The following is a 57,671-nucleotide window of genomic DNA, read 5'->3' as shown; positions in this document are numbered from 1 at the left end:
TTCAGGAGGAGGGTGGAACCAGCAAGGCTATTGCTCGCGGCATTAAACTGGCCCAAGAGCTGTATAGCGGTATAAGAGATATTCAGAGACGAGAATGTCCCCTTCATATGCTGACGGTAGGTATTGAGTGCGGAGGATCTGATTATACCTCGGGGATAGTCTCTAACCCGGCTGCAGGACTTTGTGCTGATAGCCTGGTCCGACAAGGGGCCAGGGTGGTGTTTTCCGAGACCACTGAAATAGTTGGTGCGGAACACCTGCTGATGTCCAGAATCGCATCCGAAACCAAACGAGCGTTGTTGCAACAGATGGTAAACCGGGTAGAAGAAGATGCCCGGCGTATGAATTGTGATATTCGTGGGGCGCAGCCCACCCCGGGCAATATCGCCGGTGGGTTGTCCACTATTGAGGAAAAATCGCTGGGAGCTATCTGCAAGTCTGGAAGCTCGCCCATTGTTGATGTTTTGGAGTACGCCGAACCATGCACTCTTCCCGGTGTTTCATTTATGGACACCCCCGGACATGATGTAACTTCTATGGTCGGGATGGTAGCCGGTGGAGCGCAGTTGCTTTTGTTTACTACGGGCCGGGGCACACCCACCGGTAACGCTTTAGCTCCGGTTATAAAACTTTGTGCCAACCCCGAGACGGTAAAAAAAATGGCTGAGAACATTGATATTGACCTGTCTCAGGTTGTTTACGGAAACTCAACTCTTGATTTTGCGGCCAATGAGATTTATGATTACCTCTTGAAAGTTGCTGCAGGGGAAAAAACCAGGGCCGAAATGCTTGGACACTGTGAGTTTGGTATTCACCGGGTGGGTCCCACACTGTAATTATAGAAGTAAAAAATATAGAGGTAAAAAATGAGTAATTTACTAATATTAGATAAAATAGATGTAAGCAAAGAAGAAGTATTTAGGTCATTAGGTACTAAAATCAACAGCAGGGCCAGACTGGAAGTTGATAACGCAATCGAGCGGCAGTCCAAAAAAGCCAGCGAACTTATATCGCCTAGGGCTTTATTCAAAACGGTGCGGGTGGCGGCCGGCACTGACGGGTTGATCACCCTTTCCGACACATTACGCATTCCTTTTATTGAATACTTTACAGGGGCTTCTGGTTGTATTTTGGTTGTAGGGACTGTGGGAGAAGAGCTGGAACATGAAACCTCCAGGCTCTTCAACCACAGCCAGCACATTGACGCTCTGGTATTGAACGAAATCGGCATTATTATGCTGGATAAGCTGATGGAATCGGCCAAGGAACATACCAAAGGGTTAGTGGGGGGGGAAGGAATGAGATATGGCTTTGCCTTGAGTCCTGGTTGTCACAACATTCCGCTTGACGTACAAAGTGATATCCTAGCCATGGTTGAAGCCGATCGCATCGGCATAACAGTCACCCATTCCAACTTAATGATCCCCCTGAAGTCTTATTCATTATTGATCCCGTTCGGGAAAAACTTGAAAATTTCAGGCCATAACCGATCGGATTGCGAAATCTGTAGCGCAGTAGATACTTGCCCTTATAGAAAACTTTCAAAAGCTTCGCAAAGGCTTCTTTCAAAGTAGATGCTTACTATAATAAGGCTTGACACTCCCCACGGCTAGCGGGGGCTTTATGGTGCGTTTTGGTAAAGTATATTTAGTAAATTGTTATGGGTGAGGGATAGGTATATGAAACAGTATTCAGTACTGTTTTTGCCGGACAATAAGGAAGTTAAAGCTTTTGAGGGGATTACCATAATGGAGGCTGCCGGCCTGGCCGGGGTAAAACTGGAAAACTCCTGTGGCGGTAAAGGTAGATGCGGAAAGTGCATGGTCCGTATACGGGATAGGGGTAAGAATAATGAACAGACCGTCGATTATAAAAAAGTGCTGGCTTGCCGGACCAAAATAAAATCGGATATGGACATTGAGGTTCCCCAAGTTGCCGTTTCAGTGCATCGCAAGAACCAAATTAACCTTTTTGATCTTGGTTTGACTATGGAAGTAAATCCAGGAATAAAAAAAGCCTGTGTTCAAATAAGCAAGCCTTCCCTTGACTACCAGGTTTCAGATCGAGAGCGTCTTTTAGAACAACTAAATGACACCAAGGATAATGTAAATGAAGTTTGTTTGGAAGCGTTAAGAATGCTTCCGGATGCATTGCGAAAAAAGGAACACCTGGTAACGAAAGTGCTTTGCGGGGACAAAATAATTGCCGTTGAGGCGGGCGACACGACAAATACGCTGTGCGGTGTAGCAGTTGACTTGGGCACTACTTCCATAGTCGCATCATTGCTGGACTTAAATACAGGCAAGCAGTTAAGTACGGCTTCAGCTACCAATAGGCAAAATATTTACGGGGCCGATGTTATTTCACGTATTACCTACTGTATGGAAAATAAAGGCGGATTGGAAAAACTGCATGCCATGGTAGTGGAAGTTATTAATGGATTAATTGATGAATTATGTAACATAAACGGTATCACATCTACTGACATATACCAGGTGACGGTGGTAGGCAATACTACCATGACGCACCTTTTTACGAAACTGGATCCCTCCAACCTGGCGCTGTCACCATTTATACCTGTGACCACCCGGCGCATGGTATTGGAAGCGCGCGATCTGGGTCTTCACGCGGCGCCGCATGCGCAGGTGCACGTATTGCCAAATATAGCAGGGTTCTTGGGTTCTGATACCGTAAGTGTTGTTTTGGCTACCGGGATTCACCGTGATGGCGGTACTAAGTTGGTCATTGATATCGGTACCAACGGTGAAATTGTTCTTGCCGGGCGCGGGGAGATCGTGGCTTGTTCTACTGCTGCCGGTCCGGCTTTTGAAGGGGCACAAATTGAGTACGGCATGCGTGCGGCGGAAGGAGCTATTGAAGAAGTTATTATCGGCGAGGATGTTGAAATAAAGACCATTGGTGGTTATGCTGCCAGGGGAATTTGCGGATCGGGCTTGCTTGATGCTGTGGCCGGAATGATTGCGGCAGGAATAATAGACGCTTCAGGTAAAATTATTGCACCTGAAGAAGCCTCGCATTTACCGCCGCAACTTCAAAAGCGGTTGGGAAAGGGAGACGGGGGTAAATATTTTGTACTGGCCACCGAGGAGGAAACAACCATCAAAGGCCCGGTGCTGATAACCCAAAAGGACATACGAGAGCTGCAACTGGCCAAGGGAGCCATTAAGGCCGGGATTCAAATTTTGCTGGCGGATCAGGAAATTGAGCCCGGTGAATTGGATAAAATTTTACTAGCTGGTACTTTCGGTAACTATATTAAAAAAGAAAGTGTTATTACCATCGGTCTTTTGCCGTCGATTGCTCCGGAAAAGATTGAATTTGTAGGTAATGCCGCCGGGATGGGGGCGCAGATGGCGCTGATATCCGAAAACCTTAGGATGGAGGCCGACCGTATAGCAGAGAGAATTAGGCATGTGGAATTAGCTTCGCATAAAGATTTTCATAATCAATTTATTGAAGCGTTATATTTTTAAAAGGTTATCAACTCAACTTTCGCACCTGTAAGAAAGCTTCGAAAGCTTGAAAATACTGGGAACTAAATGGCTGGATATTTTGCAGATGATATCCGTGATCTTGGTTTGCGGGGGCACTCTATGGTCGCCGAAAATACCAAGATATACTATAAACCATCACATTTATTGCTAGTCAAACCGAGTTCTTAGTTAAATTGGAGCGTATTTCATGTAAAAACCTGTCCAGGTCTCCAAGGTTGTTCTTCAGGATATTGTAAAGTTGTTCTGTATCAATGTCCCAGTAACGATGGACCAACCTGTTTCTAAATCTGGCCATATTCGCTAAATCATAAATGAAATCCTTGTCTATCAAGCCGTTTTCGCCCATTACCCTAAAGGTATCGGCATAATCTTCCGGAACACGTAAATTATTTTTGGCTATTAGATGGTTGCATAGGTCAATGGCAGCCTCAATGGCAATGATAAAGTGATATTTGCTGCTGGCAATTTTGTGTGGGTCTGCTGCCAGCGCTGAAAATGATAACTGCGCCAGTTCCTTTAGTCTCCGGCATGCTTCCAGGTATTCCGCCAGTATTTTTTGCACAGCATCAGGATTAAATTTCAAGGCCTAACACTTCCCTTAAGTAACGTTTTCGGTATGGAAGGAAATCTATATAGTCGTCAATGGTTCTGGTTACAAATTGTATTCTCAATTCCTCATCATTTGAATACAATAGCCGGCCATTTTTCAATACGTTATAACAAAAGGATAAGGGGGCGTTGTTAATAATTCGCACATCAAAAAGGTAATTGAACTTCTCTTGTAATATCATTTCCAGGGAAAGTTCATGCTGTATAATTTGCTCTTTTGGCGGAAGGTTGTTTTCAGCATAGTAGATGGCAATGTCCACGTCGCCAAAAGCTTGATCATCTAAAAATGAACCATGAATATAAGCAAAGGCGGCATTGGTCTGTTTATTTAAGGTATGTGTTAACTTCTCAAGTAGAGAAGTTTTTTCAGTTAAGCCTATAGAGAATTTTTTTTGTTTTTTGCCAAATGAAGTTCTGGCCATATTTTTCACTCCACTTATGGTAGTCGATTGGACCTTATGCCCTGACTTTAAACATTATACCATTTTATGACGGTGCCAGGCACTCCATAGTTTCGGTTTTTTGAGGAAAGTCCTTTTGGGCATCCCGTTTTCGGAAATAACGTATCAGGCAGCGTCTTTTTCCCGTACCCGGCAGGACCATCGCCTCTCATGTCGAAATAAAAAACATAAAGTGAAAAAATTTGCCAAGGGAGTGTGAATTTTGCCATGAGGAGGCGGGGCTTACCGAAGATTAGCTTTATAATACCGGTCGTGTTTTTGTCGACGCTGCTGTGGGGGGGCGCGGCATTGGCCGGGTTCAGTGATGTGCCCGAAAGCCACTGGGCGGCCGGTAATATTGAGAAAATGAGCAAGCTGGGGGTGGTGGGCGGTTATACCGACGGTACTTTTCGTCCCGGCACTGTCGTAAAGCAGGTTGAGGCTGTGAGTATGGCCGTGCGGGCCATGGGACTGCAGGCCGCGCCCGGCGCCGATCTGCCCGAAGTGCCCTTTCCCGTGCCCGATTGGGCGCAAGCCGATGCCAAGCTGGCTTTGCAGCAAGGGCTGTTGAAGGAAACCGATCAATTCACGGCTTATGCCGGCGCTTCCCGGGCGTGGGTGGCGCGGCTTTTGGTGCGGATGATCGGCAAGGAGTCCGAGGCCCAGGAGAGGTTGTTACTGCCCAATTTTACGGACGCTTACAAAATTCCCGACTGGGCGCAGTATTACGTGCGGGTGGCTCAGGATTATGACCTGATCGCGGGTTATGCCGATAGCACTTTCCGCCCGGACAATGAGGTCAGCCGGGCGGAAATGGTGGCCTTTTTAAGCCGTGCCATGGATAAGCTGCCGAACCGGACCGCGGTTCCCGGCAGCGGCAGTCAAACCGGCACGGGCGCATCCGGGCAGACCGGCATTATAATACCCGGCTTCACAGATGCCAGCGGCACCGTGATTAAAGTTTACCCCGAGAGCAACGCTTTTGTTATAGAGGAAACCGGCGGCGGCCTGCGGACCCTGTACCTGCCGGGCGGCGCGGATATTTCGGTGGTGGGTTCCGGCAATCAAGGGCTGAACGCCCTGCAGCCCGGCGACGAGGTGGAGGTTACCCTGAATGCTGCGGGTTACGTTACCGGTATTGTGGTAAATTCCCGGAGCGGCGTTGCGGGTAACGAGGGTGTGGTTTATGACCTGGACCTGGATACCGGCCTGTTGACTCTCCAGTCAGATAACGAGCGTTTGTCGTCCTATCGCCTGGATGATTACGTCCGGGTGGAGGTGGACGGTGTCCGCTTCCCCGGTTTGCAGGATATCCGCCGTGGCGACCGGGTGAAAATAACCGTTGAAGATGGTCTGGTCACCGGCATTGAAGTTCTGGAAATGGCCGCCCGTCTGAATGTCACGGGCGAAGTAATTATTTTGGATACCGACAAGGATATTATCAATCTGGAGGTTGACGGCCGGGTGCGGGCGTACAGCCTGGCGCCGGATGTGCAGGTCACCGTTCCCGGATTGAGCAACGCCTTCCTTTCCGACATAGATGAGGGGGACACAGTTACCGCGGTGATCAAGGAAGGAGTGGTAACCTCCCTGGAAGTAACCGGGCGGGAGGTCACAGATGCCCTGACGGCCACGGTATATGCCGTGGATGCGGACAACCGGGTGCTGACCCTGAAAGACGATAAAGATAAACTGCTGGCCTATGATGTGCTGGAGGAAGCCCGAATTAATATCGACGGCGATGACGATGCCGAATTGACGGACCTCCGGCAGGACATGGAAGTAAAGATTCGCCTGCTGGACGGAGATATAATTTACGTGGAGACCAACGACGCGCTGGACGGTACCATCACCAGCCTGGATGAAGACGGGCTGCTCCTTGTGCTGCAGCGGGACAACGGCGAGCGGAAAACCTATATTTTAGATAAAAATGTGGACGTGGATAGCAAGGATGACCGGGATGAACTGGATGACATCAAGCGGGGCGATTATGCCCGGATAGTTCTGGATAATAACCGGGTAACGGAAATCAAGCTGCGCACTGCAAGCACCTGCCGGGTGGAAAGGGTCCGGGACGTTTATGACCGCCTGGAAGTGGAGGACGAGGATGGTGACAGCGCAAGGCTGTACGTCAGAGGCGACGTGGACTTGATCGTGCCGGGTGTTACTTACCCCGACCTGGACGATGTGCAGGTCGGCGACCTTGTCCGGGCAACCTATATGGGCCGGGATTTGGACACGGTCGAGGTACTCCAGCCCCTGCGTGGGGAAGTAATTTCGCTTAATAATTATCAGAAGAGCGTTACCCTGCGGCTGTTCAGCGGTAAAACCACGTCTGTAGATTTTACCTCCGGCAGCCGGGTGAATATTGACGGCAAAATATACGATTCGTTGAGCAGGTTGGAGACAGGCGATCGGGTCGAGGTGCTGGAAGACCTGGACGGTGGTTTTTCTTTCCTGGTTATGGAAGAGGTGGCCGGGAAACTGGCCGCGGACCTGGACGACGATGACGATGAGGTGTACCTTGAAGACGGGTACAGCTGGGATGACTATAACCTGGACGAGGACTTTTACCTGCACGACGCCAACAGCGTGTTCTCCGGGATCAGCAGCCTGGAAAAAGGCGACCGGGTGCGCCTGTACATGTTGAGGAACATGGTGTACGAAGTGGTTCTGGAATAACCGGTAAATAGGGGCTGGACAAAAGGTCAGGCACCATAAAAAGGGGACTGGCTCCATTTTCGCTCTTTGAAAATGGTGCCTGTCCCCTTTTTATGAGTGGGTTTTCATGACCTTTTTACCGTTTATCGTTGGCAAAATACATTTGTTTGGTGTAAAATATTGTTAATCGGAGGTGATATTTTGGCTGATGCTATAAGGTATTGGGTTGATGAAGCAAGAGAAGATTTGATAACTGCTGAAGCTCTTTTAAAATCGAAACGATATTTAGAATGTGGCTTTTTTTGTCACCTTGCTATAGAAAAAATATTTAAAGCGTTAATACTACACAATACCAAGTCTGTTCCTCCAAAGAGTCACAATCTAATTTTACTTGCTAAAAAGTCGGGGATTCTTGACCGGCTTGATGAATCAATGAAGGATTTGTTGGCTGATCTTCAGCCGTTTAATATTGAAGGGCGTTATCCCGAGGATAGAAGAAAAATACTGGAAAGCACTCCTAAAAGAGTATTTCAAGAAATCCTGATTAAAACACAGGAGGGAGCTAAATGGTTAGAGAAGAATCTGAAATTATAAATGAAATTAAAAAATTAGTACAATCTCTTAAAAAAAATATTAAGCTGGATTCTGTTATCCTTTTTGGTTCTTATGCAAAAGGTACTGCTGTTGAGGAAAGTGACGTTGATATTGCCGTAATCTCTCCTGAGTTTGGACAAAACCCCTTAAAAGATAAGCAATTAATTTACAGAACCATAATTAAGGAGGGTATTGAGCCTTTTTTTGAAATTCATACATTTACACCGGGCGAATTTAAGGCTAGTAATAGTTATTTTATTTCAGAAATTCGTTCAACAGGTAAAATGATTTGGGCGGATTCAGTTTAGATTCCTGAAGCAACTACGGGGACTGTTTCTCTTGTCGGCAACCAATCAGGGCGTGGTTATTAATGGGCGTAATCGGAAGTTTTGCGCGCATAAGTGGCTCAACTGTCATATATTAGACGACTTTTGAGCCTTTTTAATAACCTATCCACAAAGCCGTAATTTTTTTGTTTGCGCCAGAAGAACGAAGTTGCTCTGCTCAAACCTGTGGGTTTCATCTTTATATTTTGCAGGAGATGTTCCCTTGCTGTCGAAATGTTAAGGTTGAATAAGCATGTGCGGGAGGTTGCCTTCATGCAATTTAATAAGCAAAAACTGGTTTGGATTTGCTTGCTGGTGATGGTTGCCGGTATTGTCGGATATGGAGGTCTGGCCGCCGCCGGGGCGGCGGGGGACCCGGGGTCGGCGGGCGATCCGCTGGTTACCAGGAGTTTTGTGGAAAAATACGTGCAGGACTTTATGAGCGAAGTCGGTCCGGCTGGGGGCGGCTCCCTGGAATGGAGCGTGACCAAACTGGCTGAAGGTCAGGAATTCATCGGCAAAGCCGGCACCGAGTTTATCGTGCGCACCGGCAGCGCGGTGGTGGTGGACCCGACCGGCAGCGGTATACCCGATTTAACGGCCGGGAAAAACGTGCTCGCGGGCCAGCCTGCGGCCAACAATCACCTGTTCACCATACCCAGATCGGACGGCCGGGGTATCAGGGCGCAAAAGCAAACCATTATAATGTACCGTGGTTTTTAGCGGTTTTTTGATTGTTAAGGAAAGTATATACGAAAAAGGGGACTGGCTCCTTTTTCGTTTTTTGAAAAAGGTGCCTGTCCCCTTTTTCGCGAAGGTACCAAGGTGCCTGTGCCTGGCCAAGGTGCCTGTCCCCTTTTTCTTATTGTAAAGTTTTAATCGGTTTTAGTGAATAGTTAATTGTGGAATAACCACCGGCCCGGCTCCGGTCTCTTGAGGGTATGGTATGTTTAATGTTTGGAAAGTGCTGGTTAGATTCAACAAGCGAATATTGTTTTTGGCCCTGCTCCTGATTGCTGCGACGTGGCTGATCGTTTACAACCCGTTCAGCCCTTCCGGGGCAGGCGACGTCAAGTTACCCCCACCCGACCGGGTGGGGGAAGTTTATGACTTGGTGGTGGTGGGCGGCGACCCCGAGGGCATAGCCGCCGCGGTATCCGGTGCCCGGAACGGGCTGTCCGTGCTGCTGGTGGATACCCGACCGGTTTTGGGCGGGCTGATGACCCGGGGCTGGCTGAACAGCATCGACATGAATTACGGCCCGGACGGGGATATTTTGAACAAGGGCATCTTCCTGGAGTTTTACCGGCAAGTCAAGGGCGACTCCTTCGACGTAACCAATGCCGTGCGGGTGTTCAACAAGCTGGTTGCCGGGGAGGAGAACCTGACTGTTTTGCTGAATGCCTCCCAAATAACTCCCCTGGTGGAGGATAACGCCGGCGGCCCGGTGGTTCGGGGCGTCCGGCTGGCGGCGGGCGGGGAGGAAAGGCGAATCAAGGCGGCCCGGGTGATCGATGCCACCCAGGACGCGGATTTGGCCGCCCTGGCCGGGGTGCCGTACAGTACCGGCCAGGAGGACATTGGCCGGCAGGCCGGCCGGATGGCCACCACTCTGGTGTTTAAATTAAATCGCGTCGATTTGTTGGACTGGTTGAAAATCCGCTATTATCTGACTTACCGGGACAACAATAAGAGCACCGGCGCCAACCGGCACAGCGCCTGGGGCTTCAGCGAGATAACTTCCAAGTACGTACCCTCCACCGAAAGGCTGCAGCTCCGGGGGCTGAACATGGGCCGGCAAAATGACGGCAGCGTGCTGGTGAACGCCCTGCTGATCTTCGGGGTTGATCCCCTGGACCCGGCTTCGCGAAGAGAGGCCGGGGAAGTGGCCGTGCAGGAATTGCCGCGGGTGGTGGAGTTTTTGAATAAGTACGTTCCCGGCCTGGGTGACGCCCAACCGGCCGGGGTGGCCCCGGAACTGTACGTGCGCGAGTCCCGGCATATTTACGGGGAATACCGGCTTACCATTGATGACGTGCTGGAGAACCGGGATTTCCCGGACCGCGTTGCCTTTGGCTCATACCCCGTGGATATACAGCCGTCCGGCCCCGACATACCGGGGGTGATCATCGGGAGACCCGAGCAGTATGCCATTCCTTTTAGATGCCTGGTGCCGCAAAAAGTGGACGGGCTGCTGGTGGTGGGCCGGGCGGCTGGCTTTGATTCGCTGGCCCACGGCAGCGCCAGGACCATTCCCGTGGGCATGGCCGCGGGGCAGGCCGCGGGCGCGGCGGCGGCGCTGGCCCTGGAGAATGATGTGAGCTTTCGCGAACTTGCCGCCGACGCCGCCTTGGTCAAAGAACTGCAGCGCCGTTTGAACGAACAGGGAATGGAGTTGAAACCCTTCCATATCGAAAATAAGTTGGCCGGTCACCCGGCCTACGCCGGGCTGAAATTCGTGCGCAGCCTGGGGCTGGCCGCCGGCGGGTATAATAACGACTACAAGTTGGACCGGCCCATCGAGGACCGGCGGTTTATCAATGTGCTGGCCCGGGCGGTGCGGCAAAGCGGGGTCCGGGTTGAAGAACATCCCTCCCTGTACCCCGAGGCCAACGCCTTTACCCTGTATGACGCCTGCTATATGCTGGCACGTTACCTGGGCTTGGAGACCGGCAAAAAAGAAGCCTTCGAATACCTAAAGGCCGGGGGACTTTTTGAACGGGACGGTGATTACTGGCAAACTCGCCTGGCCCCGGAAAAACCCCTGACCCACGGGGCGGCGTACATGCTGGTGAAGGATTTTATACAGATGCTACGGGAATAGGGTGCCGGGTGTTGAAATGTTTGCGCATGGAGGTTGAAACTGCTGTGAAAGATAAAAAATGGAAGCTGCTGCTTATCGGTATAATAATCGTTTCCCTGGTTGCCGCCGGCTACGCGGCCTGGCAGCGGTATGTCCTGGAAAGGCAGCACCGCAGTGTGGCGCTGGCCGTGGTGTACGACGAGGTGGCCGCCCTGGCCCGGATGAACGGCCTGACCACCCGGGACGCGCTGGAAAAATATAAAGCCCGCGGCGTCACTGCCGTGTTAATCAAGGAGCCTACCGTGCGGGAGGCGCAGCAAAACGGGGAGTTCACGTTGCGCACCGGCCAGGAACTGCTGGCGCTGGGCGATCCCGATATTATTAAGGCTTTTGGTTCCGCTTACCCGGGCGATATTCAAAACGACCTTTGGTACTTTGTATTTACTGATGAACAAATTTTCGAGCGGGTGAAGGGGCAGTTGTCAGCCAAGATCGCCCCGGCGGCAGGCGATAACGTGAATGATCCCGGCGCGGCCGACCGATCCGGCACCGTTGGCAAAGGGGCCCCGTCCCCCGCGGCTGACGGTATCGGCATTCCCGAAACCGCGGGCCCCGCAGCGCCGGTTTCAACGGCAAGCGATAACGATGGTGATAACGGCGTGCGCGCCTTAAGGGAATGGCGCGGCTCCGGCGTGTATATTCTGGAAACGGCCTACGACTGGGGGCTGTTGGAGCAAATGGGAGTCGGCTTCCCGGCCCGGGCCGTGGAGGATGTACAAGCCGCCGGATTGAAGACTTATGTGCAGCTGCGCACCTGGAACCAGGTCAATTACCAGGGGCTGCATTATGTTTTCGACCAAATCAGCCAAATTCCCAACCTGGCCGGCGTATTGTTCAACGACCCCGTACTGCCGGGCGTGCCTGATTTGATCAGGCCGCTGGCTTATGAAATGCAAAAACTGGATGTGCCGGTGGTACAGATAGAGTTTTCCAACCAGGTCGGGCTGTCCCGGCTGGGCCTGCTGCTGGATAAAAACGTGGTCCGGCTGCACACCCTGACCCCGGCGGAAGATGCCAAAAAGAACTACAGCGTACCCGCTATGGTGGACCGGTTCGCCCTGGCGGCTTCGGAACGCAATATCCGGGTGCTGCTGCTCCATTCATACATGAAAACCAATGTTCCCGATGTGTTGCAAATGAATCTTGACCTGGCGGAAAAGACCCGGGACACCCTGGCTGCCGAGGGCCTGCAAGTGGGGGATGCCGCGGTGCTGCCGCCCCTGGCCGTTTCCCGCTGGCTGTTGTTTGTCATGGGCCTGGGCGTTATCGCCGGGGAAATGCTGCTCACCCATACCATGGGCTGGGGCCGGGCCGCGCCCTACCTGGGCCTGCTGGCACTGCTGCTGTGGGTGGCGCTGCTGGCCGCCGGGCAGGTGAGCCCGGGGCGCAAGCTGATGGCCTTTGCGGCGGTGGTAATATTTCCCACCCTTTCACTGGCGCTGCACGTGAAGCGGGGCGGTTCTTCTCCGGGGAGGGCGGTTGCTCTCCTGTTGCGTACCTCTCTGTACTCGCTGGTGGGGGCCCTGCTTATGGTGGGCCTGCTGGCGGATAAGGGGTTCATGCTCAAGCTGGACCAGTTTGCCGGGGTCAAGCTGGCGCATGTGGTGCCCTTGCTGCTGTTGTCGATAATATTCTTCTTCCGGGGTGACGAAGACGGGGGCGGCTGGCAGCGGCAGCTGAAGCGGTTCCTGGAACAGCCCATCCTGGTTAAATTCGCGGTGGTCGGCGGCATACTGCTGGTGGCGCTGCTGGTATACGTTTCCCGCACGGGCAACGAATCCGCGGCCATATCGCCGCTGGAGCTCAAGTTCCGGGCTTTGCTGGACAACCTGCTGGGGGTGCGCCCCCGCACCAAGGAATTTTTCCTGGGCCACCCGCTGCTGGTGCTGCTCTTTTACCTGGGGTACCGGAACAACAACTACATGCCCCTGCTCCTGCTGGGCGCCATCGGGCAGATTTCCCTGGTCAACACCTACGCCCACATCCACACGCCCCTGGCGATTTCACTAATGCGCAGTTTCAACGGCCTCTGGCTGGGCATCGCCGGCGGCCTGCTGCTGATCGCCCTCTGGCGCATCTTTAAAAAGGGGACAGGCTACTTTTCATGGAAATTATAACCAAATAAAGGGGACAGGCTACTTTTCGTGGAAGTTTATGCCAGATAAAGTAGCCTGTCCCCTTTTTCAGTCTTAAATTTCCAAAAGCAGGTTCGCAAAAACTGTAAAATCCCCCAGATGCTCTTCAATTATTTTTCGTACTATGTCAAGGTTGATGGCCTGGTAATCATGCACTGCGATATTGCGAAATCCTACCATGGCTTTTAACCGGGCAGCCAGGGGCCTGTCCAAGAGGTTATTTTGCTCCAGCAGGTCAAAGGCCTCCCGGCTGCTCTGGGGCAGGCCCAGGTCCTTTTCCGCAACCACGTGCATGGCCAGGTCAATGGCTGCCTCGCAGGCCCGCTGGATATTAAGTATAATGGAATCCTGCTTGGTAAAATCAGTTAAATTTTGCGGGTCGCCCGCGTATACTTCATTCACCCTTTTTATACAGCGGTTTATTACCGCGATTTTGTTCAATATCACATCATTTTGCATGTGCCGTACCTCGCCCTGTTATCTTATCCAGTATGCACCGGCGTTCCTCGTTTAGCCGGGCGTATTTTTTCAAGGTATGCATTTCAAAATACATGCGCCTGGTGTCGTCGCTGCAGTAAATAACCTTTCCGGTGGTCAGCACCCGGGCCTGGAATACGGTTGAGGCTTTCCCCAAATCCACTAAATCCACATCTCTGCCAAGCATATCGGCGAGTTCCTGGCCAACCATGTATATGTCGTAAGCATTGTGCTCCCGGTCCGTCAAAAAAGCTATATCAATGTCACTGTCGGGCAGCATTTTCCCGGTAAGCGCCGACCCGAAAACAATAATCAGGTAAGGCGATATTTTTTTCAGCAGGTAATCTTTTATCAACTCGAGCTGCCCCGGCTTTATTTGCATGGCGCATACACCTTTCTTTCCCGCTTATTATACTAGCAGAAAATGGAACGAGGCAAGGGTTGGTAACAGATAAATACAAATTCCGGCAGGATATTATCCCCCTGTGCCGAACCAAAAAGGGGACAGGCTACTTTACCTGGAGGATGTTGGGAATGCCCAGAATTGCAAGAGGTATGATTGACGGTTTTATCTATCACGTGCTAAATCGTGGCAATGGCAGACAGGTAGTCTTCCACAAGGACCAGGATTATACAGCTTTTATTGGTTTAATGAGGGAGGCCAAAGATAGGCATCCCGTAAAAATTCTGGCGTATTGCTTAATGCCCAATCACTTTCACATGGTTTTGACACCCATTAAAACGGATGAGTTCAGTAAGTGGGTCCAGTGGTTGATGACCAGCCATGTCCGCAGGTATCACCGGCATTACGGAACCAGCGGTCACATATGGCAAGGCAGGTACAAAAGCTTTATCATTCAGGAAGATAATCATTTGTTATCAGTGCTGAGGTATGTCGAAGGTAATCCGGTAAGGGCCGGTCTGGTTGGCTCGGTAAAGGAATGGCCCTGGTCGTCATATCACGAAAGAATAACTGGTCGATCCGATTTACTGGACCCCCCGCCCATTGTGATGCCGGAAAATTGGGGAGATTACGTGGACGAGCCACTGACAGAGCAGGAAAAGGAGAAGCTCCGGAACAGTGTAAACCGGCAATCACCGTACGGATCATCGATGTGGCAGCAAAAAGTGGCAGCAGAGCTTGGTATTGAATCAACCGTCAGGCCGCGGGGCAGACCCAAAAAGCCGGCGTGGCAGGCAGAGAGCTAAGGGTTTGATCTCCCGCGCTGAAGGCCGGGCGAGACCGGGATAGTCCCGGTGCCGCCTGGAGCGGCAGAGAGCTAAGGGCTTGATCTCTCACGCTGCAGGTGCCGGCGGTGCCATTGCCGGCGGCGTGGGGGAAGAGAGTTGAGGGCTTGTTCTTTTGCGGATGCAAGAGACGCGGTCCTTGAAGGCGTGGCGGGTAGCTTCTTCCAAACCAATGGAGTTGCTTACAAATATGCTGTAATTTTCACCAATTACATAAATTGCCACATAAAGTAGCCTGTCCCCTTTTGTTAGCATAAATTGCCATGTAAAGTAGCCTGTCCCCTTTTTTGGAGGCGAATGAACGCGTGTTTACTATGAATGTGTATCCGGGAATGATGACGTTGGACTGCCTGGGGCTGGATTGGGATGTGCAGCCGCATATGGAGCCGTATGCCAAGGAATATATCATACTTTGTGATACGGATGGCAATGCTGTGCGGTGCCGGGTCAATGCCCGGGTTACCATGTTGAAGGGTAAAGGCTTAACTAAATTTTTTGCCCGTTTGGGCACGGGTAAATTTACGGTAACAATGCTGAAGCGCGGTAAGTTTCTGGTCGAGCCCGGGCAAGGTAAAAAAGCGCCGCCTGCTGCCGGGAACAGTAAGCAGCGGGATGGGAAGAAAACCGCAGGTCGCGGCGATGCCGGCGAGCGCGATGCCGAAGCGCGGCGAAACGGTGCCGAAGCACAGTCGAAGGGTGCCGGAGCGCGGCTCAAGACCGGCGTTCCACCGGCTAAAACGGCTGGTCGGGCTAAGGAAAAAATCCGGAAAATTGCGCCCGGTCCGGAAAAGAAGCAACCGGTTGCCACTGAACGGCCGGAGCATTTGCCCCGATCGGCGGCGGGGGGGAAGGTTATCCCTGATCGGGTTGCCGCCGAACAGGCAGGACATTTACCGGGCGTTGTAAAGCCCGGAGGCCAATCCGTCGGCCAATCCCCCGGTGAGGCCGATCAGCAAGCAACGGTCCGTGATACCACAAAAAATAATCTTGTTATCACCTTTTTCCAGGCAGACGATGCAATATTGTTGAAAGCAGCGGAAACCGCCGCCGGGCAGGCTGCATCATTAGCGGACCTGTACCTGCGCCGCCAGGCTTTGGAACTGTCCCTCAGCCCGGATTACGGCACACTGCTGTCCCTATCCGCCGCCCGGGATGTGCAGCCCCTGGAATACCAGCAGCAAACGGTGCGCCACGTGCTGCAAAATTTGCGTGGCCGGGCTTTGCTCTGCGACGAGGTGGGGCTGGGTAAAACCGTGGAAGCCGGTTTGATTATGATGGAATATATACTCCGGGGACTGGTGCGCCGGGTGCTGGTACTCGCGCCGCCGTCCCTGGTGGAACAATGGCGGGAGGAGCTGCAGTCCAAGTTCAACCTGGACTTTGTTGCTTATGACAGTCATGAATTTAAAGCAGAGCCCAACCCCTGGGGCAAATTTCCCCGGATTATAGCTTCGTTGGACACGGCCAAACGGGATAACCACCGCCGCCAGGTCCTGGAAACGGAATATGATATGGTGATAGTGGACGAGGCCCATCACCTGAAGAACAGCCGTACCAAGGCGCATCAACTGGTCAGCCGGTTAAAGAAAAAATACATCTTGCTGCTTACGGCCACGCCGGTGGAAAATGATTTGAGCGAACTTTTCAATCTGATTACATTGCTGCTGCCCGGGCAACTGGAAACGGCTTCGTCCTTTAAACGCAAATACGTGACCCGGGGCAACCCGCTCAAGGTAAAAAATGCTGCCGACCTCAAAAGGCTGGTGCGGGAGGTCATGGTGCGCAACCGGCGCAGTGAAACCGGGGCCATAGCCGGCCGGCGCCGGGCGGAAGTGGTGGAGGTGGCCCTTTCGCCTGCGGAAGAGGCTTTTTACCGGCGCCTGACGACCTTTGTGCGCGGTCATTATACCCCCGGTGCCGAACGACCCACCGGAGGGGTTAACCGTTTCGTCCTGAAAATGCTGCAGCGGGAGGCGGGCAGCAGCCTGGAAGCCCTCATTCCCACCCTGGACAAAATTTCCGCCAACCAGGATCACCCGGTCGCGCTGCGCCGCTTGTGCGGCACACTGGCAGCCCAGGCCCGGAAAATCCCGGATCGCTCCAAGGCGGATGTCCTGGTGCGCATGCTGGACCGGATCAACGAAAGGGTTGTGGTTTTTACCGGGTTCCGGGAGACCCAGCGATTCCTGGCCGGCCTGCTGCGGGAACGGGGACTGGAGGTGGCCGAGTTGCACGGGGGGATGCGCCGGCTGGAAAAAGAGGAGCAGGTGCGGCTTTTTGCTGGCGGCGCCCGGGTACTGGTATCCACGGAAACGGGCAGTGAAGGGCGCAATTTACAATTTTGTCGTAACTTGATCAATTATGACCTGCCCTGGAACCCGATGCGCATTGAACAGCGTATCGGCCGCATTCACCGCCTGGGCCAGAACCGGGATGTATATATCTACAACCTTTCCGCCTCCGGTACAATCGAATCATATATTCTGGAACTGCTGGATGCCAAGATCAATATGTTTCAGCTGGTAGTGGGCGAGCTGGACATGATACTGGGCAACTTGAAAGAGAAAAAGGAATTCGAAGACATTGTAATGGACATCTGGGCCCGCTGTCCGGACGAAACGGAACTGAAGCGGGAGATGGACCAATTCGGCGAACAGCTGGCGCAGGCCCGGGAGCATTACCGGGCGGTGAAGGAACTGGACGACCGGCTTTTGGGGGAGTTGTTGCCTGATGAGCAGTAATAGATTGATACTGCAGGATTTCATGGAAGCCAGTCTTGTGCGGGCCGGGGCGCTGGTGGAACGTCCCGAATACGGGCTTTTGGAGGCTGTTCTGCCCGATGACCTGGCGAAACATTTTATGTCCGACCACCTTGTGCTGGCCTTTGATTATGAGGTGGCCGGGGAACAGCCCGGCAGCACGTTTGTTACTTATGGCAGCAACCTGTTGGACAAAGCAATCGGCCTGGCCCTGAATTACGGCCGTTTTACCGATGTGTATCGAACGGATATAAGTTCAACCCCGCCGGGAAATTTGGAGAAAAAGGTGAGGGAAAGCCTGGAATTTCTGCGCTGCCGCCCGCCCCGGGTTATTCACCGGTGGATGGTGGACCATATTTTCTATGAATTTAATTTTCGCTGCGTATTTCGTTCTTACGAAAGAAGTGAAGCACTGGTAACCGTGGTGGTGGACGGCTATACCGGGCTGTTGCGGCCGGGATTCTCCGGGCTGTGGAAAAACGTGGTGCCCCGCGAGCAGCCGGAACACAGGCTGCCCCGGGCCGATACGCTGCCGTTGCCGGATTTGTACCGGCGGGCCGTTCAGGAGGCCGAATTACAGGTGCGAAAAAAGGCGGAACCCCTGCTCCGGGCGGCGGATCAACTCAAGGAGCGGGAACTGGCCAAGATTAGCCGCTACTATGAACAGACGATCAGGGAAATTCAAGAAAAGATTTTTAATACACGTGACGCCGGCAAAAAGGAAAGATTGCAAAAACAGCTGGCCGCCACTGCGAACGACCGCCGCCGGCGCGAGAATGACGCCGCGGCACGCTATAACGTGGAGGTTGAGGCGCGGCTGGACCACTTGGTGGCCTATCACCTGCCCTGCGTGCATATCAAACTGGAAGTTCAGCACAAAAACATGTTTTATAACCAGATCGTGGTCTACAACCCCTACAGCAATGATGTTGAAAGCCCGGCCTGCCCGGTATGCGGCGGCCCCGCCCGGCGCCTGGTCCCCGGCGATGCCGGCCTGCTTACCTGCGACCGCCACTAAAAAAGGGGACAGGCTACTTTTCTTGGAAATAATTTGAAATTTGTTCAGGTGACATCGGGCCACCCTTAGCACGCCTCTATATGCGCAGTTCTGGGGATATTATGCAATTTTCATTTGGCATCCCGGGGTGAAAGCCGCCGAAAGGTTTCAAAAGTTTCAGTATCTCCTGGCGCAAAAAGGACTCGAATAGTATTATTAAAGTTTTAGCCACATTAATTTAAAAAACCTTATTTTATAATTGGATGTGGGAAGCGTGAGAAAAAAATTGCCCAAATACCTGAAAGCGGATATAGAGCGGGGATTTATTCTGGCTTATTATGAATTGGTTAAAGGTTGTACAGTAAGCCTGGATTTACCTGGTGGAAATATCGTGCCGGTGGTGGCTTTGGCCCACAAGCCCGGCGAATATTACGGGATGGATTTTTCCAGCACCTATCATTTTACCGAGGGGCAAAAACCTCAAACCAGATTGCGCAGGGTAAGGAGAGTAGTGGAAGAAATCCAGCGTTATGCCGAGTTTGCAGAACATATGAGCAGCATTAAATATCGTTATGTATATGAAATATGGTGCTTTATCCCGCCCAATAAATATGTTTCCGATACCGTGGCCGCAGCCGGGAAAGAGGGGCTGCCCGTGGAACTGGTGGGCCTGGAGCAAGTGCATGAAAGAATCAGGCAGGTGGCCGTTTTGCAGCCAATTGATAAGGATACGGTTTACGAGAATGCTTTTCTCTGGGCGGCTCGCTTGTTCCGCCAGGCCGGCGCTTGGAAATAAACGAAATAGGGGACAGGATGTATATTGGGGGAAAATAACAAACAAAGTGCGGTATAAAGCGATAAGAAGCATTCTTATTTTTTTCACCATAAAATGGCAATTAAAGTAGCCTGTCCCCTTTTGCTTGTATAAATTTCCATGTAAAGTAGCCTGTCCCCTTTTTCCCCTTTTTTTAAGGAACAAGTTGCCAATGTTATTCGTCATATATGCAGTTAACTAAAAAAATTATGGGGGTGTTTGCGATTTCCAAGAGGTTTTTAACGCTGCTGTTCGTACTGGTACTGACAATCGCGGCGGCTGGTTTCGCCGAGGCTTCCGTGGCCACCAAACAGGTGAAGGTCAACTACAGTGACATTAAACTGGTTGTGGACGGCAAGGCTGTCAGTATATTGCCGTCCCAGGAACCTTTTATGTTGAACGGCGTTACTTATGTGCCTTTGCGGCTGGCGGGCGAGGCTTTGGATTGTTATGTAAACTGGCAGGGGCAGACCAAAACCGTCAACATCAGCAGTAAATCTTCCGCGCAGGTAATCAGCTTGATGACGCAGGTAAAACAAAAGGACCAGGAAATTACGACTTTAAAAGCGCGGGTTGCCGAACTGGAAAAACAACTTGAGCAGGAAAAGGCCGCCGGGGAGGACTTGGATGACCTGGAGGATGAACTCCTGGACGACTACGACACGCTGGAGGATGTGGAAATAGACGACATTACGCTTGACGGGGACGAAGACGAAGTGGAAGTGGAAATAGAAGTGGACCTCGGCGATTACGACGATGAGTGGAATGACTTGAACGACAACGATATAGAAGACTGGCTCGAGGATCTGGTGGCGGACATCCAGGACGAACTGGATGATGATACCGAGGTAACCGGGGTAATCATTGACACCGACAGCGATGATGTGCTGGTGGATTTCGAAAAAGACGGCGATGATGATCTGGATGTGGATTTTGAGGATGAAGATTACCGCGGCGGTTCGGACATCGAAGATGTTGAGGATTCCCTCGACGGGGACAGGTACTCCGTGGATAACCTGGACTTTGCGGTATCTTATGTTAATTGCGATGAGGAAGATGAAGAGGTTGTTGTTTATTTGGACGCGGAAGACAGTGATGCTTCCAGCCGGTGGTCGGATATAAGCGACAGTGATAAGGAAAACGATGTGGAAGATATTTGCGATGACATTGTCGATATCTTTGATGATGATGCCGGTGTGGACGTGGAAACGGTTAACGTGTATTTCTACGACGAAAATAACCAGTTGCTGGATAATTTTGAGTACGACGTGGACAGCGGGGAATTGAGCTAGCTGCGTGTGTTTAGGGGACAGGTTGTTTTTTGTTTTAGAACACAGCCTGTGCCAAAAGTTGTACGGGAGGTTAAAAGGGTGTCCAGCCCGAAAAGAAAGTTTTTTATAATTGGCTTGGTATTAGCGGCGTTTTGGCTTTGTTTTTTGCCGGCGGGGGCTGCGCGGGCGGGGGGAAGTGCAGAGATGACATTGGATTCTTCCGATTACATGCCCGGAGCGACAGTGACCGTTATTCTGAATGACCCGGACTGCACGGAAAGTATTGTCGTTGTGCAGGCCGGAAGCTTTGTGAGCCTGCCTATTTACGTGAATCTGGAGCAAATTTCTCCCGGTGAATATTGCGGCGTTTTCACGCTGTCCGAACCCGGAGCGGGATCTGACGACGACAGTGATATCCTCGGCGTGGGGAATAATGGTCAAATAACGGTAAAATATGACGCCGACGGCAACGGCCAATATGATGATCTTTCTGCCACGGCTTATGTGGACGGTATTAAGCCCGTACTTTCATTCACTGTGCCCGCCAATGGTGCAAGCGGGGTTTCATTTGATACACAACCACTGATCGAAGTTGCTTTTTCAGAAAAGATTCTCGAGGGAGATCAATTTGACCAAATTACTGTTCGTGACAGCGACAGCAATCAAGTGGTAAGTGGTATCCAAAAGACTATTGATTTTAACAAGCTAATTATTAATCACGGTAATTACCTGGTCTGCGGGACCGAATATACGGTGGAAATCAGCGCCGGCGCGGTTCACGACCGGGCCGGCAACCCCAATAATGCAGTTGTTTTTCACTTTACCACCAGGCCGGCCCGGGAGTTTCATGTTTCAACCGCAGGCAGCGATGCCGCCGGGGACGGGACGGAGTCCAACCCCTATGGAACTGTGGCTGGAGCCATGTCCATGGCCATGCACGGGGACAGCGTAGTTGTCCACGACGGCACTTACACGGAAAATATTACAGTGGATAAGAATGTTATAGTTATTTCTCTGCACGGGCGGGATAAAACGGTAATTCAGCCCGCCGCCGGCAGCGGCTTCAACCTCCGGCCGGCGCCCGGCGTGGATAAAATCCTCCGGATAACGGGATTTACCGTAAGCGGGGCGGTTTACGGAGTGCAGGTGACCGGGATGCAGGGAGGCGCGGTTTATATAGAAAATAATACTGTATCCGGCTGTACTGACGGGATTTTTATAGATGAAATCAACGACGGCGACATTTTTATACAGAAAAACGATTTATCCGGCAACTCTGGTTCCGCTGTAAGGCTGGGGGCCTGCGAGGGCGGGGCCGCGGTAACGGTGCAGTGGAACAACATTGTGTATAACGGGGTTGGCCTGGTTAGCGACGGTACAAACCCGGTAGACGCGAGGTTGAATTATTGGAATAATCCTCATGGCCCCTCTGCAAGTGGTGTTAACTACGGCGATACAGTCGTGGGAAACGTTGACTTTGCGCCCTGGCTGGTGGGGCCGGTTGACGGTACGGAGATTGCCCCGCCGCTTTCGATTGTCGCTCCGGCTCTGCCTGACGGGTATCTTGGCCTGGATTACCTTGCGGAATTGCCGGAGCAGGGCAGCAGCGGTGCCTGCCAGTGGTCCGTTTACAGCGGGGGGCTGCCGGATGGCCTGGAACTGGCCGAGGGCCGGTATGTTCACGGCACACCCGGGGAAATTGGCACATATGCTTTTGCCCTTGAGGCAAATGACGGCACGCAGGCGCTGTATCATGAAGTAAGCCTGACAATTCAACCGGCTCCGGACCTGGAGCCGCCCGGCGTTGTGGAGAAAACTCCGGGCGACGGGGCCGAAGGAGTTTCCCTGAACACCGTTATAACCGTGGAATTTACTGAGCCTGTTTATGCAGACGCTAATTGGGGCGGTATTACTGTTACTGCGGCGGGCGGGGCGGCAGTGCCCTGCAGCGGTATCATTAGCGGCAGCACCCTGAGTATTAATCTCGATGGCCTGAATGAACACATAACATATATTGTGACCGTACCGGCCGGCTCCGTGCGGGACGCGGTGGGCAACGCTACCCGGGCGGATATTGCCTGGAGTTTTACCACCGGCGAGGCGCCAGACACCACACCGCCGGAACCGGTTGTTGCCCAACCTTCGGCCGGCGGCCTGTATAACGGTCCGGTCACTGTGTCCGGCGCGGTCTATGAAAAGCACTTGGCGGCAGTGGAAGTTGCTGTTCGTTCAGTGGCCGAAGATGTTTACTGGGACGATGCCGGGAATGCCTGGACGTCGATAGAAACCTGGAACAACGCCCAAATTACCGGGCAGGCGCCGAACTTTGCATTTGCGTACCAGGTTCCGGCCGGCCTGGACGGTGATTATATGGCTTTTATCCGGGCGGTGGACGGCTCCGGCAATTTGTCGCCGGGTATTCAGGTTGAGTATACCCTTGATTTTACTGCCCCGGGCATTATGCATACCAACCCGGGGGACGGGGCGCGGGATGTGGCGCCGGGCGCGCCTTTCAGCGTTGTTTTTGATGAACCGGTGGCGGCCGCTAACCTGGAGGCGGTCCACCTGGTGGACTGTTCCACGGGTGCCGATGTCAGCGCGGAATATAACCTGCAAGCGGCCCTTGATACAGCGGCCGCGACCCTTGCCGTGACCCATTCGCCCCTGGCGAACGGCGGTGAGTACACCCTGCATATCCCCGCCGGCGTTGTCGTGGACCGGGCGGGAAACGGCAGCGGGGAGGTTGCGGTAACCTTTATTATTGTTGAAGAGATGGTGGAGCAGCCGCAGCAACCGCCCGATAGCGGGAGCGATAATGATAATAATAATGATGAGCAAAATGGAAGCGACCCGGATGATCCGTCGCCGGGTGGAAATGGTGGGACGGACGATGATAATAGTGGAACAAGCTCCGGGCAAGCCCAATATAAACAGGTTCCCCGGCAAGTAATAACTTTTGCTGACATCCAGGGGCACTGGGCCCAAAAAGATATCGAGATGCTGGCCGGCATCGACATTATCAGGGGAGACGCAAACGGCAATTTTGCCCCGGACCGGGCAATTACCCGCGCCGAGTTTACTGCCTTGCTTGTCCGGGCGTTGGGTATTCCGGAAGTGGGCAATAACGGAGGGTGGTTTGGCGACGTCAGGCGCGGGGCTTGGTATTACGGAACTATTGCGGCGGCCGGCCGGGCCGGCCTGGTCAGCGGCTTTGATGACGGCGCCTTTCGACCCGGCGAGCCGATCACCCGCCAGCAGATGGCGGCGCTGGTTGTCAGGGCGCTGCGGGCGGCCGGTCACCGGGTAGCGGTTACGCCGCCGGAACGCGCCGCATTGCTGTCCAGGTTCAACGACCGTGCTGCCATCAGCGCCTGGGCTGTGGACGAAGTTGCGGTGGCGGTCAAGGCGGATATTGTCAGGGGCGTTGCCGAAAACATTTTGGCGCCCGGCGCAACAGCTACCCGCGCCCAGGCCGTCGTTGCGGTTAAACGTTTGATGAAACTGGCAGGGCTGCTATAGGCGGGCTTTTTGTGGGGACACCGGCGAAGAGTGATAATAAATTTAGGGAACAATTTACCCCGGCATTTCGTCATTATTATAAAAAATGTTTCTTCTATGATTTGCGGGTTCTTGTATAAATTTACTAAAGGTGTGGTTAACAGCGGTGTAGAAAAATATATACCAGGTGATTGTAAGTGAAAGTAACGCTTTTGAAAGCCCCGGTGGACCGCCTGACCATGGCGCAGGCCGAGGAGCGGGTAGCTGAACTGGTCCGTGGCGGGGGGGCGCGCCGCATCATTACACTGAACCCGGAATATCTGTACCGGGCCGTGCTGGGGGAACCTGACCTGCTGGAACTGGTGCATAAGGCCGACCTGGTGACCGCCGACGGTGAGGGCATCGTCTGGGCCGGGCGGGTGGCCGGCACGCCGTTTCCGGAAAGGGTGACCGGCATCGACCTGATGCTGCGCCTGGTGCGGCGGGCGGCCGCCGAGGGGTGGAAAGTGTACCTGCTGGGGGCCGCCCCGGGGGTGGCCGAAGAAGCGGCGGAAAATTTACGCCGCCGCCACCCGGGACTGCAGGTGGCGGGCACTCACCACGGGTATTTCAAACCGGACGAGGAACAGCGTATTGTCGAGGACATAAAAAAGACCGCCCCGCAGCTGCTGTTTGTGGCCCTGGGGGCGCCCGCCCAGGAGAAGTGGATCGACCGCAACATCGAACGTATCGGCAATGTGACGGCCATGGGCGTGGGCGGCAGCTTTGACGTGATCGCCGGTCGGGTAACCCGGGCGCCCCGCTGGATGCAGCGCTTGAAAATCGAATGGCTGGGGCGGCTCATCCGCGAGCCCTCCCGCTGGCGGCGTATGCTGGTATTGCCCAAATTCGCCTGGTTGGTACTTAAGACCTACCGTGGTGCCGGGTGTTGAAAGTTGTAATTGTTGAAAGTCGCATTTTAGGTGAGTTGTTGCAAAACCGGATTGCCCAAATATGATATAAAGCGGTTGAATGAACTAATCAAAAGATGTATTATGTTCCTTGAGATTGTCTCATCTCGTTTGACAGCGCGGACATTATGCAAGTACTGCCCTTGACGGTAGAAGGGAGGTCTGTAGCAATTATGACCGGAAGAAGAAAAAGAAGACTGAAAAGAAAAATGCGTTTTGTTGTCTTCCTGCTGGTGTTGGTGGGGTTATTTGCCGGCGGCTTTGCGGCGGCCAACAACCTGCTGTGGCCCTTGTTTACCGATACCGGTAACAATACGGCAAAGGCGCGGGGCCGGGAATCGGAACAAGATTTAACCAAACTGCCCGGCGTAAACGTGCTGATGATGGGTGTGGATGAGCGTGAGAGCGACCGGAGCCAGCGCACCGACACCATGATTTTAGCCAACATCAACAATGAGGATAACCGGATTTCACTCCTTTCCATCCCGCGGGATACCAAGGTCAACCTGCCCGGTCACGGGGTGAACAAGATCAATGCCGCTAATTTATACGGTGGACCAGAAATGGCCATGGATGTGGTGTCGAAGCTGACCGGCGTGCCGGTGGATTACTATATTATCACCAATTTCAACGGCTTCAAGGGTATCGTGGACGCCCTGGGGGGCGTGACTTTGGAAGTGGAAAAACCTATGTATTACCATGAAGATGCCTATGGCGGTGCTTACGACATTAACTTGCAAAAAGGCGTGCAAAGGCTGGATGGCACGAAAGCTCTGATGTACGCTCGCTACCGCCACGACGCTTTGGGGGATATTACCCGCACCCAGCGGCAGCTCAAGCTGCTGACGGCCATCGGGGAAGAAGTGATGAAGCCCTCGGTGGTTACCAAGCTGCCCAAACTCATCCCGGAGATTTATAAAAACGTAGATACCAACATGGGCCTGAAGCAAATGATAGCATTTGCCCTGGCGGGCAGCAACCTGGATAGCGTGCAACTGGTGTCACAGACCATGCCGGGCTGGTTCCTGGATGAAAACGGGGTCAGCTACTGGTATGTAGACCCGCAGGACGCTCGGCAGGTGGCCACGGCCCTTTTTGAAGAGGGCAAAGTAGTGGACGTGGTACATGGGGCCATAAACAGGAACACTGAAAAGCAGGTGGCCATGGAGCAACCCAAGAAAACTTCCCAGCCCGAGGTTGATAACGGGGCCGCTGGGACCACCCCCGCCGCCGAAAACCGGCAGCTCGCCGGCAAGTCAACAAAGGCTGAAAGCCAACCCGCTGTAGATAAACCCGCCGGTGGCGAGGAATCGACGCCGGTGGACAATGCAACCGGCGATCAAGCGCCGGCGGTGGAGCTTAACAATAACGGGCATAGCACCCAAGACCAGGAACCCGTATCCCGGAGCAAGGCACAGTCCGGCATCAACACGGCGGTGCAAATAGAAGAAACCTTGCCCGTGGACAGCAATCACGTTCAGATCATCATCAATCCATAGCTTTGGTGCCGGGTGTTGAAAATGTTGCGATTTGCAGCGTACCCGGCGTAAAATTTCCTAAAGCTTGCATGGCAGCATCCTGAAATACCGCTTTCCCCCGGCCGCCCGGTCGGGGGTTGTTTCTATTTTAACAAATTTTTGATATATTATCCTTATGAACGATATTTCCGCAACCAGCGTTGCACATAAAAAAATAGTCATTTCCGGCTACTACGGTTTCAATAACCTGGGGGACGAGGCCGTGCTCTACAGCATGCTGCGCACCCTGCGCCGCGTCATGCCGGACCTGGCGGTCACCGTGCTTTCCAATGACCCGCCCGTAACCGCGCGGGATTACGGTGTGCGGGCGGTGGATCGCTGGGACGTGCGGGAAGTGGCTCGGGCCCTCCGGGACGCCGACCTCTTGGTCAGCGGCGGGGGGAGCCTGCTGCAGGACGTCACCGGCCCGAAAAGCTTGCTTTATTACCTGGGCGTGATCTGGCTGGCCCGCCTGCTGCGCCGGCCCGTGGTATACTACGCCCAGGGGATCGGCCCGGTGAACAGCGGCGCCGGGCGGCGGCTGGTGGGGCTGACCACCCGCGGGGTGCGGGCCGTTACCGTCCGGGATGAAGAATCCCTGCGCGACCTGCGCGCCATGGGGGTGCGGCAGCCCGTCGAGGTCACCGCCGACCCGGTGCTGGGACTGCAGCCCGGAGATGTCGACCTGACCGTGGGAGCAAAGATTCTAAGCTGCTACGGGGTGACTCCGGGTACGGGGGTGGTGGGTGTTTCGGTACGCCCGCTGCCCGGCCCGGCCGCCTGGGAAATGGAGCTGGCCCGGGCCTGCGATCGGCTGGCCCGGGCGGGACGCACCGTAGTATTCGTACCCATGCACAGCCCGGCGGACCTGGTGGTTTCCCGGGAAGTGGCCGCAGCCATGCGCGAGCCGCACGTGATCATCAGTGAGAAATTAAACGTGCCGCAAATGATCTCCCTGGTGGGCAACCTGGACCTGCTGGTGGGCGTGCGCCTGCACGCGTTAATTTTCGCCGCAGTGTGCGGTGTGCCGCCGGTGGGTATTGTCTACGACCCCAAGGTGGAGCGGTTTTTGCGGCGGATCGAACTGCCCCCCGCCGGGCGGCCCGAAGAAATCGAAGGTGACGCCCTGGCCGCCCTGGCCCGGTCTTATCTGGCCAACCGCGGGCAAGTGCAAGCAAAAATGACCCGGCGGGTGGCGGAACTGCGCTGCGCAGCCGAGCGCACGGCGGAAATCGTGCGGGAAATCCTAACTCCCGCTCCCGGTGCCGGGTGTTGAATGTTGCGATTTGTTGAAAGATGATCGAAAAGCATAAGAATGTCAATCATGGTGTTATGTATCAAAGTTAGTTTAATCAAGTTTAAGTCTGACCCCGGAGGTGTTGAGCGTGTCCAATGAACAACTGAATATTAAACAAATCATGGAAATACTGCCCCACCGGTACCCGTTCTTGCTGGTGGATCGCATTGAGGAAGTGGTGCCCGGCGTGCGGGCGGTGGGCATTAAAAATGTTACCGTCAACGAGCCTTTTTTCCAGGGCCATTTCCCCGGCCACCCGGTAATGCCGGGGGTGCTGATTATCGAAGCAATGGCCCAGGTGGGCGCGGTGGCGGTACTGCAAACGCCGGACTTTGCCGGTAAGCTGGCTTTGTTCGCCGGCATCGACAAAGCGCGCTTCCGGCGCCAGGTAGTGCCCGGAGACGTGCTGCGCCTGGAGGCGGAACTCACCCGCATGCGCGGCAACCTGGGCAAGAGCAAGGCCACCGCCCGGGTGGGGGAAGACCTGGTGGCCGAAGCCGAGCTGATGTTTGCAATAGTGGACAGAGAGTAAAAAAGGGGACAGACGCCCATGCCGCCTGCGCGGCACAATCAGGGAATTGAAAATTGTGCGGGGGGGGGTGTTCCCCGCTGCGCTTGCAAATCTCCGCGTCGACGGGACTAAGGTCGCTTCGGGCCGAATTTGGCGGTCCTGCATAATGCGCAGAACGGGTAGTTATACTTGGTAATTTATTAACAGTTGCTTCCTCTATTCCAGCTATGCCAGTGGTTTCTGCGCGATTCGTCCCGCCAATTCGGCAACCTCAGCTTCACCAAGTCCCGTTACCGACGCTCCGATACATCACTTGCGGGGAACAACCCGCCCTGCGTCGGACATGCTTTTTTCAGGGGAGGCACCGATTCACAAAACGAATTGGAGCCAGTCCCCTTTTTACCTCTTCCTACTCCCAAAATGAGGTAAAACAGCGTTTTGTGGGGACGGAGGTACAAGCCTGGCGCAAATAGTAGCTATTTTGTGAAATTGCCCGAATATTGCCGTTATCTGCTCTTTGTGTAACTGCCGCCGCTGGTGATAAAATATCATTGAGTTTGTCTGTAGCCGATTTTACACGGCTGGAGGGGTAAGAGTGGAAAAGTACATAATGGCCCCGGTGCTGGCCATGGTACTGGGGTATGCGATAACTCCGTGGGTGCGGGTCCTGGCGTTCAAAGTGGGCGCCCTGGATAAACCCGACCCGCGCAAGGTGCATAACGGAGTCATGCCGCGCATGGGTGGACTGGCCGTTTACCTGGCCTTTATAGTGGCAGTGCTGTTATTTCGCGATCTGACTCCGCAGGTATGGGGGTTGCTCACCGGCGCCACGGTGATACTGCTGGTGGGGGCGCTGGACGACATACGGGGCCTGTCCCCGCGGGTCAAACTTGCCGGGCAGGTAATTGCTGCGTTGGCGACGATAATACCGTTTGACGTGCAAATTTATTATATAACCAACCCGTTAACGGGCGACATGCTGTTTTTGGGCGCTTTCAGTATCCCGCTGACGGTTTTCTGGATAGTGGCGGTGACCAATGCCGTCAACCTGATCGACGGCTTGGACGGTCTGGCCGGCGGTGTTTCATCCATTGCCGCCCTGACCATGGCCGCGGTGGCCTGGACCCAGTGGCATCTGTACGGCATTCCCGGTATGCTGGAAACAATTATGCTGGCGCTGACTTTGGTGGCCGCGGTGGCCGGTTTCCTGAAGCATAATTTTCACCCGGCCAAAATATTCCTGGGTGACACGGGCTCGCTGTTCCTGGGCTTCACTCTGTCGGTAATGGCTATCATGAGCCTGACCAAAAGCGCCACGGCGGTGTCGGTGATTATCCCCCTGGTCATCCTGGGGGTGCCCCTGCTGGATACCTTTTTCGCGGTGATCCGGCGTTATCACAAACACCGGCCCATTTTTAAGCCCGACCGTGAACACCTGCACCACCAGCTCATGGCCATGGGCCTTAGCCACCGACAGACGGTGCTGGCCATATATGCCCTGAGCGGCTTTCTGGGGCTGAACGCCGTGGTGCTGAACTTGATCAGCAACGATCAAGCCCTGGTGCTGCTTGTGGTGCTGGCGGTGGTGGTAATCTACCTGGCCGACCGGGTGGGCGTACTGGGCCGAACCCGCAAGGCAGGCTACAGCATAACAGACGACTACCAACAACGTTGAGATAAGAAACTCTAAAAAAGGGGACAGGCTGATTTTTTTGATTTTGAGAATCTGCCTGTCCTCTTTTTCCTACCCACCAGGAAAAACACTGCTTCCTACAAAGGAATTTTTAGGTTAAACTCGAATTTAAACGTAAGTAGACCTCCTGAAAAACTCGATTTCTGAGGGGTTTTGTGTTAATTGGAGGGTTGCATATGAGTACGGCAACGGCAATGAACGACTTGTCTATAGGACATCTCTTTGAGTAGCCGTTGCGGTGAAAGTCTTTAATTAGTTCCTGGTCTTTATTACGAGTGAGCCCGAGGATAAGCGCCGGTGCATGTTTGAGCGCCCGCAGGGCGCGAGTTCCCCGGCGCCCGAGGGCGAGCGAGTTCATACAATTATAAGGGCGAGTCGCAACCCAGAAATTAAACGAAACCCTCAATACAGACTTTTCAAGGGGAAATGAATAATTATTGCGAGCAGGGTGGGTGCAATTACGTAGGTTAAAATAAAACCCGGCTCTGGAACCTGGGAGGGAGAGATTTTGCGGATCAAAAAGGCGGTTATACCGGCGGCCGGCCTGGGGGTGCGGTTTTTACCGGCCACCAAGGCATTGCCCAAAGAAATGATTCCCATCGTGGATAAACCCACCATCCAATACATAATCGAAGAAGCGGTAAGTTCAGGCATTGAAGATATACTGATTATCACGGGCCGGGACAAAAAGGCCATCGAAGACCACTTCGACAAATCCACCGGCCTGGAAGATCACCTGCGCAGCAAGGGTAAAGAAGATTTGCTGAAGATCGTGGAAAAAATAGGCAACCTGGCCGAAATCCATTATGTGCGCCAGAAGGAACCAAAGGGGCTGGGCCACGCCGTCTACTGCGCCCGCCGGTTTGTGGGTAACGAGCCCTTTGCCGTGCTGCTGGGCGACGATATCGTCCGCAGCGAAGTGCCCTGTCTCAGGCAGATGATGGAGCTGTACGAGGAAGTGCAAACCTCCGTCATCGGCGTCAAGGAAGTCCCGCCGGCGGACGTAAGCAAGTACGGCATACTGGACGCGGAACAAGTGCGGCAAAACATATACCGGATCCACAACCTGGTGGAAAAACCCACCCCGGAAGCGGCCCCCTCCCGCCTGGCCATCATGGGTCGCTATATAATCGAGCCCGGCGTGTTCGACATCCTGGCGGGCACCAAACCCGGCGCCGGCGGGGAAATCCAGCTCACCGACGCCCTGAAGGAACTGGCGGGGCAAAAAGCCATGTACGGTCTGGTATTCGAGGGTACGCGCTATGACGTGGGCGATAAACTGGGTTATCTCAAGGCTATGGTGGAATACGCCCTCGCCCGCCCCGATCTGGCGGAACAGTTCCGCCTTTACCTGGAGGAAACGGTGGGCAAGAAATAACCGGTCATTTATAACCAGCTAGGATTGGGTATGAGCGAAATATCAGTAAAGTATCAGCCAGTGCCGGTGACACCGGTTGGGCCTGTGAAATAATGGAACGGGAGTAGAATAAGATTAGCGATAGTCAATAAAATAAACTTCAATGAGCTAGATTACGGAGGAAGTTAATGAAAGTACTGGTAACTGGCGGGGCCGGCTTTATCGGCTCCCATATTGTGGACGCGCTGATCGCCCGGGGAGCCCGTACCGGCGTACTGGACAATCTCTCCACCGGGCGTTTTGAAAACATAGACCCCCGGGTCAACTTTTATCATGGTGATCTGCGGGATGAAAAATTTGTCCGGGAAACCTTGCAGGCCGAAAGGCCCGACTACGTCATTCACCAGGCGGCCCAGGTAGACGTGCAGACCAGCATCAACGCCCCGGCGGTCGACGCCGCCGTCAACATCACCGGCTCCATTAATCTGCTGGAAGCCTGTCGGGCCTGTGGCGTCAAAAAAATAGTCTACGCCTCTTCAGCGGCGGTGTACGGCAATCCCCGCTACCTGCCCGTGGACGAGGAACACCCCTTGCAACCCCTTTCGGGCTACGGCGTGTCCAAGCATACCGTGGAGCACTACCTGGCGCTCTACCACGCCCTCTACGACCTGGACTACACCGTGCTGCGCTACGCCAACGTGTACGGCCCCCGGCAGGACGCCTCCGGGGAGGGCGGCGTGGTGGCCATCTTTACCGACCGGCTTTTGCGGGGCGAGCGACCCCGGATATTCGGGGACGGCAAGCAAACCCGGGATTTCATTTTTGTGCAAGACGTGGTGGAAGCCAACCTGGCCGCCTTAAACGCGGGCAGCGGCGGCATTTACAACGTCAGTACCGGCATCCCCACCTCGGTGAACGAATTGTTTGCAATCCTGCGGCAAATCACGGGCAGCGATATCGAGCCCGAATACTGTCCGCCCCGCCCCGGCGATATTGAACACAGCTACCTGGACGAACGTGCCGCCGCCGGCCTGCAGTGGCGGGCCGCCCGGGAACTGGCGGACGGCCTGCGGTCGCTGGTGGAATACAGCAAGCACGCGCCCCGGTAATAAAGCCGGGTAAAAGGGGACAGGCACCATTTTCGTCTTTTGAAAATGGAGCCTGTCCCCTTTTACCCACACCTAAAAACCCCTCCCCCGGAAAAAAAGTACAGGCACCGGTTCACAAAACGAATCGCTGTCTGTACCCTTTTTTTCACACCGATTTACTGAACGAATCGGAGCCAGTCCCCTTTTTCCCCTGCCCCCAACCTCGAACCCCCTTCTTCCCCTTTTCTATTACCTTTATTTTCCTGGAAAAGTAGCCTGTCCCCTTTTTGCTGTTGAGCCAGATAGCGCCGGTACATATCCTGCCGCCGGACATCCTCCAATTTGATTGCCTGTGACAATAAAGCTTTACCCATCAATTACCCTCTCCCGTCCCTGGCGAAAAATGTATAAATAAACATGGCCTAGGAAAAATAAATTTTGTATCATTTATATGCCTGTATATAGTAAAAAATGTATCACCTGCCATATTTATAATAAACAAAAACATGGGGGACTGGTAAATTGAGAAGAATAAAATTCGGCACTGACGGCTGGCGGGGCATCATCGCGGACGATTTCACCTTTGAAAACGTGCGCGTTGTTTCCCAGGCGGTGGCGGATTACATCAACGACCGGAACATGGCGCACCGGGGCATAGTGGTGGGCTATGACAACCGCTTTTTGTCCGACCGGTTTGCCGACACCGTGGCGGACGTAATGATTCAAAACGGCATAAAAGTATACTTGTCAGGCGGCCCGCTGCCCACCCCGGTGACCGCCTTTGCTGTAAAGGTGCATGATGCCGCCGGGGCGGTGATGCTTACGGCCAGCCACAACCCGCCGGAATACAACGGGTTCAAATTCATACCGGATTACGCCGGCCCGGCGCTGCCGCACATCACTCGCGCCATTGAGGAAAACGTCATGCGCCTGCAGGATGTCGGCGGTGTCCGGGTTCTTAACCAGGAGGCCGCGGTGGAACTGGCCTTTAAACCGGGGCATACCGGTGCCCCGGCCCCGGCGGCCCATGCGACAAAACCGCACATAGCCGAGCGTATTATCATCGACCCGCGGCCGGAATACTTTGAGCACCTGGAGCAACTGGTGGATATGGAAGCCATCGGCCGGGCCAACATGGAAGTAATGGTGGACGCCATGCACGGCAGCGGCATGGGCTACCTGGACGTGCTGCTCAAAAAAGCCCGGGCCAGGGTAAAGGAATGCCGGTGCAGCCGTGACCCGCTGTTCGGCGGCAGCATGCCCGAGCCCACGGGTAAATCGCTGGCGGGAGTTTGCCGGTGGATCCAGGAAGAGGAGGGGCGATTGGGCCTGGCCCTGGACGGCGATGCGGACCGGTTCGGCATTATAGATGCCGGCGGGGTTTACATAACCCCCAACCAGTTTCTACCTCTGCTTTATCACCACCTGATCACGGTAAAGGGGCTGGTGGGTCCCGTCACTCGCACCGTGGCCACCAGCCACATGCTGGACCGCATTGCCCGCAAACACGGGCAAGCGGTATACGAAACCCCGGTGGGATTCAAGTACATCGGTCAGAATCTTATGGAAAAAGATTGCGTGCTGGGCGGTGAGGAAAGCGGCGGCCTGTCCATCAAGGGGCACATCCCGGAAAAGGACGGCATCCTGGCCGGCCTGCTGGCGGCGGAAATGGTGGCTGTGCATGGTAAGAGCCTGGCGGATCTGGCGGAGGAAGTGGCCCGGCAGTACGGCGGCAAGCTGTACAGCGAGCGCCTGGACGTGCGCACCACGCCCAAGCAAAAGCAGCAGGTGCTGGAAAAACTGCAGGAACTGCGCCCGGCGGAACTTGCCGGCGTGCCGGTGGCGGAGCGGGTTGACCTGGACGGCCTCAAATTGGTGCTGGCCGGCGGCGAGTGGGTGCTGGTGCGACCTTCGGGCACCGAGCCGCTGTTTCGGATTTACGTGGAAACGGGACAACCGGAAAGGATTGAACAAATACGCCGGGACCTCATGGAAATGGTAGGGTTGCAGTAACATCGTAACAAATAAAAGCCGGGGCTTGAATCCTTTAGGGTTCAGCCCTGGTTTTCCATTTACTTGATCAAAATATGCTTCAGCAAGTGCAGCGCCAGCGGTACCATGACCAGGGCCGCCACTGCCGGCCAGGCCACGTCGGCCAGCAGGTGCGGTCCCACATTTCCGGCAACCAACATAATCCCCTGGTTTACGTGCCGGAGTTTGTTGGCGGCGTGGTGCCATTGTATTTTTTGTTCAAGCGAATTAATTGGATACAAAACAGAGGATGTTTTTATTTAAGGATAGAAATGATCTTTGAAGAGGTTAACCAAAGGTTTCACGGCGGAGGGGAGTTGGCAAAATGAATATTCTGGTGACCGGCGGGGCCGGTTATATAGGCAGTCATGTGGTGAAGGAACTGTTAAAAAGAAATTACCATGTAGTTACGCTGGATAACCTGAGCAAGGGCCACCGGGAAGCTGTAACCGGCGGTGTCTTTGTGCAGGGTGACTGCGGCGATGCGGCGCTGGTCAAGGAGTTGGTGCGGGAACACGGGATCAGTGCCGTGGTGCACCTGGCCGCGGACAGCCTGGTGGGAGAGTCCATGACCAGGCCGGACAAGTATTGCCAAAATAACCTGGGTAACGGGATTAATTTTCTGACGGCGCTGGCGGAAGCGGGGGTGCGGCGGTTTATCCTGTCCTCCACGGCGGCGGTGTACGGCGAGCCGGAGTACACGCCCATTGACGAGGCGCACCCCGCGCAGCCCGTGAATGTCTACGGCGGCACCAAGTTGATGCTGGAGCAAATTCTGCGCTGGTACGAGCGGGCGTACGGTCTGCGCTATGTTTCCCTGCGCTATTTCAACGCCGCCGGCGCTGATCCGGGCGGCCGTATCGGCGAGGACCACGACCCGGAAACGCATCTGATTCCCCTGGTCATGCAGGCGGCCCTGGGGCAGCGGGACAAAATAGTTATCTACGGGACGGACTACCCCACCCCCGACGGTACCTGCGTGCGGGATTACATTCACGTTTCGGACCTGGCCGTGGCGCACATACTGGCGCTGGAGGCGCTGCGGGACGGCGGCCCGTCCGCCGTGTACAACCTGGGCAACGAGCGGGGGCATTCGGTGCGCGAGGTGGTGGAAACGGCCCGCCGGGTGACGGGGGTGGACTTTGTCGTGGAGGAAGGCCCGCGCCGGGAGGGCGACCCGGCGGTGCTGGTGGCCGGTTCGGGGCGGATTCAGCGGGACCTGGGCTGGCGGCCGCGCTACGGCGAGCTGGAGGAAATTGTACGCACCGCCTGGGAGTGGCACCGGGGTCACCCGCGGGGGTACGGGGGGTAGGGTAACAGCAAAGGGCAGGTATTTGTTTCGCGCATTGTGCGGGATTGCCGGAGGTGTTTGTGGCACATCGCTTATGGTGTTAACTTTCCAGAAACCGTTTATGCATATGCCCGGCAAATTGTTTAAGATCCTTTATGTTGCGTTTCAGGATCGTATACACAATTTCCGGGTCGATTTTTGTATAGCTGTGCACGATAAGGTTTCTGAATTGAGCCATTTTGCCCAGCTGTGTCAGGCTCTTTGGGGGGATATAATTATTCTCGGCCAGCACATTAAAAATATCCTTGTTACTTTCCGGTTCACGCAGTTTTTCGCAGGAAATGATATGGCTTCCTATGTCCAAACAGCATTCTATGGCCATGTGCAGTGTTCTTTCTATATACCTGCGTATTTTTTTATCGTTTAAAAAATCGTCCAGTGATATTGTTATATCCTGTTCCAAGTCGTCTATATATTCAGCCAGGTACTTTAGTTTTTCTCTGATGACCTCCTGTTCAACCATATGTGTTACCCCCTGAATTTTTGTAATATATTTTTGTTCCTGGCCGTATATAGGGGCAGCATATCAAAATACTGCCTGCGTGAACTAACCTCAAAGTTTATTCTGGCCAACCGGTTGTTTTCCACCAGTAGTTTCCCCGTTTTCAATATTTGGTGCTGTAATACCAGGGGAGCCTCCAAAATATCCACTACATCAAACGGGCGACCAACTATGTTTTCCAGATCTATACCGGCACTAAGTATAAAATCAAACCGTTTCATTTTACTTTTTACTTTTGTTTCAAATAACACGGCAATATCAATATCACTTTTTGGCCCCATCAAGTTTTTAGCTGCGGAACCAAAAAGGTAAACGGCTGAGATTTGATTGTTGCCGGCAAAGTATTGAATAATTTTTTCTATAATGACATCCATAGTTTATTTACCCTTGGCGCTTTACTCAATCAAGAAGCACCTGAATTTTAGCAATCGTTTATACATAGTATATTCTTGGAACTATTGTTTAGCAAGATGTGGCTTTGAATATAAGGTGCAGTGTTTCTACCGGTTTCTCCTGTGTGATGCAGTCATTTTCTCTCGAAATTTACCGTCAGTTCTTGTAAAATGTAATAAGGAAATTAAACGGCTTGTACGGGGTGTATTATGTTTTACATAACTGATGAAATAATTAGAAAAGCAGCGACTAATAATCAAGTTTACCAAAGGGGATTGGATTATTATTTGGAAAGCCGGGTGGTTGATCTTGACTTTTACCGGGATGAGTTATGCGTTTTAGCCACAGTCTCAGGCAGCCTGCAATATGAAGTGGAAGTTTGTTTTTCAAACAGAGGAGAAATAATTGAAATGTTTTGTGACTGCCCGGCATTTTACGAGTACGAGGGTGCCTGTAAACATATCGTGGCGGTTTTAAAAGCATGCCAGCGCAGTTTTGGCGGTGGAACTAAAAAAGCTCAAAAGGATAATCAACAGAACAACCCGCTGGCTGACAGTATTTTTGCATATTTTAATTATAGCGTTAACAGCCCGGAAAAGAAGCCCGTTAATTTGGAAATAACCTTTGAGCTGTTTATCGAAATCCACAATCGGGTGCGGCAAGCTATACCGGCCCTTTCTTTGCGCATGGGCGATGAGAGACTGTATGTTGTTAAAAAGATTGATAGGCTTTTTGAGACCTTGGCAAGCGGGGAAAAATTGGTTTTTGGCAAGAATTTTACATTTGATCCCGTTGTTCACGATTTTAGTCCCGGGGACAAGCCTGTTATTAACTTATTGCGTGAAATGTATGAAGTGGAAAACAGTATTTTTGAGGATACCGGGTATTACATTTGGCGAAACAACCAGGGAAGACTGTTTAGAGGCAAGTATGTTTTTCTAACCCAGGCGGCTGCCAAGAGAGTGCTTTCTTTTTTGCGCTCCGGAGAGTTTAATTTAAAAATAGACGGTGAGGAATACAAAAATATAGAGAAAATTGAACGGGATTTGCCCCTGCATTTTAAGTTGGGTAAACATAATGATGATCTGGTGTTGCGGTGGAATAAATTAAGATTGGTTCCCCTGGTGAAAACCGGAGAATATTTTTTCTATGAAGGAAAAATTTACAAAATATCGGATCGTCAAAAAGATTATTTTTTGCCCTTTGTAAATGCCTTTACCCAATCAAGCGATGGGATTCGCTTTTCCAAGCAGCAGAGGGAGCGTTTTGTGGCGGAATTATTGCCGGTGGTTCGGCAAATAGGGCGGGTTGATATTGCGCCGGAAGTTAAAAGCAGTTTTCATGAAACTGATTTAAAGGCGGAAATTTATTTGGACAAAAACGGGGATGCTGTTACGGCCAAAGTTGAGTTTGCTTATGGCGATATACGGTTCAACCCCTTTGCCGCCAAAACCGGCTTCCGGGCGGGGGACAAAATACTGGTCCGTGATGTGCAAAAGGAAAGGGCTGTTTTAAATCTTTTGGAGAAAGCAGAGTTTCGCACTTTAAGCGGAAATCTATATCTGAATCAAGAAGAAGCGATATGTGAATTTGTGTATCATATTTTGCCTGAACTCCAGGAACTGGCCGAGGTTTTCTATTCCGACAGTTTTCGTAATATGCGTGTCAGGGATTCGGCGACTTTTTCGGGCGGGGTCCGGCTAAATGAGGACAGCGGGATGCTGGAATTCTCCTTTGAATTGGAAGGTATTGATAGCGCAGAAATACGCGAAGTTTTCCAATCCTTACGGGAGAAGAAAAAATATTACCGTTTGAAAGACGGATCTTTTTTGCTGTTGGATTCTGCCGGTGCAAATTTGTATCAAGCTATGAATATGATTGACTCGTTAAATATTTCGGATCGTGAATTGGAGAAAAAAGTTATTCAAATACCCAAATACAGAGCTTTATATATTGATCGTTGTTTAAGAGAATCAAATTTACGTGTGGAAAGAAACCTGGCCTTCAAACAACTGGTACAGAATGTCACTGAACCGCAGGATATGGAATTTGAGGTTCCGAAGAATTTTAAAGGTGTATTGCGTGATTACCAGAAAACAGGGTTTAAATGGTTGAAGACACTGGCCATGTATGGCCTTGGCGGAATTTTGGCTGATGATATGGGGCTGGGAAAGACTGTTCAGACCCTGGCATTTATTATGTCCGAAAGGGAAAGGGTGCCGGCGCCTGCACTGGTGGTTGCGCCTACTTCCGTGGTATACAACTGGCAGGATGAAGCTGAAAAATTTGCGCCTGATTTAAAGGTTGTGGTAGTTTCCGGCACTCCGAAAGAACGGGCGGAACTGCTGAAAGAGGCGAAAAAAGCGGATTTGGTTATTACTTCTTACGCTTTGATCCGGCGGGATGTGGAGTTGTATGAAGATTTTAATTTCGGATATTGTTTTCTGGATGAAGCGCAGCATATAAAAAATCCCAATTCGCTGGGCGCCAAAGCAGTCAAAATAATCAAAGCCAGGGGTTATTTCGCCTTGACCGGCACTCCCCTGGAAAACAGTTTGACGGAGTTGTGGTCTGTTTTTGACTTTGTGATGCGCGGTTATTTATTATCCCATCAAAAATTTGTCAAGAAATATGAACGGCCGGTTGTAAAAGAGCAGGACGAAAAGGCTTTGCAGGAATTGCAAAAGCAGATAGCTCCTTTTATTTTACGCAGGATGAAAAGGGATGTTTTACAAGAACTGCCGCCGAAGATTGAAAGCAGGGTGCTGACTGAATTAACAAAGGAACAGAAAAAGGTCTATCTTACTTATTTGCAAAAAGCCAGGGGGGAAATTGAAGAAGCGATAACCACCAGGGGTTTTGAGAAAAGTCAAATCAAGATTTTGTCTGTATTGACCCGGCTGCGCCAGATATGCTGTCACCCGGCCACTTTTCTGGAAAATTACAAAGGCGACAGCGGCAAGCTGGTCTATTTGAGGGAAATTATGCAAGATGCTGTAAAAGGCGGCCACAGGATTTTGCTTTTCTCCCAGTTTACCGGTATGCTGGAAATTATACGGAATCAATTGGATAATGAACAAATAAGTTATTTTTACCTGGATGGTTCCACCAAAACGGATGAAAGGGGGCGGATGGTCCAGTCATTTAACCGGGGCGAGGGTGACGTTTTTTTAATATCATTGAAGGCCGGGGGAACCGGCTTGAATTTAACCGGCGCGGACATGGTGATTCATTATGATCCGTGGTGGAACCCGGCTGTGGAAGAACAGGCGACGGACCGGGCCCATCGCATAGGGCAGAAAAATTCGGTCCAGGTGGTAAAATTGATTAGCAAAGGGACGATTGAAGAAAAGATATATGAGCTGCAGCAAAAGAAGAAGGCTATGATCGATTCAGTTATTCAACCCGGAGAAACGATGTTCTCAAAACTGACCGAACAAGAACTCAGGGAGTTGTTTCACACCGGGGACGGTTCCGAAATGTAAATTCGCGCGACAAGCGACTGGTGCGACGGTGGACGGTCGAATGCGACGGTCGAGAACCGTCCCCGGTGTCGCGTTAAAAGGGGGAGATTTATATGGTGATGCTTAATCCGGATATATTTCGGCAGTATGACATTCGCGGGGTGGCCGACCGGGACTTGACGCCGGAAGTGGTGGAACTGCTGGGAAGAGCCTTTGGTACGTATGTACAGCAGTACGGCGGCAGTGAAGTGATTGTGGGGCATGACAACCGGGTCAGCTCGGAACGGCTGCGGGACAATTTGGTGAGCGGGCTTACCGCTGTGGGCTGCCGGGTTATTGACGTGGGGCAGGTGGTCACCCCCATGGTTTATTACGCCCGGGTGCACTTTAATATTGACGGGGCTGTGATGATCACCGGCAGCCACAACCCGCCCGATGAAAACGGTTTTAAAATTTCCCGGGGGGCGGGGACCATCTATGGTGAGGAAATTCAGCGCCTGCGTGAGCTTATGGAAAAGGGGGAGTTTGCTGCGGGCAGCGGTGCGGTGGAGCAGCGGGACGTGGTTACGCCTTACCGGGCCATGCTGCGGGAAAAAATCCAACTGGGGCCGCGCAAGCTGAAAGTGGTGGTGGATTGCGGCAACGGCACCGCCGGTCCCTTTGCCCCGCAAATTCTGCAGGATTGGGGCGTGGACTGCCACCCGCTTTACTGCGAATCTGACCCCACCTTCCCCAACCACCAGCCCGATCCGGTGAAAACCGCCAACCTGGCCGACCTGCGCCGCGTTGTCCGGGAACGCGGGGCCGACCTGGGAGTGGCCTACGACGGCGACGCCGACCGCATCGGCGTGGTGGATGAAAAGGGGGACGTTATTTGGGGTGACGGGTTGATGTGCCTGTACTGGCGGGAGATCCTTGCCAGGTACCCGGGCACGCCGGCCATTATTGAGGTGAAATGCTCCCAGGCCCTGGAAGATGAAGTGAAGCGGTTGGGCGGCAAGCCCTTTTTCTATAAAACCGGTCACTCTCTGATCAAGGCCAAGATGAAGGAAGTGGGGGCCGTGTTCACCGGCGAAATGTCGGGCCACATGTTTTTTGCCGATGAATTCTACGGCTTTGACGACGCCTTTTACGCCACCGGGCGCTTGCTGCGTATTCTGTCCAATACGGAAGAACCCCTGTCCAAGCTGCTGCAAAGCGTGCCCAAGTATTACTCCACGGCGGAGACCAGGGTGCCTTGCACCGACCGGGATAAGTTTCGCATTGTGGCTGAACTGGTGGAGCATTTCCGGGCCCGGTACGATGTCATTGACGTGGACGGCGCCCGGGTATTGTTTGGCAACGGCTGGGGCCTGGTGCGGGCTTCCAACACCCAGCCCGTGCTGGTGGCCCGCTGCGAGGCCAAAACCCCGGAGGGTCTGGAGCGCATCTGCGCCATCATGAAAGAAGCCCTGCAGAAGTTTCCCCAGGTGGGCGAATTTGAGTGGGAATTTTAAGGGGTCAGACTTTAACTTGTTTAAACTAACTATATTAACTATATATCAAGTTAATATGATATATATGACCTATAGGCCTGATTTTGTGGGTTTTAATTGGCTTGTTCTCAACTAAATTAATAATTTAACGTTGTGGTAAACTACCTGTCCAGGGTAGTGTCAGTGGCCAAGGATCTGCCCGAAACCGGAAAAACGGCTTCGGGGCTTTTTTTGTCCGGGCTGTAACGCGGGTGGGGTGGGCGGCATAGTATAATCCATGGAGGTGGCCGCCATGTTTAAAATTACGGAACTAACTCAAAAGGATATCATCAACCTGAAGGACGGCGCCAAGCTGGGGCCGGTTAAGGACGTGCACGTTGATCTGACCGAGGGTAAGGTGCGGGCCCTGGTGCTGGAGGGACCGCGGAAGTTTTTCCGATTAATGAGCGCGGGCGGGGACGTGGTGGTGCCCTGGGAAAAGATAAAAAAAATCGGCGTTGACGCTGTGCTGGTGGAGTTGGATTAGCAAGTTGATTCGGGCTTTTCCTTTTTTTGTAAGGTGCATTATTTAAAAAACATGTGGGTATTTCTTATTTTGATATGTGATACTATTTTAAAAAACAATGCGCGGTTGTGAAGTCGTGACGATCGGCAGGCATTCGATATTTATTGACAGGGTTTTCCGCCCCTGCTAGAATAAACATGGTTTTTAGATATGCAACAGGCATAGTAGGTTTGAAGGCCGATAGCATAAGCCGGGATATATATTGGTTTATATACTTACACAGGCGGCGCAGCCGCTAAAGGAGGTTTTTTTGATTGGCGAGACGCTTATTTACTTCTGAATCAGTGACCGAAGGGCACCCGGACAAGGTGGCCGACCAGATTTCCGACGCTATTTTGGATGAGATTATCGGCCAGGATCCTAACGCCCGGGTGGCCTGCGAAACCTTTGTCACCACCGGGTTGGTGCTGGTGGGGGGCGAGATTACCACCAAGTGTTACGTGGACATACCCCGGGTGGTACGGGAAACCGTTCGAGAGATCGGTTATACCCGGGCCAAGTACGGGTTCGACTGTGATACATGCGCGGTGCTCACATCTATAGACGAGCAGTCCCCCGATATCGCCATGGGGGTGGACAAGGCCCTGGAGGCTCGCTCCGGCGAGGAAAATGATGAAAGTATTGAGGCCATCGGCGCCGGGGACCAGGGGATGATGTTCGGTTACGCCACCAACGAGACCCCGGAACTGATGCCCCTGCCCATTTCGCTGGCGCACCGCATGGCCCGGCGGCTGGCCAAGGTGCGCAAGACCCAGGAACTGCCCTTTCTGCGGCCCGACGGCAAGGTGCAGGTGACGGTGGAATACGAGAACGGCAGGCCGGTGCGCCTGGACACCATCATTGTATCCACCCAACACGCTCCGCGGGTGGGGCTGGACGTGATCCGGGAGGAAGTGATTGAGAGGGTTGTCAAACCGGTGGTGCCCAAGGAGATGATTGATTCTACCACCCGCTACCTGATCAACCCCACCGGCCGGTTTGTGGTGGGCGGGCCCCAGGGGGACGCCGGGCTGACCGGGCGCAAGATTATCGTGGATACATACGGCGGTATGGCCCGGCACGGCGGCGGCGCCTTTTCCGGCAAGGACCCCACCAAGGTGGACCGCTCGGCCAGTTACGCCATGCGCTACGTGGCTAAAAACATCGTGGCCGCCGGTTTGGCGGACAAGTGCGAGGTGCAGGTGGCCTACGCCATCGGGGTGGCCCGCCCGGTTTCGGTGATGGTGGAAACCTTCGGCACGGGCAAGGTGGACGAGGAAAAGCTGGTGCAGGTGGTAAGGGAAGTGTTTGACCTGCGCCCGGCCGCCATTATCAAGGAATTGAACCTGCGCCAGCCCATTTACAAGAATACCGCCGCATACGGCCATTTCGGCCGCCGGGACATCGCCCTGCCCTGGGAAAGCACCGACAAAGTCGAGGCGTTAAAAAAGGCGTTTTAAAAAGGGGACAGGCTGCTTTTTGTGGTAATAATTGCCATGAAAAGCAGCCTGTCCCCTTTTTACTCTTTAAGATATTTGGGGTCCAAATCATCTATAATGAAGTGTCATAAGTTCATTCATTCCAGCGGTACCTCCGGGGGCCAAGTTTTTCTATGCGGCCACTGGTCAAGGCATGCTGCCGGCGTCGCCGGTCCAGTAAAAAGAGGATGTAATCCTCTTCCGGGTCGCGGGGCCTCCGTGAACGGGAAGGCGTATAGTTTAAACTGGTCGCCCGGGTGTAAACAGCCAGGGATTTTTGGCGTAATTTATCCATGCAGCTGTCATAACTGACTTTGCGCAAGATGCTCGCCCTTTCCGTATTATTATTAAGTAAATATTTTTTAGCAGGTGTAATTTAGGATAAGTCCTCATTTCCCTAATTATACCATCTTGGACGACGAGCAATACATTTAATATTTAATGACACGTTATACCACCGGAAAGAACGGATAACCGGAGATCTTGTTATTACAGTTAGGAAGGGCCTGACCCCCTGAACGGCTCGGCGTTACCGCGCATATTGTGTGGTAAAAGCAATGGGAGCGTGGTTTATGGTGGTGGTATATGCGCTGGCTGCAATGTTTCTGGGGTGGCTGGCGGTGATGCTGTGCCGGACGTGGCGGCTGGTCCGGGCGGAACGCCGGGTGGCCGGAGCGGTGGCGGTCGCTTGCGGTGGGGCCGGGTCCGGGGAAGGCTTGCCGCAGCGTCTGGTGGTGTTGGTGCAGGACCAGGCGGATTATGTAGAAGGGCTTGTGCGCCGGTTGGCGGCGTTGCGGAGCCGCCAACCGGCGCAACGGGTCGTGCTGGTGGACGGCGGTTCCGGGGATGAAACCGCCTTGATCCTGGAGCGGCTGGCCCGGCGTTTCAACATGGGGTTTTATCGGATGGACGATGGCTGCACCGTTCCGGGGGATGGGCAGGCCACTGACCGGTATCTGGACCTGCGTGGGGTTTCCGGCCCGGACCTGCTGCGGGTGTTTTAAAATCAATTCAACACCGGCATTCAAGGTGAAGGTGGCGAATGGCAACAATTCAACACCCGGCACCAGAGGGATATCTCCCCTTTTGTCGAAATATATCTTGGTGCAGGTATATTTCGTGCCAGAGGTGAACCAGGTTTGCGCAAGACAAGGAGGCTGCACCATATTTTATATAACTGGCTGGTTATCGGACTGGGGTTCTGGTTGCTGGCCCATATTTTCCCCTTCCTGAACCTGGATCTCGGGCGGGAGTTTTTGATTTTGGTCACCCTCGGTGTGCTGGCCGAGTGGTTGGCCGTGGTTATGCCGCAGGGTCAGCTGTCCGGGGGATTTGCCGTTATCCTGGCTTCTTTCCTGATTTACGGCCCCGTGGCCACGGCCTGGATAAACGGTCTGGCCACCGCCCTGGGCCAGGGGGTGGCCAACCGGGGCAATCCTTTGCGCACAACCTTGTTTAATTCCGCCCAGTACGTACTGGCCGTGCTGGGGGCCAATTTCGTTTATGTGACGGCCGGCGGCGCGGCGGATCGCGGCCTTGACCGGGTCAACGTCCTTCCCCTGGCGCTTTTCATATTAGCCTACTTTTTTATTAACCAAATTATGGTTTATTTTTACACGCTGCCCGCGCGCAACGGGTATCCTTTGTTTGCCTGGCGCGACGCCCTGCGCTGGGACGTGCTGACCTATTTATTGGCTGTACCATTCGGTATATTAATGGGCCTTTTGCATGCCAAGACAGGTATTTACGGTACGGCCCTGCTGTTCATGCCGGTGCTGGGGGTGCAGTTCGTGCTGCGATATTACGTGCACCTGGAACTGGCCAACCGCGAATTGCGGGTGTTGTACGAAGTGGCCCGGCGGTTGGGCGGCAGCCTCAACCTGCAGGAAATTTTGGATCTGGTGCTGCGTGAAACCAGGCGGGTGATTAACTTTCACACCGGCATTATTTACCTGTGGTCCGATGACAAAGAATGCTACCTGGCGGGGGCTGTTTCCGGTCCTTACGCGGAACTGATCAGGGGATCGGAGGTGCGTAAGGGAGAGGGTTTCCTGGGCCTGGCGGTGGAGAACGGCGATACTTTGTTGGTATACGATACCAGGGAGGATGTGCGCAGTTCCGGCGATATCGGTCTGACCCAGGTGCATCGTTCCATGGTGGTGGTGCCCCTTAAGGCGAAAACAGAAACGCTGGGTCTGATCGTGCTGGGGGACAAGCGCCCGGGTTTTTTCGAGGACAAGCATTTGCAAACCCTGACTATTTTCGGCGGCCAGGCGGCGGTGGCCATAGCCAACGCGCGTTTGTACCGGAAACTTGAGCAGTGTGCCGTCACCGACGGGTTGACCGGGCTGTACGGTTTCCCCTATTTTTACCGGCGGGCCGCGGAAGAGCTGGAGAGGGCCGGGCATTACGGTGACGATTTGTCCCTGGCGGTGCTGGATATTGAACACTTCGGGCAGATTAACGACCGGTACGGGCATTTGGCCGGGGACGCCGTGTTGGCGCGGGTGGGCCGGGTGATCCGGGAAGAGGTGCGCAGTTGCGATCTGGCGGCGCGCTACGGGGGCGGCAAGTTTGCCGTGCTGATGCCCCGAACGGGGCCTTCCGAGGCCGTGCATGTGGTGGAGAGGTTGCGGCTGGCCGTGCGGGAGTATTTATTCGAAGTGGAAGACCGCCGTATCCCGGTGCGACTAAGGACGGGAACCGCCACCTATCCTGAGCAGGCGGCGGATTTGGAAGCGTTAATCAAAGCAGCGGGGTCAGACTTAAATTAACTATAATAACTGTGTAACAATTTACCAATCCGAAGCAAGGCGTGGTGCGCATCACGCGCAAAGCACTGGAGTGAGTGCTTTAGCAATACCACAGCGGGCTTGCTGAATAGTTACATTACTAAAATCAACAGTGCTACGCCCGGCACCGGGGGTGGCGCCAACGCAGGTGCCTGTGCCGGACAAGGTAAAGAAGGTGGAACCATGTGGTGGAAGAATCTGTTGCAGGCAGCCCTGGAACTGGTATATCCGCCCCGGCGGCAGTGTCCCCTGTGCGCCGGGCACAGCCCGGACGAATCCATTTGCCATGCCTGCCGGGAATTGCTGGCGGGATACGCGGCAGAGAAGTTTTGCCCGGTTTGCGGTAGTTTTATGGGGCCAAAACAACACCGCCCGCAAAGTGCCATGCTTTGTCAGGATTGCCTGGCCGGATCCCGGCCTTTTGACCTGGCCCGGTCGGTGGCGCCTTATGAAGGGCCGCTGCGGGATGCGGTGCATCGCCTGAAATACCACGGCAGGACGGGGCTGGCCCGCCCCCTGGGGTTGCTGATGGTTGAGGCCGCCCTGCGCGAGCCTGCTTTTGAGCGTACCCAGGCGCTGGTGCCCGTTCCGCTGTCCCCCCGCCGGGAACAGCAGCGGGGTTTCAACCAGGCTTTGCTTTTGGCCCGGGAGGTGGGGGCATTGTTGCAAGCGCCTGTAGTGGAAGGGGCAGTTGTCAAGATAAGGGAAACGCCTGCCCAGACCGGCCTGCACCGCCGGGAAAGGCTGCAGAATTTGTTGCATGCGTTTGCCGTTGCCGAACCCGGGGCTGTAGTGGGCAAAATAATTGCTATAATTGACGACGTTTTCACCACGGGCAGTACTGTTTCCATAATATCCCAGATATTGCGACAGTCCGGGGCGGCCGGGGTGATGGTGTTAACTTTGGCCGGTGCCCGTAAAACCGAAAAATGGTGACAGAAATTTCAGGCGTTTTTCTGTTTTAGCGACAAGAATCAACTTAAATTTTAAAATACCCACAACCCAAACCCCTTACAATTAAGGTTATTAACAGAGTTATACACATTATCCACAGGTTTGGGGATTAAAAGCAGGGTTTAACAGGAAATTATTCGACACGGTCGGGGCGGCGGTGAAAGAATCCTCAAGGGATGGCAAATCGCATGCTCCGTTGTAATGTGCGGTTAAACGATCGAATGGCAGGACTTGACAGTGCCGGGGCAGTATGATAGTATTATTGCACGTGTGTTGCGAGACCACGGGATTATTTTTTAGGAGGAATGTTTTAGTGTTAGGTAAGGTCAAGTGGTTTAACAAGGACAAGGGTTATGGCTTTATTGAAAGGGAGGATGGAGACGACGTATTTGTCCACTTTTCCGCTATTCAAGAGGAAGGCTTTAAAACTTTGTTGGAAGGCCAGGAAGTGGAATTTGATATAGTGGAAGGCGCCCGTGGCCCACAGGCAGCAAACGTTGTCAAATTATAAAAAAAACTAGGCCCTGGCCAAAAGGCCGGGGTTTTATTATTGTTAAGTATACGCAAAAAGGAAAAAGGGGACTGGTAAAAAAGGGACTGGCTCTTTTTTCGCTTTTTTAAAAAAGTGCCTGTCCCCTTTTTTACCTGAGCCAGTCTCTTTTTCCTTTATTATTTGTTAAAATAATGTTAAGAAATTTGGCAGGATTTATTTAGTTTTTAGGGAATAATATAACTACTACTCGCTCGAAAGGAGTTGGGAGTTATGAATGTTCTGGTAAGGGGAAGAAATGTTGAAGTAACAAACGCGCTAAAAGAGTACGTGGAAAAACGGGTGGGTAAATTAAGCAAGTTTCTGGATGACGTAAATGAAGCTACGGTAATTATGACGGTGGAAGGCGATTCGCACAAGGTGGAGGTTACAGTTCCTTACAACGGCATTATTCTGCGCGGCGAGGAAGCCACCGCTGATATGTATTCCTCAATCGATTTGATTACAGACAAGCTGGAAAAGCAAATTGAAAAATACAAGGGTAAGCTGGCCCGCCGTCGCTCCCCCAATGGACAAAAGGGCGCTGTTGATGTACGGGCGCAAAATGAGGGCGATGGGCCGAAGGTGGTAAAGACCAAGCGGTTTGCCATCAAGCCCATGCCCGTGGACGAAGCGGTAATGCAGATGAATCTGCTGGGGCACAGTTTTTTTGTTTTCTCCAATGCCGAGACCGAGCAGGTTAACGTGGTTTACAAGCGCAAGGACGGCAATTACGGCCTGATTGAACCGGAATTTTAGAAAAAAAAGGGGACAGGCTTTTTCGCATTTTGAAAAAATTGCCTGTCCCCCCTTTTTTTGCTTTTTAAAAAAAGTGCCAGTCTTGGACCGGCTCTTCTTTGTATTTTGAAAAAGCTGCCTGCCACTATGTTTTCTCTTTTTAAGCAAACAGCCCGCCACCCTTTATTTTCCAGGAAAAGTAGCCTGTCCCCTTTTTCAAAAACTCGAACAGTTGCAGGGTTTTGGCTAAAGTGCTAGAATAGTAGTGTTATAGCGCATGAACAATCGGGAACCGCCAGGGTTCCCTTGCTTTTATTATTAGAAAGGTTGATTAACCATGTTGAAATTTATTCGCAACTGGTTAGATGATAACGCAAAAGAAATTAAAAAACTGCAAAAAACAGTGGACCGGATCAATGAACTGGAACCCCGGATCAGTGCCCTTTCGGATGCCGAACTGCAGGCCAAGACCCCGGAATTCAAGGACCGGCTGGCGCAGGGCGCCGGCTTGGACGACATTCTGCCCGAGGCCTTTGCGGTGGCGCGGGAAACCTCCCGCCGGGTGCTGGGCATGCGTCATTTTGACGTGCAACTCATGGGCGGCATGGTCCTGCACCAGGGCCGCATAGCCGAGATGCGCACCGGTGAAGGTAAAACCCTGGTGGCCACCCTGCCGGTATACCTGAACGCCTTGACCGGCAAGGGCGTGCATGTGGTGACGGTGAACGATTACCTGGCCCGCCGGGACAGCGAGTGGATGGGACGCATCTACAAGTTCCTGGGCCTGTCCGTGGGCCTGATCGTGCACGGTCTTTCCTGGGATGAGCGCAAGCATTCCTATAACTGCGACGTCACTTACGGTACCAACAATGAGTTCGGGTTCGACTACCTGCGGGACAACATGGCCCTGCGGCCCGAGCAATTGGTGCAGCGGGAACTGCATTACGCCATCGTGGACGAGGTGGACAGCATCCTCATCGACGAGGCCCGTACGCCCCTGATCATATCCGGCCAGGCCGACAAGGCTACCGATCATTACTATACCTTTGCCCGCTTGGTGCCGCGGCTGAAGCGGGACGAGGATTATACCGTGGACGAAAAGGCGCACACCGTAGTGCTCACCGAGGAGGGCGTGGCCCGGGTGGAGCAGATGCTGGGCGTGGAAAACCTGTACGACGATGTTAACATGGAGCTCACCCACCACCTGAACCAGGCCTTGAAAGCCCACGCCCTGATGAAGCGGGACCGTGATTACGTGGTCAAGGACGGCGAGGTGATCATCGTTGACGAGTTCACCGGCCGCCTGATGTTCGGGCGCCGTTACAGCGACGGCCTGCACCAGGCCATCGAGGCCAAGGAGGGCGTGCGCGTGGAGCGGGAATCCCAGACCCTGGCCACCATCACCTTCCAGAACTACTTCCGCATGTACGACAAGCTGGCCGGGATGACGGGCACCGCCGAAACCGAGGAGGAAGAATTCCGCAAGATTTACAACCTGGACGTGGTGGTCATTCCCACCAACAAGCCCATGATCCGCCGGGACCTGCCCGACGTGGTTTATAAAACCGAGGCGGCCAAGTTCCGGGCGGTGGTGGAGGAAATCGCCGCGCGGCATGCTACGGGGCAGCCTGTGCTGGTGGGCACCATTTCCATTGAAAAATCGGAAATCCTCAGCGACATGCTGCGCAAAAAAGGCGTGCCTCACCAGGTGCTCAACGCCAAGTACCACGACAAAGAGGCCGAGATTGTGGCTCAGGCCGGCCGGTTGGGTGCCGTGACCATCGCCACCAACATGGCGGGCCGCGGTACCGACATTGTGCTGGGCGGCAACCCCGAGTTTCTGGCCCAGGCCGAGCTGCGCAGCCGCAAGGATTACGATCCCGGAGACCCCGCCGGTGCGGAGTTGTATAAGCAAACCCTGGGCAAGTACCGGCGGCAGTGTGAGGAAGAACACCGCCGGGTGGTGGAACTGGGCGGGCTGCACATCGTCGGCACCGAGCGGCATGAGAGCCGCCGCATCGACAACCAGCTGCGGGGCCGTTCCGGCCGCCAGGGGGACCCCGGTTCCAGCCAGTTTTTCAGTTCCCTGGAAGACGATTTGATGCGGCTGTTCGGGTCGGATAATATTGCCGGCATTATGGATAAACTGGGATTGGAAGAGGATGTGCCCATTGAGCACAATCTGATCACCCGGTCCATTGAAAGCGCCCAGAAACGGGTGGAGAACCGCAACTTCAGCATCCGCAAGCACGTGCTGGAATACGACGACGTGATGAACCAGCAGCGGGAGCTCATTTACCGGCAGCGCATGCAGGTGCTCCTGGAGGAAAACCTCAAGGACGTGGTGCTGCAGATGATCACCGAATCGGTGGGCCGGTCGGTGGACATTTACGCGCCCGAAGGCGTCATTCCCGAGGAATGGGATTTGGAAGGCCTGCTGGCCTACGCCGATCAGCTGTACCTGCCCGGGCACGGGCTGCAGCCCGGGGACCTGGAGGACATGGGCCGCGACGCGCTGAAATCGTTCCTGACGGAAAAGGCGGTGCAGGCTTATGAAGCCCGGGAAGCCGAACTGGGCGCCGAAATGCTGCGGGAAGTTGAGCGGATGGTGCTGTTGCGCATGGTGGACGAAAAATGGATGGACCACCTGGACGCCATGGACCAGCTGCGGGAGGGCATCGGCCTGCGCGCCTACGGGCAAAAGGACCCGCTCATTGAATATAAATTTGAAAGCTACCAGATGTTCCAGAACATGGTGGACGCCATTCAAGACGACGTGGTGCGCTACGTGTTCCGGGTGAATGTGGTACAGGCGCCGCAGCAGCGCCGGACAGTGGAGAACAAGTACCAGGAAGAAGGCCCGCAGCAGCCCGTGCGCCGGGAAAACAAGGTGGGCCGCAACGACCCCTGCCCCTGCGGCAGCGGCAAAAAGTACAAGAAATGCTGCGGCCGTGCGGGGTAAGCTTAAAGGCTTGGCCCTGGTAGCCCCGGTACCAAAGGTGGGCGGCAAGATTAAAGGAGGAGTTTTTTTGTTCAGCGAATTGCGCAGGGAGTTGGAGCCTCTGCAGAAAAAAATTGCGGATTTGAGGGTTTCTCTTTGACATCGCCGGCAAAGAGCAGAAAATAGCCGAACTGGAACAGGAAATGACCCGGGAGGGATTTTGGAACGACCAGTCCCGCGCCCAGGAAGTGACGCAAACCCTTACCAATTTGAAAGAACGCATCGGGGCCTTCGGCGACCTCAACGGGGCTTTGGAGGACCTGGAAGTACTCATTGACCTGGGTGAAGAGGAAGCGGACGACGCGCTGGCGCAAGAAGCCCGGGACGCCCTGGCCGACCTGCGCAGGCGGGTGGCCGACATGGAACTGCAGGTCATGCTCGGCGGGCCGTATGACGGCAGCAACGCCATAGTTTCCATGCACGCCGGCGCGGGAGGCACCGAGGCCCAGGACTGGGTGGAAATGCTGCTGCGCATGTACACCCGTTGGGCGGAAGACCGTCGTTTCAAGGTAAATATCCTGGATATGCTGCCAGGTGATGAGGCCGGCGTGAAAAGCGTTACTTTTTCGGTGGCGGGCCGAAACGCCTATGGTTATCTTAAATCCGAGAAAGGGGTACACCGCCTGGTGCGCATCTCCCCCTTCGACGCTGCAGGGCGCCGCCATACTTCCTTTGCTTCGGTGGACGTGCTGCCCGAGGTGCAGGACGACATCGAGGTGCAAATCAACCCCGAGGACCTTAAAATAGATACCTATCGCTCCGGGGGCGCCGGGGGACAACACGTTAACAAGACGGACTCGGCGGTGCGCATCACCCACCTGCCCACCGGCATCGTGGTGCAGTGCCAGAACGAGCGGTCCCAGCTTTCCAACCGCAACACTGCCATGAAACTGCTCAAAGCCAAGTTGATTGACCTGGAAATGCAGAAAAAAGAGGCCGAAATGGCGGAAATGCGGGGGGAAAACAAGGAAATCGCCTGGGGGAGCCAGATTCGTTCTTACGTGTTCCACCCTTACTCGCTGGTGAAAGACCATCGCACCGGAGTGGAGGTGGGCAACGTTGACGCCGTGATGGACGGTGATATTGACGAATTCATCACGGCCTACCTGCAGGAGCAGGCCAGGAGGGGTATGTAGATCTCTAAAATTCAGGAATAAAAAAAACCGCGTGCCGTTGCCGGTCAGCGCGGTTTTTAACGTTTTATCCCGGTGACAAACCAAGGACACTTTTTTCGACAAATAAGAAGGAATTGCCAATACAAGCAAGAATATAAGGGTTTGTCAAGCCGATAAAAACAGTAAAACATATCAGCTTGAAGGCGAAACCGCACCGATCGGAATATGATATAAAAGCCTGGAAAAGCTATTAGCAATATTGCGGCGACTGCGGGGAGATATGATGTCCTGGAAGCAACTGACGGAATTTTTCTGGGTGACCGCCGGAGTGGTGCTTACCGCCCTGGGCCTGGACCTGTTTCTTATTCCCAACAAGATAGCCGCCGGGGGCGTCAGCGGTATCGCCACCATATTGCATTACGTGATCGGGTCTCCGGTGGGCCTGACCATGCTGGTGCTGAATGTGCCGCTGTTTGCCATGGGCATTTACCGGCTGGGGCTGACCTTCGGGTTTCGCTCCCTTTACGGCACCATCAGCCTTTCCGCGGCAGTGGATTTTTTCGAACCTTTTGTGCCGGTGCCTACCGGCGACCCGCTGCTGGCCAGCCTGTTCGGGGGCGTGCTGGTGGGGCTGGGGTTGGGGCTGGTTTTCCGCTTTCGCGGCACCACCGGGGGGACCGACCTGGCCGCGGCCGTTTTGCGTACCTACACGGGCGTGAATATCGGCCAGTTGCTGTTCCTGGTGGACGCTTCGGTGGTGCTGGCGGCGGGATTTGTTTTCCAGTCCTGGGAACTGGCCCTGTACGCTTTGATCACCATATTCGTCACTGCCTGGGTGATTGATATGGTACAGGAAGGTATCAGTTACGCCAAGGCCTTTTTTATTATTTCCAACCGTACCGAGGCCATCGCCGAGAAGGTGCTCAAAGAACTTGGCCGGGGTGCCACCGCGCTTAAAGGAAGGGGTTTGTATACCGGCGCCGACCGGGAAGTGATTTTGACCGTGGTGAACCGTTCGGAAGTAAGCCGGCTCAAGGAGATGGTGTATGACATAGACCCCCGGGCATTTATTGTCCTGGCCGATGTGCGGGAGGTACTCGGGGAGGGGTTCAAGGAATACGGCAAGGGCAAGGGCATCTGATAACGGTGCCGGGTGTTGAAAGATATGGTGTTGAAAGTTGGCGTTCTCCGAGAACTGTGCCCGGCGGTACCGTGCCGCCCCGGCAAGGCACTGTCAAGAACGGAGGTCGTGCTTTGTTTTTTTATGCAGTTCCGGTGCAGCGTTATGGTTATGAAAGTGTAAAAAAAGATTTTACAGTGAGAACAGGCCGATGAAGAATTTTACAGGAGGTTTTGCGAAATGACTGGAACAGCCGAAAAAATAAAAAGCCTGCAAGACAAGGCTCGACAGATCAGGCGGCATATTGTTTCCATGGTGGGAGCGGCCGGTTCCGGGCATCCGGGCGGGTCGTTGTCGGCGGCGGATATCGTGACGGCCCTGTATTTTGACGTAATGCGTATCGACCCGCAAAGGCCGGACTGGCCGGAGCGGGACCGCTTTGTGCTTTCCAAGGGGCACGCCGCGCCGGTGCTGTACGCCGCCCTGGCCGAGCGGGGCTACTTCCCGGTGGAACAACTGCAGACGCTGCGCAAGCTGGGCAGCCCGCTCCAGGGGCATCCGGACATGCGCAAGGTGCCCGGGGTGGAGATGTCCACCGGGTCGCTGGGGCAGGGGCTTTCGGCGGCCGGCGGCATGGCCCTGGCCGGCAAGCTGGACGGGCGGGACTACCGGGTGTTTGCGCTGCTGGGCGACGGGGAAATCCAGGAGGGGCAAATTTGGGAGGCCGCTATGGCCGCAGCCCATTACAAGCTGGATAATCTGACCGCCATCCTGGACCATAACGGGCTGCAGATCGACGGCCCCGTCGGCGAGGTCATGTCGCCCGAGCCCGTGGCTGAAAAGTGGCGGGCCTTTGGCTGGGATGTGCAGGAAATCGACGGGCATGATATGGAGCAGGTTTTGGGCGCTGTTACCCGGGCGGGGGAGGTTCGGGGCAAGCCTTCGATTGTTATCGCCAATACCGTGAAGGGCAAGGGCGTTTCTTTCATGGAAAATGAGGTGGGCTGGCACGGTTCGGCGCCCAAGCCCGAACAGGTGGAGCAGGCACTGGCGGAACTGTAGTCAGGGAGGGTCAGACCCTTCCTAACTACCCGGGTGGAGCAGGTATTGGCGGGACCGGAGCAGCGAAACCGGTGCTGAAATTGCGGGCAGCGGCGTTTCCGGGTTGGGGAGTTTGTTGAATGATTCTGCAAAGGTGAGTTTGGAAAATCGTTGCTTATGGTATAAAGTTGCGGTAATGAGTAACATCGAGGTATTATAATATACTAATATCGCAGTTAGTTTAATTAAGTTTAAGTCTGACCCCATAGGAGGTTTTGGTGATGAGTGAAAAGATAGCCACCCGGGAGGCGTACGGGAAGGCGCTGGTGGAACTGGGGCGGCAGAACCCGGATGTGGTGGTGCTGGACGCAGACCTGTCCAAGTCCACCAAAACTTACGATTTCGGCAAGAATTACCCGGAGCGTTTTTTCAATATCGGCATTGCCGAGCAAAATATGATGGGTACGGCGGCGGGCCTCGCCGCGGCGGGCAAAATTCCCTTTGCCAGTTCATTTGCGGTGTTCGCCACCGGCCGGGTTTACGACCAGATCAGGAACAGTATTGCCTACCCGCGATTGAATGTTAAAATCGGCGCCAGCCACGCGGGGATCACGGTGGGTGAGGACGGCGCTTCCCACCAGGCGGTGGAGGACATCGCCCTGATGCGCTGTTTGCCCAACATGACTGTTTTTGTGCCCGCCGACGCTGTGGAAACCAGGGCGGCGGTGCTGGCGGCGGCAGAAATCGACGGGCCGGTTTACATAAGACTGGGGCGCTCCGGGGTGCCCGTACTGCATGACAAAGACAATTTCAATTTCGTGCCCGGTAGGGCGATCACGCTGCGGGACGGCAGCGACGCCGCCATCATCGCCTGCGGCATCATGGTCAGCGCGGCCCTGGAAGCGGCGGAGCTGCTGGCCGGTGAAGGCCTTGCCGTGCGGGTGCTGGATATGCATACCATCAAACCCCTGGACGTAGATGCCGTGGTGGAAGCGGCCCGGGCCACGGGGGCGGTGGTTACCGCCGAAGAACACAGCATTCTGGGCGGCCTGGGGGGTGCCGTGGCCGAGGCGCTGGGTGAAAACTGTCCCGTTCCCCTGCGCCGGGTGGGCGTGCGCGACACCTTCGGCGAATCAGGCAAGCCAGGAGAACTGCTGGAGAAATACGGTCTCACCCCCGCCGCCCTGGCGCAGGCGGTGAGGGAGGTGCTGCAGCGCAAGCAGCGGTAAAATAATAACGGATTTGCGGCGGCCAGCGGTGGAACAGCCCGGGTGAAGGGTTGCCGGCAAAAAGGGGACAGGCACTTTTTTCAAGAAGCGAAAAAAGAGCCAGTCCCCTTTTTGTCGAGTATAAAGCTCGGCCTTTTTTCTTTTTCTTGAAAGGACTTCCTTTTTTTGCTGTCGAAAAGTCTTTAATGGAAAAGGAATTGCCGCCGGTGCTGTCGAATAAAAGGACCAGCAATTATCGATCAAATCATACATCTGAGGTGCTGGGATGATCCAACTTTACAATGTTTCCAAAATCTACGCGAACGGAGTTAAGGCCCTCAACGACATAAACCTGCATATTCGCAAAGGAGAGTTTGTATTTCTGGTGGGCCCCAGCGGGGCGGGCAAGTCCACCCTGACCAAGCTGATTTGCCGGGAGGAACTGCCCAGCCGGGGCCAGGTGATGATCAACGGGCGCAACGTGGTGCGCATGAAAAACCGGGAAGTCCCCTACCTGAGGCGCAAGATCGGCATGGTTTTCCAGGACTTCCGCCTTATACCCGGCAAAACCGTTTTTGAAAACGTGGCCTTTGCCCTGGAAATAACCGGTGCGTCCACCAAAGAGATCAAGCGGGTGGTACCAACGGTGCTGCGCATGGTGGGGCTGGAAAAAAAGGCCGACATGCTGCCCGCCCACCTGTCGGGCGGCGAGCAGCAGCGCACTGCCGTGGCCCGGGCCATTGTCAACAACCCGGTGCTCATCCTGGCGGACGAACCAACGGGCAACCTGGACCCGGAAACTTCCTGGGAACTGATGAAACTATTCCTGGATATCAATCGCCGGGGGACCACCATTTTAATGGCCACCCACGCCTGGGACATCGTGGATGCCATGAAAAAAAGGGTGGTGGCGATGAGTCACGGCTTAATCGTCCGGGACGAGGAAAGCGGGGGATACGGCTATGAGTCTTAACACGCTCAGGTATTACTTCCGCGAAGCCGCCACATCCATTGTGCGCAACAGCTGGCTGTCTATCGCCTCGGTGGGCACCATTATCATATCCCTGCTCATCCTGGGCGGGTCGCTGCTGCTGGTGCTGAACGTGCGCCACATTACCTCCACGGTGGAATCCAGCCTGGAGATCACCGTATTTCTGGCGGACGGTTTGGAGCAGGAGCACCTGGATCGGTTGGAGGAGGAAATAAAATTTGTGCCCGGGGTGGCCCGGGTGCAATTTGTCACCAAGGAACAGGCTCTGGAAGAATTAAAGGAGAGCTTCGGGGAAAGGGCCGACGTGCTCAGCGGGCTGGAGGA

Annotated in this window: 49 protein-coding genes (2 of these 49 cut by a window edge); 40 read left to right on the top strand and 9 right to left on the bottom strand. The window is 53.9% G+C overall.

Annotated elements, in window-relative coordinates:
• The 3 genes from BM299_RS07255 to BM299_RS07245 all read left to right on the top strand — a co-directional run.
• Window positions 1–836: the 3' portion of a UxaA family hydrolase gene (locus BM299_RS07255; protein ID WP_092482800.1), read on the top strand. The gene continues 322 nt to the left of window position 1, outside the view; 836 of the gene's 1,158 nt are visible here — the last part of the coding sequence; its start codon lies beyond the left edge, outside the window; its stop codon occupies window positions 834–836.
• Between the two features lie 30 nt (window positions 837–866).
• Window positions 867–1,574 carry a hypothetical protein gene (locus BM299_RS07250; protein WP_092482799.1) on the top strand — a complete coding sequence of 236 codons (708 nt, stop codon included), beginning with the start codon at window positions 867–869 and terminating at the stop codon, window positions 1,572–1,574.
• A gap of 105 nt (window positions 1,575–1,679) precedes the next feature.
• The gene (locus BM299_RS07245) at window positions 1,680–3,494 is read left to right on the top strand and encodes an ASKHA domain-containing protein (protein WP_092482798.1); all 1,815 of its coding nucleotides are present in this window, start codon (window positions 1,680–1,682) and stop codon (window positions 3,492–3,494) included.
• 172 nt (window positions 3,495–3,666) lie between these two features.
• On the opposite strand, the gene hepT (BM299_RS07240) is transcribed toward BM299_RS07245, so the two are convergent.
• Window positions 3,667–4,098 (bottom strand): type VII toxin-antitoxin system HepT family RNase toxin, encoded by a 432-nt coding sequence (hepT, locus tag BM299_RS07240; RefSeq protein ID WP_092482797.1) that lies wholly within the window; start codon window positions 4,096–4,098, stop codon window positions 3,667–3,669.
• Window positions 4,088–4,546 (bottom strand): type VII toxin-antitoxin system MntA family adenylyltransferase antitoxin, encoded by a 459-nt coding sequence (gene mntA / locus BM299_RS07235; protein ID WP_092482796.1) that lies wholly within the window; start codon window positions 4,544–4,546, stop codon window positions 4,088–4,090. The genes hepT (BM299_RS07240) and mntA (BM299_RS07235) overlap by 11 nt, the downstream gene beginning before the upstream one ends.
• Before the next feature lie 327 nt (window positions 4,547–4,873).
• Between mntA (BM299_RS07235) and BM299_RS07230 the strand changes: the two genes are divergently transcribed.
• The 6 genes from BM299_RS07230 (at window position 4,874) to BM299_RS07205 (ending at window position 13,125) form a co-directional block, all read left to right on the top strand.
• Complete coding sequence (locus BM299_RS07230; RefSeq protein WP_165608221.1) at window positions 4,874–7,246, top strand: S-layer homology domain-containing protein; 2,373 nt, start codon at window positions 4,874–4,876, stop codon at window positions 7,244–7,246.
• Window positions 7,247–7,426: 180 nt separating this feature from the next.
• The gene (locus BM299_RS07225; protein ID WP_092482794.1) at window positions 7,427–7,819 is read left to right on the top strand and encodes a HEPN domain-containing protein; all 393 of its coding nucleotides are present in this window, start codon (window positions 7,427–7,429) and stop codon (window positions 7,817–7,819) included.
• Window positions 7,792–8,127: a nucleotidyltransferase domain-containing protein gene (locus BM299_RS07220; RefSeq protein ID WP_092482793.1), complete on the top strand. Its 336-nt coding sequence runs from the start codon at window positions 7,792–7,794 to the stop codon at window positions 8,125–8,127. Before BM299_RS07225 ends, BM299_RS07220 begins: the two co-directional genes overlap by 28 nt.
• Before the next feature lie 291 nt (window positions 8,128–8,418).
• Entirely contained in the window at window positions 8,419–8,868 is a 450-nt protein-coding gene (locus BM299_RS07215; RefSeq protein ID WP_092482792.1) for a hypothetical protein, read from the top strand.
• Window positions 8,869–9,091: 223 nt separating this feature from the next.
• Window positions 9,092–10,969 (top strand): FAD-dependent oxidoreductase, encoded by a 1,878-nt coding sequence (locus BM299_RS07210; RefSeq protein ID WP_092482791.1) that lies wholly within the window; start codon window positions 9,092–9,094, stop codon window positions 10,967–10,969.
• 44 nt (window positions 10,970–11,013) lie between these two features.
• Window positions 11,014–13,125 carry a DUF5693 family protein gene (locus BM299_RS07205; protein WP_131820613.1) on the top strand — a complete coding sequence of 704 codons (2,112 nt, stop codon included), beginning with the start codon at window positions 11,014–11,016 and terminating at the stop codon, window positions 13,123–13,125.
• A 72-nt stretch (window positions 13,126–13,197) separates the two neighbouring features.
• On the opposite strand, the gene hepT (BM299_RS07200) is transcribed toward BM299_RS07205, so the two are convergent.
• Together hepT (BM299_RS07200) and mntA (BM299_RS07195) are read right to left on the bottom strand one after the other, a co-directional pair.
• The gene (hepT, locus tag BM299_RS07200) at window positions 13,198–13,602 is read right to left on the bottom strand and encodes a type VII toxin-antitoxin system HepT family RNase toxin (RefSeq protein ID WP_092482789.1); all 405 of its coding nucleotides are present in this window, start codon (window positions 13,600–13,602) and stop codon (window positions 13,198–13,200) included.
• Window positions 13,592–14,002: a type VII toxin-antitoxin system MntA family adenylyltransferase antitoxin gene (gene mntA / locus BM299_RS07195; RefSeq protein ID WP_092482788.1), complete on the bottom strand. Its 411-nt coding sequence runs from the start codon at window positions 14,000–14,002 to the stop codon at window positions 13,592–13,594. The genes hepT (BM299_RS07200) and mntA (BM299_RS07195) overlap by 11 nt, the downstream gene beginning before the upstream one ends.
• Window positions 14,003–14,154: 152 nt before the next feature.
• Between mntA (BM299_RS07195) and BM299_RS07190 the strand changes: the two genes are divergently transcribed.
• Complete coding sequence (locus tag BM299_RS07190; protein WP_092482822.1) at window positions 14,155–14,829, top strand: REP-associated tyrosine transposase; 675 nt, start codon at window positions 14,155–14,157, stop codon at window positions 14,827–14,829.
• Window positions 14,830–14,916: 87 nt separating this feature from the next.
• On the opposite strand, the gene BM299_RS19665 is transcribed toward BM299_RS07190, so the two are convergent.
• Window positions 14,917–15,093, bottom strand: a complete 177-nt coding sequence (locus BM299_RS19665; protein WP_207545144.1) for a hypothetical protein — start codon at window positions 15,091–15,093, stop codon at window positions 14,917–14,919.
• A gap of 89 nt (window positions 15,094–15,182) precedes the next feature.
• Between BM299_RS19665 and BM299_RS07185 the strand changes: the two genes are divergently transcribed.
• From BM299_RS07185 to BM299_RS07130, 12 genes are all read left to right on the top strand, one after another.
• Complete coding sequence (locus tag BM299_RS07185; RefSeq protein WP_245779687.1) at window positions 15,183–17,609, top strand: DEAD/DEAH box helicase; 2,427 nt, start codon at window positions 15,183–15,185, stop codon at window positions 17,607–17,609.
• A complete protein-coding gene (locus BM299_RS07180) occupies window positions 17,599–18,645 on the top strand; it encodes a hypothetical protein (RefSeq protein WP_092482787.1) in 1,047 nt (348 codons plus the stop codon). Before BM299_RS07185 ends, BM299_RS07180 begins: the two co-directional genes overlap by 11 nt.
• 253 nt (window positions 18,646–18,898) lie before the next feature.
• Window positions 18,899–19,420: a hypothetical protein gene (locus tag BM299_RS07175; protein ID WP_245779684.1), complete on the top strand. Its 522-nt coding sequence runs from the start codon at window positions 18,899–18,901 to the stop codon at window positions 19,418–19,420.
• 206 nt (window positions 19,421–19,626) lie between these two features.
• Entirely contained in the window at window positions 19,627–20,730 is a 1,104-nt protein-coding gene (locus BM299_RS07170; RefSeq protein ID WP_092482786.1) for a stalk domain-containing protein, read from the top strand.
• A gap of 183 nt (window positions 20,731–20,913) precedes the next feature.
• Window positions 20,914–24,228, top strand: a complete 3,315-nt coding sequence (locus BM299_RS07165) for an Ig-like domain-containing protein (protein WP_131820612.1) — start codon at window positions 20,914–20,916, stop codon at window positions 24,226–24,228.
• 176 nt (window positions 24,229–24,404) lie between these two features.
• Entirely contained in the window at window positions 24,405–25,139 is a 735-nt protein-coding gene (locus BM299_RS07160) for a WecB/TagA/CpsF family glycosyltransferase (RefSeq protein WP_092482784.1), read from the top strand.
• Between the two features lie 191 nt (window positions 25,140–25,330).
• Window positions 25,331–26,656, top strand: coding sequence for an LCP family protein (locus BM299_RS07155; protein ID WP_165608219.1), 1,326 nt, complete (start codon window positions 25,331–25,333; stop codon window positions 26,654–26,656).
• 154 nt (window positions 26,657–26,810) lie between these two features.
• Complete coding sequence (gene csaB / locus BM299_RS07150; protein WP_092482782.1) at window positions 26,811–27,950, top strand: polysaccharide pyruvyl transferase CsaB; 1,140 nt, start codon at window positions 26,811–26,813, stop codon at window positions 27,948–27,950.
• A gap of 109 nt (window positions 27,951–28,059) precedes the next feature.
• Window positions 28,060–28,503, top strand: coding sequence for a 3-hydroxyacyl-ACP dehydratase FabZ (gene fabZ, locus BM299_RS07145; protein WP_092482781.1), 444 nt, complete (start codon window positions 28,060–28,062; stop codon window positions 28,501–28,503).
• A gap of 574 nt (window positions 28,504–29,077) precedes the next feature.
• A complete protein-coding gene (locus tag BM299_RS07140) occupies window positions 29,078–30,157 on the top strand; it encodes a glycosyltransferase family 4 protein (RefSeq protein ID WP_245779683.1) in 1,080 nt (359 codons plus the stop codon).
• 526 nt (window positions 30,158–30,683) lie between these two features.
• The gene (gene galU, locus BM299_RS07135) at window positions 30,684–31,553 is read left to right on the top strand and encodes a UTP--glucose-1-phosphate uridylyltransferase GalU (RefSeq protein ID WP_092482780.1); all 870 of its coding nucleotides are present in this window, start codon (window positions 30,684–30,686) and stop codon (window positions 31,551–31,553) included.
• Window positions 31,554–31,720: 167 nt separating this feature from the next.
• Window positions 31,721–32,641 (top strand): SDR family oxidoreductase, encoded by a 921-nt coding sequence (locus BM299_RS07130; protein ID WP_092482779.1) that lies wholly within the window; start codon window positions 31,721–31,723, stop codon window positions 32,639–32,641.
• A 155-nt stretch (window positions 32,642–32,796) separates the two neighbouring features.
• On the opposite strand, the gene BM299_RS07125 is transcribed toward BM299_RS07130, so the two are convergent.
• The gene (locus tag BM299_RS07125; RefSeq protein ID WP_092482778.1) at window positions 32,797–32,994 is read right to left on the bottom strand and encodes a hypothetical protein; all 198 of its coding nucleotides are present in this window, start codon (window positions 32,992–32,994) and stop codon (window positions 32,797–32,799) included.
• Between the two features lie 148 nt (window positions 32,995–33,142).
• Between BM299_RS07125 and BM299_RS07120 the strand changes: the two genes are divergently transcribed.
• A complete protein-coding gene (locus BM299_RS07120; RefSeq protein ID WP_092482777.1) occupies window positions 33,143–34,633 on the top strand; it encodes a phosphoglucomutase/phosphomannomutase family protein in 1,491 nt (496 codons plus the stop codon).
• Window positions 34,634–34,976: 343 nt separating this feature from the next.
• Window positions 34,977–35,963, top strand: coding sequence for a UDP-glucose 4-epimerase GalE (galE, locus tag BM299_RS07115; RefSeq protein WP_092482776.1), 987 nt, complete (start codon window positions 34,977–34,979; stop codon window positions 35,961–35,963).
• 79 nt (window positions 35,964–36,042) lie between these two features.
• Here galE and hepT (BM299_RS07110) read toward each other — a convergent pair whose 3' ends face one another.
• Together hepT (BM299_RS07110) and mntA (BM299_RS07105) are read right to left on the bottom strand one after the other, a co-directional pair.
• Window positions 36,043–36,465: a type VII toxin-antitoxin system HepT family RNase toxin gene (hepT, locus tag BM299_RS07110; RefSeq protein ID WP_092482775.1), complete on the bottom strand. Its 423-nt coding sequence runs from the start codon at window positions 36,463–36,465 to the stop codon at window positions 36,043–36,045.
• 5 nt (window positions 36,466–36,470) lie between these two features.
• Window positions 36,471–36,878: a type VII toxin-antitoxin system MntA family adenylyltransferase antitoxin gene (gene mntA, locus BM299_RS07105; protein ID WP_092482774.1), complete on the bottom strand. Its 408-nt coding sequence runs from the start codon at window positions 36,876–36,878 to the stop codon at window positions 36,471–36,473.
• Window positions 36,879–37,106: 228 nt separating this feature from the next.
• Here mntA (BM299_RS07105) and BM299_RS07100 point away from each other — a divergent pair, with 228 nt between their 5' ends.
• From BM299_RS07100 to metK, 4 genes are all read left to right on the top strand, one after another.
• Window positions 37,107–40,382, top strand: coding sequence for a DEAD/DEAH box helicase (locus BM299_RS07100; RefSeq protein ID WP_092482773.1), 3,276 nt, complete (start codon window positions 37,107–37,109; stop codon window positions 40,380–40,382).
• A gap of 92 nt (window positions 40,383–40,474) precedes the next feature.
• On the top strand, window positions 40,475–41,857 hold the full coding sequence (locus BM299_RS07095) for a phosphomannomutase/phosphoglucomutase (protein WP_207545143.1): 1,383 nt from the start codon (window positions 40,475–40,477) through the stop codon (window positions 41,855–41,857).
• 271 nt (window positions 41,858–42,128) lie between these two features.
• Window positions 42,129–42,362 carry a YlmC/YmxH family sporulation protein gene (locus BM299_RS07090; protein ID WP_092482772.1) on the top strand — a complete coding sequence of 78 codons (234 nt, stop codon included), beginning with the start codon at window positions 42,129–42,131 and terminating at the stop codon, window positions 42,360–42,362.
• 293 nt (window positions 42,363–42,655) lie between these two features.
• Window positions 42,656–43,840 (top strand): methionine adenosyltransferase, encoded by a 1,185-nt coding sequence (metK, locus tag BM299_RS07085; RefSeq protein WP_092482771.1) that lies wholly within the window; start codon window positions 42,656–42,658, stop codon window positions 43,838–43,840.
• A 112-nt stretch (window positions 43,841–43,952) separates the two neighbouring features.
• Here metK and BM299_RS07080 read toward each other — a convergent pair whose 3' ends face one another.
• The gene (locus BM299_RS07080; protein WP_092482770.1) at window positions 43,953–44,180 is read right to left on the bottom strand and encodes a hypothetical protein; all 228 of its coding nucleotides are present in this window, start codon (window positions 44,178–44,180) and stop codon (window positions 43,953–43,955) included.
• A 250-nt stretch (window positions 44,181–44,430) separates the two neighbouring features.
• Between BM299_RS07080 and BM299_RS07075 the strand changes: the two genes are divergently transcribed.
• From BM299_RS07075 to ftsX, 12 genes are all read left to right on the top strand, one after another.
• On the top strand, window positions 44,431–44,862 hold the full coding sequence (locus BM299_RS07075; protein ID WP_092482769.1) for a glycosyltransferase family protein: 432 nt from the start codon (window positions 44,431–44,433) through the stop codon (window positions 44,860–44,862).
• A gap of 135 nt (window positions 44,863–44,997) precedes the next feature.
• The gene (locus BM299_RS07070) at window positions 44,998–46,632 is read left to right on the top strand and encodes a sensor domain-containing diguanylate cyclase (protein WP_092482768.1); all 1,635 of its coding nucleotides are present in this window, start codon (window positions 44,998–45,000) and stop codon (window positions 46,630–46,632) included.
• Between the two features lie 99 nt (window positions 46,633–46,731).
• Window positions 46,732–47,586, top strand: a complete 855-nt coding sequence (locus tag BM299_RS07065) for a ComF family protein (protein ID WP_092482767.1) — start codon at window positions 46,732–46,734, stop codon at window positions 47,584–47,586.
• A gap of 331 nt (window positions 47,587–47,917) precedes the next feature.
• The gene (locus BM299_RS07060) at window positions 47,918–48,115 is read left to right on the top strand and encodes a cold shock domain-containing protein (RefSeq protein ID WP_092482766.1); all 198 of its coding nucleotides are present in this window, start codon (window positions 47,918–47,920) and stop codon (window positions 48,113–48,115) included.
• Window positions 48,116–48,367: 252 nt separating this feature from the next.
• The gene (gene hpf, locus BM299_RS07055; protein WP_092482765.1) at window positions 48,368–48,892 is read left to right on the top strand and encodes a ribosome hibernation-promoting factor, HPF/YfiA family; all 525 of its coding nucleotides are present in this window, start codon (window positions 48,368–48,370) and stop codon (window positions 48,890–48,892) included.
• A 316-nt stretch (window positions 48,893–49,208) separates the two neighbouring features.
• Entirely contained in the window at window positions 49,209–51,833 is a 2,625-nt protein-coding gene (gene secA / locus BM299_RS07050) for a preprotein translocase subunit SecA (RefSeq protein WP_092482764.1), read from the top strand.
• A gap of 67 nt (window positions 51,834–51,900) precedes the next feature.
• Window positions 51,901–53,008, top strand: a protein-coding gene (gene prfB / locus BM299_RS07045; protein ID WP_114340120.1) for a peptide chain release factor 2 whose coding sequence is annotated in 2 segments (ribosomal slippage) — window positions 51,901–51,969 and window positions 51,971–53,008 — 1,107 coding nt in all. Because the reading frame shifts where the segments join, the coding sequence is not laid out codon by codon here.
• Window positions 53,009–53,270: 262 nt separating this feature from the next.
• Window positions 53,271–54,128: a YitT family protein gene (locus BM299_RS07040; protein ID WP_092482763.1), complete on the top strand. Its 858-nt coding sequence runs from the start codon at window positions 53,271–53,273 to the stop codon at window positions 54,126–54,128.
• Window positions 54,129–54,347: 219 nt separating this feature from the next.
• Window positions 54,348–55,169 carry a transketolase gene (locus BM299_RS07035; protein WP_092482762.1) on the top strand — a complete coding sequence of 274 codons (822 nt, stop codon included), beginning with the start codon at window positions 54,348–54,350 and terminating at the stop codon, window positions 55,167–55,169.
• A gap of 260 nt (window positions 55,170–55,429) precedes the next feature.
• Window positions 55,430–56,377, top strand: a complete 948-nt coding sequence (locus BM299_RS07030; protein WP_092482761.1) for a transketolase family protein — start codon at window positions 55,430–55,432, stop codon at window positions 56,375–56,377.
• A 265-nt stretch (window positions 56,378–56,642) separates the two neighbouring features.
• Window positions 56,643–57,329: a cell division ATP-binding protein FtsE gene (ftsE, locus tag BM299_RS07025; protein ID WP_092482760.1), complete on the top strand. Its 687-nt coding sequence runs from the start codon at window positions 56,643–56,645 to the stop codon at window positions 57,327–57,329.
• A protein-coding gene (gene ftsX, locus BM299_RS07020) for a permease-like cell division protein FtsX (protein ID WP_092482759.1) crosses the window boundary here: on the top strand, window positions 57,319–57,671 show its 5' portion. It continues 535 nt past the right edge of the window; 353 of the gene's 888 nt are visible here — the first part of the coding sequence; its start codon is at window positions 57,319–57,321; the stop codon falls past the right edge of the window. The genes ftsE and ftsX overlap by 11 nt, the downstream gene beginning before the upstream one ends.

The sequence above is a fragment of the Desulfoscipio geothermicus DSM 3669 genome (assembly GCF_900115975.1).
Taxonomy (GTDB): Bacteria; Bacillota; Desulfotomaculia; order Desulfotomaculales; family Desulfallaceae; genus Desulfoscipio; species Desulfoscipio geothermicus.
This window is presented reverse-complemented; position numbering and strand designations above follow the sequence as displayed.

Bases quoted from the DNA above. Each gene is read 5' to 3' on its own strand.
- BM299_RS07250 (WP_092482799.1), top strand. From the start codon at position 867: ATGAGTAATTTACTAATATTAGATAAAATAGATGTAAGCAAAGAAGAA.
- BM299_RS07245 (WP_092482798.1), top strand. From the start codon at position 1,680: ATGAAACAGTATTCAGTACTGTTTTTGCCGGACAATAAGGAAGTTAAA.
- mntA (WP_092482796.1), bottom strand. From the start codon at position 4,546: ATGGCCAGAACTTCATTTGGCAAAAAACAAAAAAAATTCTCTATAGGC.
- BM299_RS07220 (WP_092482793.1), top strand. From the start codon at position 7,792: ATGGTTAGAGAAGAATCTGAAATTATAAATGAAATTAAAAAATTAGTA.
- BM299_RS07215 (WP_092482792.1), top strand. From the start codon at position 8,419: ATGCAATTTAATAAGCAAAAACTGGTTTGGATTTGCTTGCTGGTGATG.
- BM299_RS07210 (WP_092482791.1), top strand. From the start codon at position 9,092: ATGTTTAATGTTTGGAAAGTGCTGGTTAGATTCAACAAGCGAATATTG.
- hepT (WP_092482789.1), bottom strand. From the start codon at position 13,602: ATGCAAAATGATGTGATATTGAACAAAATCGCGGTAATAAACCGCTGT.
- mntA (WP_092482788.1), bottom strand. From the start codon at position 14,002: ATGCAAATAAAGCCGGGGCAGCTCGAGTTGATAAAAGATTACCTGCTG.
- BM299_RS07190 (WP_092482822.1), top strand. From the start codon at position 14,155: ATGCCCAGAATTGCAAGAGGTATGATTGACGGTTTTATCTATCACGTG.
- BM299_RS07185 (WP_245779687.1), top strand. From the start codon at position 15,183: ATGAATGTGTATCCGGGAATGATGACGTTGGACTGCCTGGGGCTGGAT.
- BM299_RS07180 (WP_092482787.1), top strand. From the start codon at position 17,599: ATGAGCAGTAATAGATTGATACTGCAGGATTTCATGGAAGCCAGTCTT.
- BM299_RS07170 (WP_092482786.1), top strand. From the start codon at position 19,627: ATGCAGTTAACTAAAAAAATTATGGGGGTGTTTGCGATTTCCAAGAGG.
- BM299_RS07165 (WP_131820612.1), top strand. From the start codon at position 20,914: ATGACATTGGATTCTTCCGATTACATGCCCGGAGCGACAGTGACCGTT.
- BM299_RS07155 (WP_165608219.1), top strand. From the start codon at position 25,331: ATGACCGGAAGAAGAAAAAGAAGACTGAAAAGAAAAATGCGTTTTGTT.
- csaB (WP_092482782.1), top strand. From the start codon at position 26,811: ATGAACGATATTTCCGCAACCAGCGTTGCACATAAAAAAATAGTCATT.
- BM299_RS07130 (WP_092482779.1), top strand. From the start codon at position 31,721: ATGAAAGTACTGGTAACTGGCGGGGCCGGCTTTATCGGCTCCCATATT.
- BM299_RS07125 (WP_092482778.1), bottom strand. From the start codon at position 32,994: ATGGGTAAAGCTTTATTGTCACAGGCAATCAAATTGGAGGATGTCCGG.
- galE (WP_092482776.1), top strand. From the start codon at position 34,977: ATGAATATTCTGGTGACCGGCGGGGCCGGTTATATAGGCAGTCATGTG.
- hepT (WP_092482775.1), bottom strand. From the start codon at position 36,465: ATGGTTGAACAGGAGGTCATCAGAGAAAAACTAAAGTACCTGGCTGAA.
- mntA (WP_092482774.1), bottom strand. From the start codon at position 36,878: ATGGATGTCATTATAGAAAAAATTATTCAATACTTTGCCGGCAACAAT.
- BM299_RS07100 (WP_092482773.1), top strand. From the start codon at position 37,107: ATGTTTTACATAACTGATGAAATAATTAGAAAAGCAGCGACTAATAAT.
- BM299_RS07095 (WP_207545143.1), top strand. From the start codon at position 40,475: ATGGTGATGCTTAATCCGGATATATTTCGGCAGTATGACATTCGCGGG.
- BM299_RS07090 (WP_092482772.1), top strand. From the start codon at position 42,129: ATGTTTAAAATTACGGAACTAACTCAAAAGGATATCATCAACCTGAAG.
- BM299_RS07075 (WP_092482769.1), top strand. From the start codon at position 44,431: ATGGTGGTGGTATATGCGCTGGCTGCAATGTTTCTGGGGTGGCTGGCG.
- hpf (WP_092482765.1), top strand. From the start codon at position 48,368: ATGAATGTTCTGGTAAGGGGAAGAAATGTTGAAGTAACAAACGCGCTA.
- secA (WP_092482764.1), top strand. From the start codon at position 49,209: ATGTTGAAATTTATTCGCAACTGGTTAGATGATAACGCAAAAGAAATT.
- BM299_RS07040 (WP_092482763.1), top strand. From the start codon at position 53,271: ATGTCCTGGAAGCAACTGACGGAATTTTTCTGGGTGACCGCCGGAGTG.
- BM299_RS07035 (WP_092482762.1), top strand. From the start codon at position 54,348: ATGACTGGAACAGCCGAAAAAATAAAAAGCCTGCAAGACAAGGCTCGA.
- BM299_RS07030 (WP_092482761.1), top strand. From the start codon at position 55,430: ATGAGTGAAAAGATAGCCACCCGGGAGGCGTACGGGAAGGCGCTGGTG.
- ftsE (WP_092482760.1), top strand. From the start codon at position 56,643: ATGATCCAACTTTACAATGTTTCCAAAATCTACGCGAACGGAGTTAAG.